52 protein-coding genes and 1 tRNA gene (1 of these 53 cut by a window edge) are annotated in these 56401 nt (G+C 66.7%); 33 read left to right on the top strand and 20 right to left on the bottom strand.

Going from position 1 to position 56401, the window contains the following annotated elements; all coding sequences use genetic code 11:
* The first annotated feature begins 5 nt into the window (after positions 1-5).
* From HV701_RS04900 to HV701_RS04825, 16 genes are all read left to right on the top strand, one after another.
* On the top strand, positions 6-782 hold the full coding sequence (locus HV701_RS04900) for an enoyl-CoA hydratase (protein ID WP_175131939.1): 777 nt from the start codon (positions 6-8) through the stop codon (positions 780-782).
* Positions 783-1057: 275 nt separating this feature from the next.
* Complete coding sequence (locus tag HV701_RS04895; protein WP_175131938.1) at positions 1058-2614, top strand: DUF1254 domain-containing protein; 1557 nt, start codon at positions 1058-1060, stop codon at positions 2612-2614.
* A 502-nt stretch (positions 2615-3116) separates the two neighbouring features.
* Complete coding sequence (locus HV701_RS04890) at positions 3117-3530, top strand: ATP synthase subunit I (protein ID WP_175131982.1); 414 nt, start codon at positions 3117-3119, stop codon at positions 3528-3530.
* 87 nt (positions 3531-3617) lie between these two features.
* Entirely contained in the window at positions 3618-4499 is an 882-nt protein-coding gene (atpB, locus tag HV701_RS04885) for a F0F1 ATP synthase subunit A (protein WP_175131937.1), read from the top strand.
* 116 nt (positions 4500-4615) lie between these two features.
* Entirely contained in the window at positions 4616-4858 is a 243-nt protein-coding gene (atpE, locus tag HV701_RS04880) for a F0F1 ATP synthase subunit C (RefSeq protein ID WP_003815363.1), read from the top strand.
* Between the two features lie 142 nt (positions 4859-5000).
* The gene (locus HV701_RS04875; protein ID WP_039882659.1) at positions 5001-5471 is read left to right on the top strand and encodes a F0F1 ATP synthase subunit B; all 471 of its coding nucleotides are present in this window, start codon (positions 5001-5003) and stop codon (positions 5469-5471) included.
* A 12-nt stretch (positions 5472-5483) separates the two neighbouring features.
* A complete protein-coding gene (locus tag HV701_RS04870; RefSeq protein ID WP_175131936.1) occupies positions 5484-6023 on the top strand; it encodes a F0F1 ATP synthase subunit delta in 540 nt (179 codons plus the stop codon).
* A 31-nt stretch (positions 6024-6054) separates the two neighbouring features.
* Positions 6055-7596, top strand: coding sequence for a F0F1 ATP synthase subunit alpha (atpA, locus tag HV701_RS04865; protein ID WP_175131935.1), 1542 nt, complete (start codon positions 6055-6057; stop codon positions 7594-7596).
* 99 nt (positions 7597-7695) lie between these two features.
* The gene (atpG, locus tag HV701_RS04860; RefSeq protein ID WP_175131934.1) at positions 7696-8601 is read left to right on the top strand and encodes a F0F1 ATP synthase subunit gamma; all 906 of its coding nucleotides are present in this window, start codon (positions 7696-7698) and stop codon (positions 8599-8601) included.
* 43 nt (positions 8602-8644) lie between these two features.
* Positions 8645-10045: a F0F1 ATP synthase subunit beta gene (atpD, locus tag HV701_RS04855; protein ID WP_054434844.1), complete on the top strand. Its 1401-nt coding sequence runs from the start codon at positions 8645-8647 to the stop codon at positions 10043-10045.
* Positions 10046-10054: 9 nt separating this feature from the next.
* Positions 10055-10480, top strand: coding sequence for a F0F1 ATP synthase subunit epsilon (locus HV701_RS04850; protein WP_006392535.1), 426 nt, complete (start codon positions 10055-10057; stop codon positions 10478-10480).
* A 220-nt stretch (positions 10481-10700) separates the two neighbouring features.
* Positions 10701-11483 (top strand): hypothetical protein, encoded by a 783-nt coding sequence (locus HV701_RS04845; protein ID WP_175131933.1) that lies wholly within the window; start codon positions 10701-10703, stop codon positions 11481-11483.
* Between the two features lie 105 nt (positions 11484-11588).
* Entirely contained in the window at positions 11589-12662 is a 1074-nt protein-coding gene (hemE, locus tag HV701_RS04840) for a uroporphyrinogen decarboxylase (protein WP_175131932.1), read from the top strand.
* 372 nt (positions 12663-13034) lie between these two features.
* A complete protein-coding gene (locus HV701_RS04835; RefSeq protein ID WP_175131931.1) occupies positions 13035-15134 on the top strand; it encodes a primosomal protein N' in 2100 nt (699 codons plus the stop codon).
* Between the two features lie 57 nt (positions 15135-15191).
* Positions 15192-17255, top strand: a complete 2064-nt coding sequence (locus HV701_RS04830) for a UvrD-helicase domain-containing protein (RefSeq protein ID WP_175131930.1) — start codon at positions 15192-15194, stop codon at positions 17253-17255.
* Between the two features lie 72 nt (positions 17256-17327).
* Positions 17328-18155: an AraC family transcriptional regulator gene (locus HV701_RS04825; RefSeq protein WP_175131981.1), complete on the top strand. Its 828-nt coding sequence runs from the start codon at positions 17328-17330 to the stop codon at positions 18153-18155.
* Between the two features lie 38 nt (positions 18156-18193).
* Here HV701_RS04825 and HV701_RS04820 read toward each other — a convergent pair whose 3' ends face one another.
* Positions 18194-19255, bottom strand: coding sequence for a threonine aldolase family protein (locus tag HV701_RS04820; protein ID WP_419761637.1), 1062 nt, complete (start codon positions 19253-19255; stop codon positions 18194-18196).
* Positions 19256-19390: 135 nt separating this feature from the next.
* Between HV701_RS04820 and HV701_RS04815 the strand changes: the two genes are divergently transcribed.
* A complete protein-coding gene (locus HV701_RS04815) occupies positions 19391-20230 on the top strand; it encodes a class II glutamine amidotransferase (RefSeq protein ID WP_175131928.1) in 840 nt (279 codons plus the stop codon).
* 105 nt (positions 20231-20335) lie between these two features.
* On the opposite strand, the gene dapD is transcribed toward HV701_RS04815, so the two are convergent.
* Positions 20336-21316, bottom strand: coding sequence for a 2,3,4,5-tetrahydropyridine-2,6-dicarboxylate N-succinyltransferase (gene dapD / locus HV701_RS04810; protein WP_175131927.1), 981 nt, complete (start codon positions 21314-21316; stop codon positions 20336-20338).
* Between the two features lie 164 nt (positions 21317-21480).
* Here dapD and ppk2 point away from each other — a divergent pair, with 164 nt between their 5' ends.
* Complete coding sequence (gene ppk2, locus HV701_RS04805; protein ID WP_419761636.1) at positions 21481-22392, top strand: polyphosphate kinase 2; 912 nt, start codon at positions 21481-21483, stop codon at positions 22390-22392.
* Between the two features lie 78 nt (positions 22393-22470).
* Here ppk2 and HV701_RS04800 read toward each other — a convergent pair whose 3' ends face one another.
* From HV701_RS04800 to HV701_RS04755, 10 genes are all read right to left on the bottom strand, one after another.
* Entirely contained in the window at positions 22471-23061 is a 591-nt protein-coding gene (locus tag HV701_RS04800; RefSeq protein WP_175131925.1) for a hypothetical protein, read from the bottom strand.
* Between the two features lie 274 nt (positions 23062-23335).
* Positions 23336-24466, bottom strand: a complete 1131-nt coding sequence (locus HV701_RS04795) for a M20 family metallopeptidase (protein ID WP_175131924.1) — start codon at positions 24464-24466, stop codon at positions 23336-23338.
* Between the two features lie 33 nt (positions 24467-24499).
* Positions 24500-25405 (bottom strand): prolyl oligopeptidase family serine peptidase, encoded by a 906-nt coding sequence (locus HV701_RS04790; protein WP_175131923.1) that lies wholly within the window; start codon positions 25403-25405, stop codon positions 24500-24502.
* 5 nt (positions 25406-25410) lie between these two features.
* Positions 25411-26421 (bottom strand): ABC transporter ATP-binding protein, encoded by a 1011-nt coding sequence (locus HV701_RS04785; protein WP_175131922.1) that lies wholly within the window; start codon positions 26419-26421, stop codon positions 25411-25413.
* Positions 26418-27401: an ABC transporter ATP-binding protein gene (locus HV701_RS04780; RefSeq protein WP_175131921.1), complete on the bottom strand. Its 984-nt coding sequence runs from the start codon at positions 27399-27401 to the stop codon at positions 26418-26420. The genes HV701_RS04785 and HV701_RS04780 overlap by 4 nt, the downstream gene beginning before the upstream one ends.
* A complete protein-coding gene (locus tag HV701_RS04775; protein ID WP_175131920.1) occupies positions 27398-28315 on the bottom strand; it encodes an ABC transporter permease in 918 nt (305 codons plus the stop codon). Before HV701_RS04775 ends, HV701_RS04780 begins: the two co-directional genes overlap by 4 nt.
* 5 nt (positions 28316-28320) lie before the next feature.
* Positions 28321-29298, bottom strand: a complete 978-nt coding sequence (locus HV701_RS04770) for an ABC transporter permease (protein WP_175131919.1) — start codon at positions 29296-29298, stop codon at positions 28321-28323.
* Positions 29299-29349: 51 nt separating this feature from the next.
* On the bottom strand, positions 29350-29565 hold the full coding sequence (locus HV701_RS04765; protein ID WP_175131656.1) for a hypothetical protein: 216 nt from the start codon (positions 29563-29565) through the stop codon (positions 29350-29352).
* A 63-nt stretch (positions 29566-29628) separates the two neighbouring features.
* Positions 29629-30600 (bottom strand): M14 family metallopeptidase, encoded by a 972-nt coding sequence (locus HV701_RS04760; RefSeq protein ID WP_175131918.1) that lies wholly within the window; start codon positions 30598-30600, stop codon positions 29629-29631.
* Between the two features lie 64 nt (positions 30601-30664).
* The gene (locus HV701_RS04755) at positions 30665-32101 is read right to left on the bottom strand and encodes a M20 family metallopeptidase (RefSeq protein ID WP_175131917.1); all 1437 of its coding nucleotides are present in this window, start codon (positions 32099-32101) and stop codon (positions 30665-30667) included.
* Between the two features lie 162 nt (positions 32102-32263).
* On the opposite strand from HV701_RS04755, the gene HV701_RS04750 reads away from it, so the two are divergent.
* Entirely contained in the window at positions 32264-33178 is a 915-nt protein-coding gene (locus HV701_RS04750) for a LysR family transcriptional regulator (RefSeq protein ID WP_175131916.1), read from the top strand.
* A gap of 78 nt (positions 33179-33256) precedes the next feature.
* Here the strand turns inward: HV701_RS04750 and HV701_RS04745 are convergent, their stop codons facing one another.
* The 3 genes from HV701_RS04745 to HV701_RS04735 all read right to left on the bottom strand — a co-directional run bounded on the left by HV701_RS04745 (position 33257) and on the right by HV701_RS04735 (position 36600).
* The gene (locus HV701_RS04745) at positions 33257-34870 is read right to left on the bottom strand and encodes an ABC transporter substrate-binding protein (protein ID WP_175131915.1); all 1614 of its coding nucleotides are present in this window, start codon (positions 34868-34870) and stop codon (positions 33257-33259) included.
* A gap of 506 nt (positions 34871-35376) precedes the next feature.
* The gene (locus HV701_RS04740) at positions 35377-35610 is read right to left on the bottom strand and encodes a hypothetical protein (RefSeq protein ID WP_175131914.1); all 234 of its coding nucleotides are present in this window, start codon (positions 35608-35610) and stop codon (positions 35377-35379) included.
* Between the two features lie 120 nt (positions 35611-35730).
* On the bottom strand, positions 35731-36600 hold the full coding sequence (locus HV701_RS04735; protein WP_175131913.1) for an NAD(P)H-hydrate dehydratase: 870 nt from the start codon (positions 36598-36600) through the stop codon (positions 35731-35733).
* 100 nt (positions 36601-36700) lie between these two features.
* Here HV701_RS04735 and HV701_RS04730 point away from each other — a divergent pair, with 100 nt between their 5' ends.
* Positions 36701-37534 (top strand): enoyl-CoA hydratase/isomerase family protein, encoded by an 834-nt coding sequence (locus tag HV701_RS04730; protein WP_020925438.1) that lies wholly within the window; start codon positions 36701-36703, stop codon positions 37532-37534.
* 82 nt (positions 37535-37616) lie between these two features.
* Here the strand turns inward: HV701_RS04730 and HV701_RS04725 are convergent, their stop codons facing one another.
* Entirely contained in the window at positions 37617-38357 is a 741-nt protein-coding gene (locus HV701_RS04725; protein ID WP_175131912.1) for an enoyl-CoA hydratase-related protein, read from the bottom strand.
* On the bottom strand, positions 38354-39325 hold the full coding sequence (locus HV701_RS04720; protein ID WP_175131911.1) for an NAD(P)H-dependent flavin oxidoreductase: 972 nt from the start codon (positions 39323-39325) through the stop codon (positions 38354-38356). Before HV701_RS04720 ends, HV701_RS04725 begins: the two co-directional genes overlap by 4 nt.
* 202 nt (positions 39326-39527) lie before the next feature.
* Between HV701_RS04720 and HV701_RS04715 the strand changes: the two genes are divergently transcribed.
* From HV701_RS04715 to HV701_RS04700, 4 genes are all read left to right on the top strand, one after another.
* Positions 39528-40151 (top strand): TetR/AcrR family transcriptional regulator, encoded by a 624-nt coding sequence (locus HV701_RS04715; protein WP_175131910.1) that lies wholly within the window; start codon positions 39528-39530, stop codon positions 40149-40151.
* A 34-nt stretch (positions 40152-40185) separates the two neighbouring features.
* Positions 40186-41334 (top strand): acyl-CoA dehydrogenase family protein, encoded by a 1149-nt coding sequence (locus HV701_RS04710; RefSeq protein WP_175131909.1) that lies wholly within the window; start codon positions 40186-40188, stop codon positions 41332-41334.
* A gap of 141 nt (positions 41335-41475) precedes the next feature.
* A complete protein-coding gene (locus HV701_RS04705; protein WP_175131908.1) occupies positions 41476-42705 on the top strand; it encodes a CaiB/BaiF CoA transferase family protein in 1230 nt (409 codons plus the stop codon).
* 60 nt (positions 42706-42765) lie between these two features.
* Positions 42766-44292, top strand: a complete 1527-nt coding sequence (locus HV701_RS04700) for a 3-hydroxyacyl-CoA dehydrogenase (protein ID WP_175131907.1) — start codon at positions 42766-42768, stop codon at positions 44290-44292.
* An 85-nt stretch (positions 44293-44377) separates the two neighbouring features.
* On the opposite strand, the gene HV701_RS04695 is transcribed toward HV701_RS04700, so the two are convergent.
* The gene (locus HV701_RS04695; RefSeq protein WP_175131906.1) at positions 44378-45307 is read right to left on the bottom strand and encodes a c-type cytochrome; all 930 of its coding nucleotides are present in this window, start codon (positions 45305-45307) and stop codon (positions 44378-44380) included.
* A gap of 230 nt (positions 45308-45537) precedes the next feature.
* On the opposite strand from HV701_RS04695, the gene HV701_RS04690 reads away from it, so the two are divergent.
* Positions 45538-45612: transfer RNA gene (locus HV701_RS04690), tRNA-Arg, on the top strand.
* A 129-nt stretch (positions 45613-45741) separates the two neighbouring features.
* Here HV701_RS04690 and HV701_RS04685 read toward each other — a convergent pair.
* The gene (locus HV701_RS04685) at positions 45742-46452 is read right to left on the bottom strand and encodes a GntR family transcriptional regulator (RefSeq protein ID WP_175131905.1); all 711 of its coding nucleotides are present in this window, start codon (positions 46450-46452) and stop codon (positions 45742-45744) included.
* A 15-nt stretch (positions 46453-46467) separates the two neighbouring features.
* Entirely contained in the window at positions 46468-46965 is a 498-nt protein-coding gene (locus tag HV701_RS04680; protein WP_175131904.1) for a V4R domain-containing protein, read from the bottom strand.
* A gap of 301 nt (positions 46966-47266) precedes the next feature.
* On the opposite strand from HV701_RS04680, the gene HV701_RS04675 reads away from it, so the two are divergent.
* From HV701_RS04675 to HV701_RS04645, 8 genes are all read left to right on the top strand, one after another.
* Entirely contained in the window at positions 47267-48754 is a 1488-nt protein-coding gene (locus HV701_RS04675) for an ABC transporter substrate-binding protein (RefSeq protein WP_254595108.1), read from the top strand.
* Positions 48754-49770 carry an ABC transporter permease gene (locus HV701_RS04670; protein WP_175131903.1) on the top strand — a complete coding sequence of 339 codons (1017 nt, stop codon included), beginning with the start codon at positions 48754-48756 and terminating at the stop codon, positions 49768-49770. Before HV701_RS04675 ends, HV701_RS04670 begins: the two co-directional genes overlap by 1 nt.
* On the top strand, positions 49770-50666 hold the full coding sequence (locus tag HV701_RS04665; protein WP_175131902.1) for an ABC transporter permease: 897 nt from the start codon (positions 49770-49772) through the stop codon (positions 50664-50666). The genes HV701_RS04670 and HV701_RS04665 overlap by 1 nt, the downstream gene beginning before the upstream one ends.
* A 4-nt stretch (positions 50667-50670) precedes the next feature.
* Entirely contained in the window at positions 50671-52614 is a 1944-nt protein-coding gene (locus HV701_RS04660) for an ABC transporter ATP-binding protein (RefSeq protein WP_175131901.1), read from the top strand.
* A 29-nt stretch (positions 52615-52643) separates the two neighbouring features.
* Positions 52644-53957 carry an aromatic ring-hydroxylating dioxygenase subunit alpha gene (locus HV701_RS04655; RefSeq protein ID WP_175131900.1) on the top strand — a complete coding sequence of 438 codons (1314 nt, stop codon included), beginning with the start codon at positions 52644-52646 and terminating at the stop codon, positions 53955-53957.
* 26 nt (positions 53958-53983) lie between these two features.
* Positions 53984-54460, top strand: coding sequence for an aromatic-ring-hydroxylating dioxygenase subunit beta (locus HV701_RS04650; RefSeq protein WP_175131899.1), 477 nt, complete (start codon positions 53984-53986; stop codon positions 54458-54460).
* Positions 54461-54622: 162 nt separating this feature from the next.
* Entirely contained in the window at positions 54623-56134 is a 1512-nt protein-coding gene (locus HV701_RS26705; RefSeq protein WP_254595107.1) for a hypothetical protein, read from the top strand.
* A protein-coding gene (locus HV701_RS04645; RefSeq protein ID WP_254595113.1) for an autotransporter outer membrane beta-barrel domain-containing protein crosses the window boundary here: on the top strand, positions 56100-56401 show its 5' portion. 1024 nt of this gene lie beyond the right edge of the window; only the first 302 of its 1326 coding nucleotides appear in the window; it begins with the start codon at positions 56100-56102; its stop codon lies beyond the right edge, outside the window. The genes HV701_RS26705 and HV701_RS04645 overlap by 35 nt, the downstream gene beginning before the upstream one ends.

The following is a 56401-nucleotide window of genomic DNA, read 5'->3' as shown; positions in this document are numbered from 1 at the left end:
AGGTAATGAGCGAGTCGTTTGTGCTGGTCGAAACCCGCGGCCGCGTCGGTGTGCTGACGCTGAACCGCCCCAAGGCGCTCAACGCGCTCAACGATCAACTGATGAACGAACTCGGAGCGGCGCTGCTGGCTTTCGAGGCGGATGCGGACATCGGCGCCGTGGTCATCACCGGCAGTGAAAAGGCCTTTGCCGCGGGGGCCGACATCGGCGCCATGAAAGACTGGTCGTACATGGACGTGTACGGCAGCGAATACATCACGCGCAACTGGGAGACCCTCAAGCGCATCCGCAAGCCCGTGATCGCCGCGGTTGCCGGCTACGCGCTGGGCGGCGGCTGCGAGCTGGCCATGATGTGCGACATCATCATTGCCGCCGACACGGCCAAGTTCGGCCAGCCCGAGATCAAGCTGGGCGTCATTCCGGGCGCCGGCGGCACCCAGCGCCTGCCGCGCGCGGTGGGCAAGGCCAAGGCCATGGACATGGCCCTGACCGCCCGCATGATGGGCGCCGAGGAAGCCGAGCGCGCCGGCCTGGTGTCGCGCGTGGTGCCGGCCGACAAGCTGATGGACGAGGCCATGGAGGCGGCCACCGTGATCGCCTCGATGTCGCTGCCGTCGGTCATGATGGCCAAGGAATGCGTCAACCGCGCCTTCGAAGGGTCGCTCAACGAAGGCCTGCTGTTCGAGCGCCGCCTGTTCCATTCGCTGTTCGCCACCGAGGACCAGAAGGAAGGCATGGCCGCGTTCACCGAGAAGCGCAAGCCGGACTTCAAGCACCGTTGAGCCCTGTCGCGCCGCTTGCGGGTCCATACACGGTCCCCGCAAGCCGCGCGGCCGGTCCGATCACGCGCCCGCCCAGGGCGCGTTTTTCATGCGCGGGCGGTGGGAGCAGGCGTTGCGCCTTGAAACTTTTGAATAGCACATTGTTGCAGCGATCAGCCCTATCCTGAAAAGGCGTCACTCTGAAAACGAGCTGTCGCGCCAGAGGGGTTTGCCCGACCTGGTAAGCCCCATGCGCGGCGGCTTGTGTGCAAACAATAAGCAACAAGGAGCCTTGCATGCGTACTTTCCCCTTTCATCGCCGGTGGCCCGCCGCCGCGCTCGCGGGTGCCCTCAGTCTCTGCTTCGTGACCGCTACGCAAGCCCAATCGCCGCGGCCGACGCTGCGGCTGGTGTCCGAAACGCCGTACCCCGCGGCCGCCGCGCCCGCGCCGCAAATGAGCGCGCAGGAACTGCGCGACATTGCCATCGACGCCTATGTCTACGCCTATCCCATGGTGTTGATGGAGCTGGCGCGCCGCAAGGCCACCGCGGTGCAGGCGCCGCTGGATGGCAAGGCGCCCGTCAACCAGTTCGGCCACAAGGCCGCGTTCCCCGATCCGCGCGCCGCCGACACGCCGTGGCCCAGCGCCGACGCGTTGTATTCCAGTCTCTGGTTCGACGTGTCGCGCGCGCCGCTGATCGTACGCCTGCCCGACAGCGGCAACCGCTACACCGTGCTGTCGGCGCTGGACATGTGGAGCGACGTGTTCGCCTCGCGCGGCACGCGCACCAACGGCCCCGGCGCCCAGTCGTTCGCCATCGTCGGCCCGAACTGGCAGGGCGCGCTGCCGCCGGGCATGGACGTGATCCATAGCCCCACCTCGACCGGCTGGCTGATCGGCTGGACGCAGACCGGCGGCCCGCAGGACTACGCCGCGGTCAACCAGATCCAGGCCAATATGTCGGCCAGCCCGATGGTGCCGCCGGTGGCGCCAGTGCCCGGGCGTCATCGTGGCGCCGGCAGCACCACGCCCTATCCGCAGACCGGCCCGGGCGTGGGCACGGCGCCGATCGGCAGCGACGTTCCCATGCCGATGCCCGTCAACGTGCCCGACGGCACGCCGGCCGAGCAGGCCGCGAGCATGGATGCCGCTTCGTTCTTCACGCTGTTCTTCGACGTCATGCGCAACAACCCGCCGCATGCCAACGACACACCGATGCTGGATCGCATGCGCCGCATCGGCCTGGACGGGCGCCAGCCGTTTTCGTACGGCCGCCTGAGTCCGGCCGTGCAGCAGGCGCTGGCCGACGCGCAGCCGCTGGCTGGCCGCCGCATCGCCGACGGCGTGTCGCGCCTGGCCACGCCCATCAATGGCTGGAACACCGTGCTCACCGGTATCGGCACCTATGGCACCGACTACACCCGCCGCGCCGCCATCGCCTACGCCGGCCTGGGCGCGCCGACGCCGGAGGACGTGCTCTATCCTGTCACCGCTGCCGACAGCAAGGGGCGGGCGCTGAATTCGGATGAAGACTACGTGCTGCATTTCGACAAGGGCCAGTTGCCGCCGGCCAATGCTTTCTGGTCGCTGCACGTCTACAACGCCAAGCATGGCTTTCCCGATAATCCCGCCAACCGCTACGTGCTGCGCAGCACCGACGGCCTGAAGTACAACGCCGACGGCTCGCTCGATCTCTATATCCAGCGCCGCGACCCGGGCGAGCGCAAGCGCGCCAACTGGCTCGCCACCCCGGCCGCCGACGGCCCGTTCCTGCTCAGCATGCGCCTGTACTGGCCGCAGGACGTGGCGCTCGACGGACTGTGGGCGCCGCCGCCCGTCAAGGAAGATTGAATCGGGATGGCCGGGAGTCTCGCCCGGCCAGCTTTGCCCCGGGGCCCCGCAAGGGGCTTTTTTTCGGCCTTTTCGGGCCATCGGTCGGCACACGCGCGGCGGTCCCGGGCTGGCCGCCGCGCCAATTCGCGTCCCCAATTTTCCGGCCGCGCCGCGCGCGTTGAGGGGCATGTTGCCGCCTTACAAACTGCCGAAAGTTCATTTGCTCGGGTAAAAAGAAACACGCTATACTCTGCGGGTTTGACGCTTGCGGGATAAGAACACGTGGCGGTAATTTCGCCTGAGTTCTGACAGGGGCAAGGCTTGCAGTATGGCTTTGAGCGGGGAAAGTTTGATGCAGCAGAACACAGTGCGGCACGAACCTGCGCGCCGGGGGGAGCAACCCTTCAGGGAAGATGATCCCGAAGGACATCACTCCAGGGGAAACATCCCCGGGGGAGACGCCTCCCATCAGTCGGCGCAACAGGGCGGGGCACGCCAGGTTCTGGCGGATCAGGATCCGGTGGACCGGGTACTGGTTCTCAGCGACGCGGATCGTGCGGCGCTGGATGCGCAAGCTGGCCGCGGTCTCTTGTTGGCACTGGCGGCGCAAGGCGCCATGGGGCTCGCAGCAGCAGTAATAGCGGGGGTTGTCGGAGGGGCGGCGGCAGGTTGGTCGGCGCTGGCGGGGGCAGGAGCGTATTTCATACCCAATGCGTTGTTCGCATTGCGCCTGGCTGTCAGTGTCCGGACCGGTAAGGCCAGTCCCTTTACCTTTCTCTCTGGTGAGTTGATCAAGTTGTTCGCAACGGCATTGCTGTTGTGGCTGCTTTCGCGTGTGGCGCAGGACAGCCTGGTCTGGCCTGCGGTGCTGCTGGGTCTGATACTCACCTTGAAGGGATATCTCCTGCTTTTGATGTTCCGCAAGTTGTCATAGCGCGCCGGGTAGGTGTACGGCAAACGGAATCGTGGAATCGTCCGGCTCGCAAGGGCTCGGGCATACAGCAAATAGGGTAGGATTCAAATGGCTGCTGCCAGCGACGTGTCGCCTCAGTCCGCTTATATTCAGCACCACCTGGTGCACCTGAACAATACGGGCGAAAAACAGACTGCAATTGCTCAGTTTGACATCATCAACTACGACTCGTTGTTCTGGTCCGGCCTGACGGGCCTGATCGTCATCTTCTTCCTGTGGCGCGCCGCCCGCCGCGCGACCGCCGGCGTCCCGGGCCGCTTCCAGGCTTTCGTGGAAATGATCGTCGACATGGTCGACGACCAGGCCAAGGGCATCGTCCACAATGCCAAGAGCCGTCTCTTCATTGCTCCGCTCGCGCTCACCGTGTTCCTCTGGATCATCCTGATGAACGCGCTGGACCTGCTGCCTGTCGACCTGCTGCCGTCGATCTGGCGCTGGACCGGCCTGGGCGCGCACCATGGCGACCCCCTCTATTACCACCGCGTGCTGCCGACCGCCGACCTGAACGTGCCGATGGGCATGTCGCTGGGCGTGCTGCTGCTGATGTTCTACTACGGCATCAAGATCAAGCACCCGGGCGGCTTCGTCAAGGAACTGTTCACCGCGCCGTTCCACGCGCATGGCCTGGGCGCTCTCGTCCTGGCGCCGTTCAACCTGCTGCTGAACCTGATCGAATACGCCGCCAAGTCGGTGTCGCTGGGCATGCGGTTGTTCGGCAACATGTTCGCCGGCGAACTGATTTTCATGCTGATCGCCCTCTTGGGCGGCGCCTGGACCGGCTTCAACGGTGCCAGCATCGGCTTGGGAATCGGCCATGTGCTGGCCGGCTCGATCTGGGCCATCTTCCACATCCTGATCGTCTTGCTCCAGGCCTTCATCTTCATGATGCTGACCCTGGTGTATCTCGGCCAGGCGCATGAAGGCCACTGATCCCCCGAATTTCCGGCGCCGGCCATCCGGGCGGCGCTGGATAGCAAGATCCTCTTGCATTGAGCAGTACCCAATCTTTTATTTTTTGACTTCAGATTTCTAACCAAGGAGTTGTCATGACCAACGTCGCTTTCGTTGCTCTCGCTTGCGGTCTTATCATCGGTCTGGGCGCTATCGGCGCTTGCATCGGCATCGCACTGATGGGCGGCAAATATCTGGAAGCTTCGGCTCGTCAGCCTGAACTGATGAACGCTCTGCAAACCAAGATGTTCCTGCTGGCTGGCCTGATCGACGCGGCATTCCTGATCGGCGTGGGTATCGCCATGCTGTTCGCCTTCGCCAACCCGTTCGTCGGCTAAGGCACGCCCGCCGGCGAAAAGGCGGGTCATGACGCTGGTGGCGATGCGGGCTTGAGCCCCGTCGCCGACCGGCAAAGTATCGAGTGCTCCGCGTTGCCCGTCCCGGGTGCCGTCGGAGCCGCAAGGTGTTAAAGGAACGACCGTGAATCTGAACGCGACGATCATTTTCCAGATGCTCGTGTTCTTCGTTCTGGGCTGGTTCACGATGAAATTCGTGTGGCCTCCTCTGACGAAGGCGATGGACGAGCGCCGCCAAAAAATCGCCGATGGCCTTGCCGCCGCGGAGAAGGGCAAGGCCGATCTGGCCCAGGCCCAGGCGCGCGTCAGTCTGATCGAGGCTTCTGCCAAGTCCGAAAACCACGCCCGCATCATCGAGGCTGAAAAGCAAGCCGCCTCCCTGATCGAGCAGGCCCGCCGTGAAGCGGAAGCCGAGCGTGCCCGCATCGTGGCGCAAGCCGCACAGGACGCCGCGCAGGAAGTCCAGCGCGCCCGTGACGCGCTGCGCGACGACGTTGCCGCGCTGGCTGTCAAGGGTGCTGAACAGATCCTCAAGCGCGAGGTTGACGCCCGCGCCCACGCCGAGCTGCTGAACCAGCTTCGCGCGCAGCTTTAATCCGGGACCGTCATGGCTGAACTTTCCACTGTTGCCAGGCCCTACGCCGAAGCCTTGTTCGCCGCCGCGTGCGACGACAAGGCCGGCCTGCAGGCTTGGGCCGACCTGGTCAGCGAGCTGTCGCAGGTCGCCTCCAACCCCGACGTGCGCGAGGCCATGGCCGATCCGCGTCTGGGCGACACGCAGCGCGTCGAGCTGTTCTCCGGCCTGGTGAAGGCCGAACTGCCCCAGGCCGCCCGCAATTTCATCGCGCTGCTGGTCGAAAACGACCGGCTGCTGCTGTTGCCCGAAATCGCCACGCAATTCGTGGCGTTGCGGAACCGTCACGACGGCACGGCGCAGGCGGAAATCACCAGCGCGTTCGAGCTGAGCGATGCCCAGGTCCAAGAACTGGTCGCCGGCCTCGAGAAGAAATTCGGCCTGAAGCTCAAGCCCGTCGTCACTGTCGACCAGTCGTTGATCGGCGGCGTGCGCGTGGCCGTCGGAGACCAGGTGCTCGATACTTCCGTACAAGCCCAATTGGCCCGCATGCGCGATACGCTCGCCGCTTAAAGGCAGCACTAACAGGATTCCAGGAGTCAATATGCAACTCAATCCCTCCGAGATCAGCGAACTGCTCAAGAGCCGCATCGAGGGCCTGGGCGCTTCGGCTGATGTCCGTACTCAGGGCACCGTCGTGTCCGTGACCGACGGTATTACCCGCATCCACGGCCTGTCCGACGTGATGCAGGGCGAAATGCTCGAATTCCCCAACAACGTCTTCGGCTTGGCGCTCAACCTCGAGCGCGATTCCGTTGGCGCCGTTATTCTCGGTGACTACACCGGCGTGTCCGAAGGCGACGCGGTCAAGACGACCGGCCGCATTCTGGAAGTGCCGGTCGGCCCCGAACTGAAAGGCCGCGTGGTCAACACGCTGGGCGAGCCGATCGACGGCAAGGGCCCGATCAATGCCAAGGCCACCGACATCATCGAAAAAGTGGCCCCCGGCGTTATCGCCCGCCGCTCGGTGTCGCAGCCGCTGCAAACCGGCATCAAGGCTATCGACTCGATGGTTCCCATCGGCCGTGGCCAGCGCGAACTGATCATCGGCGACCGCCAGACCGGCAAGACCGCCGTGGCCGTCGACACCATCATCAGCCAGAAGGGCAAGGGCGTCACCTGCGTGTACGTCGCCATCGGCCAGAAGGCGTCGACCATCAACAACGTGGTGCGCAAGCTCGAAGAGCACGGCGCGCTGGAATACACCATCGTCGTGGCCGCCTCGGCCTCCGACTCGGCCGCCATGCAGTACCTGGCCGCCTACGCCGGCTGCACGATGGGCGAATACTTCCGCGATCGTGGCGAAGACGCGCTGATCGTCTATGACGACCTGACCAAGCAAGCCTGGGCCTACCGCCAGGTCTCGCTGCTGTTGCGCCGTCCGCCCGGCCGCGAAGCCTACCCGGGCGACGTGTTCTACCTGCACTCGCGCCTGCTGGAACGCGCCGCCCGCGTGAACGAAGACTACGTCGAGAAGTTCACCGGTGGCGCCGTCAAGGGCAAGACCGGCTCGCTGACCGCGCTGCCGATCATCGAAACCCAGGCGGGCGACGTGTCGGCCTTCGTTCCGACCAACGTGATCTCGATCACGGACGGCCAGATCTTCCTGGAAACCGACCTGTTCAACGCAGGTGTGCGTCCCGCCATCAACGCCGGTATCTCGGTGTCGCGCGTGGGCGGCGCCGCCCAGACCAAGGTCGTCAAGAAGCTGTCCGGCGGTATCCGTACCGACCTGGCGCAGTACCGTGAACTGGCCGCCTTCGCGCAGTTCGCCTCGGATCTGGACGACGCCACCCGTCGCCAGCTCGAGCGCGGCAAGCGCGTGGTCGAACTGCTCAAGCAGCCGCAATACCAGCCGCTGCAAGTGTGGGAACTGGCCGTCACGCTGTACACGGTCAACAACGGCTACCTCGACGACGTGGACGTGGCTCAGGTGCTGTCGTTCGAGAAGTCGCTCAAGGACCAGCTCAAGGCCAAGCACGCCGACCTGATCCAGCGCGTCGAAGACACCAAGGAACTGTCCAAGGACGACGAAAGCGAACTCGCCGCCGCCATCCAGGAATTCAAGAAGCACGGTGCTTTTTAAGAAAGTGATGGGTTAGGCGTCAGCGGCGCCTCACCCATCCTTATCGGATGGTTGAGGCGCAAGCGCCAACCCATCGGCCAGTCTTCACAGGAAAGCGCAATGCCCGGAATTAAGGAAATCCGAACCAAGATCAAGAGCGTGCAAAACACGCGCAAGATCACCAAGGCGATGGAAATGGTCGCCGCATCCAAGATGCGCAAGGCGCAGGAACGGATGCGCGCGGGCCGTCCGTACGCCACCAAGGTGCGCGAGATCGCCGCGCACCTGATGCAGGCCAACCCCGAGTACAGCCACCCGTACCTGGTCGAGCGCGAAGTCAAGGCGGTCGGCGTGGTCATGGTGACGACGGACAAGGGTCTGTGCGGCGGCTTGAACACCAACATCACCCGCGTGGTGCTGTCGAAGCTGAAAGAGTTCGAAAAGAACGGCATCACCGTTCAGGCGACCGCTTTCGGCAACAAGGGCGTGGGCGTGCTGTCCCGTATCGGCGCCAAGCTGGTTTCCCAGGAAGTGCAACTGGGCGACAAGCCGCAGCTGGATCGCCTGTTGGGCGCGATCAAGGTGCAGCTGGACGCCTACCTGGAAGGCCGCATCGATGCGCTGTACGTGGCCTCGACCCGCTTCGTCAATACGATGAAGCAGGAGCCGCTGTTCCTGCGTCTGCTGCCCCTGGCCAGCGGTTTGGAAGATCCGTACCAGACGGGCGCCGAAAGCCTGGCCAAGACTTCGGAAGTGAAATCGGATTACAGCTGGGATTACATCTACGAACCCGACGCTCGTAGCGTGATCGACGACCTGCTGCAGCGTTACGTGGAAGGCCTGCTGTACCAAGCCGTGGCCGAGAACATGGCTTCGGAGCAGTCGGCCCGGATGGTCGCCATGAAGGCGGCGTCGGACAACGCCAAGAAGGTCATCGGCGATCTGCAGCTGGTCTACAACAAGACCCGCCAGGCCGCGATCACCAAGGAAATTTCGGAAATCGTAGGGGGCGCTGCCGCCGTCTGAGGCAGGCAGCATCCCGTCAAAAGCTATCAAGCAAGGAATCGACATGAGCAACGGAACCATCGTTCAGTGCATCGGCGCCGTGGTGGATATTCAGTTCCCCCGCGATCACATGCCCAAGATCTACGAAGCGCTTACTCTGGTCGACGAGGGTTCCTCGTTCGCCGAAAAGGGTCTGACGCTGGAAGTGCAGCAACAGTTGGGTGACGGCGTGGTGCGTACCATCGCCCTGGGCTCCAGCGACGGCCTGCGCCGCGGCATGAAGGTCGCCGGCACCGGCGCCCCGATCTCGGTGCCCGTCGGCACCGGCACGCTCGGCCGCATCATGGACGTGCTGGGTCGTCCCATCGACGAAGCCGGCCCGATCCAGCACGAAGAAAAGCGTGGCATCCACCAACCGGCCCCCCGTTTCGACGAGCTGTCGCCGTCGGTGGAACTGCTGGAAACCGGCATCAAGGTTATCGACCTGGTGTGCCCGTTCGCCAAGGGCGGCAAGGTCGGCCTGTTCGGCGGCGCCGGCGTGGGCAAGACCGTCAACATGATGGAACTGATCAACAACATCGCCAAGCAGCACAGCGGCTTGTCGGTGTTCGCCGGCGTGGGTGAGCGTACCCGTGAAGGCAACGACTTCTACCACGAAATGGAAGAGTCGAACGTTCTGGACAAGGTGGCGATGGTGTTCGGTCAGATGAACGAACCCCCGGGCAACCGTCTGCGCGTGGCGCTGACCGGCCTGACCATGGCCGAGAAGTTCCGCGACGAAGGCCGCGACATCCTGTTCTTCGTCGACAACATCTACCGCTACACGCTGGCCGGTACCGAAGTGTCGGCGCTGCTGGGCCGTATGCCGTCGGCGGTGGGCTACCAGCCCACGCTGGCCGAGGAAATGGGCAAGCTGCAAGAGCGCATCACGTCCACCAAGACCGGCTCGATCACCTCGATCCAGGCCGTGTACGTGCCCGCTGACGACTTGACCGACCCGTCGCCCGCCACCACCTTCCAGCATTTGGACTCGACCGTCGTGCTGTCGCGTGACATCGCCGCCCTGGGTATCTACCCGGCCGTGGACCCGCTGGATTCGTCCAGCCGCCAGCTCGACCCGCAAGTCGTCGGCGAAGAACACTACGCCGTGGCCCGTGGCGTGCAGCAGACGCTGCAGCGCTACAAGGAACTGCGCGACATCATCGCGATTCTGGGCATGGACGAACTGTCGCCGGAAGACAAGCAGGCCGTGGCCCGCGCCCGTAAGATCCAGCGTTTCCTGTCGCAGCCGTTCCACGTGGCCGAAGTGTTCACCGGTTCGCCCGGCAAGTACGTGCCGCTGGCCGAAACCATCCGTGGTTTCAAGATGATCGTGAACGGCGAGTGCGATGCGCTGCCGGAACAGGCCTTCTACATGGTCGGCTCGATCGACGAGGCCTTCGAGAAGGCCAAGAAACTGCAATAAGGAACCGATATGGCTACCCTGCATGTGGATGTCGTCAGCGCAGAGGAAGCGATCTTCTCCGGTGAGGCGAAGTTCGTGGTGCTGCCTGGCGAAGCGGGTGAGCTGGGCATTCTGCCCGGTCACACCCCGCTGATCTCGCGCATACGCCCCGGGACGGTCAAGATCGTCCGTGCCGACCAAGGCGAGGAAAACATCTTCGTCGCCGGGGGCATTCTGGAAGTGCAGCCGGGCAGCGTGACGGTCCTGGCCGACACCGCCATCCGCGCCGCCGACCTGGACGAAGCCCGTGCCCTGGAAGCGCGCAAGCGCGCCGAAGAGGCCCTGGCCAACGCCAAGGACAAGGCCGACATCGCGGTTGTCGAGGCCGAGCTGGCGATGCTGGCGGCGCAAGCCATTGCCGCGCGCAAGCTGCGTCAAGGCGGCCGCTCGCACTGAGCGCACGACCCGCCGGGGTTCGCCCCGGATCGAAAAAAGCGGCCAATGGCCGCTTTTTTCATTGGAACCGCCGGCGCTCGCGGTCGCGCGGGGCAATCGGCGCCGGCTTGCGGGCGGCCACCCTCGGTCACCCGCGACCGGCTTGCGTTCTCTACGAATAGCGACACGCCGGGCGCGCCGTTAGTCTCCAGGTATTGCAATTCGAGCCTGGAGGAACGGCATGCGAGAAACCATGGATTGCGGGGTATTGCTGGCCCCCGGCCACGAAACCGCCATGGGCGCCTGGGTCGCGCGCGATCAACCCCGGCTGGCGCGCGTGCGCCTGCATCTGGTGCCGCTGCGTGCGCCCGGCAGCGTGCCTGGCGGACTCGACACCCACGCCCTGGCCGAGCTCGCGGTCAGCCTGCGCCGCTACGATCATTGCATCCTGCCGGTGGCGCTGGCATCGCTGGCCTGGACCCGCATGTCCTTGCAGCAGGCCGGCCGCGCCTTGGTCACGCCGCTGCTGCTGCTGGTGCACGACATGACCGCGCCAGCCATCGAAGACCTGCTGCGGCTGGGCGCCGCCGATTTCATCACGGCGCCGTGCTGCCTTGAAAGCCTGCGCGTACGGCTGGCGCGGCTGGCACGCCGGGCGCCGCTGCTGGCGCCGACGCTGGAAGAACCGGCGGCGGTCTACGCCGGGCCGCCGCAGCGGCCCGCCGGCCGGCTGCATGCGCGGCCGCGGGTCGCGCGGCAGGTGTTGCAGCAGGGGCTGGCAGGGCTGCGCTACCAGCCCGATCGCACCACACAGGAACCCTTCCGGCAGGCCAAGTCGCGCGTGGTCGACGGCTTCGAGTCAGACTACATCCGCCTGGCCCTGTCGCGCCACCAGGGCAATGTGGCGCGGGCGGCCCGCGCCTCCAGTAAGCACCGCCGTGCATTCTGGGCGCTGATGCGCAAGCACGGCATCGATGCCGCGCCTTATCGCCGCATGGCCGAGCAGGCGCCACAACCCGATTGAGGCAATCCGCGCGGTTTTGCGCCACGGCAAGCGGGTCTGCCGGCGGCGCCGCGCCCTGTCAGCTTGGGGCAGTAGAATCATGGCTTCCGATCATCGAGGATAGTCGTGTCCGCTTCCGTTTTGAAGAACGATGTGTTCTTGCGCGCGCTGCTGCGCGAGCCCGTGCCCTACACCCCCATCTGGCTGATGCGCCAGGCGGGCCGCTACCTGCCCGAGTACCGCCAGACGCGGGCCCGGGCCGGTTCCTTCATGGGGCTGGCACAGAACCCGGACTACGCCTCGGAGGTCACCCTGCAGCCGCTCGAGCGCTACGACCTGGACGCGGCCATCCTGTTCTCCGACATTCTTACCGTGCCGCACGCCATGGGCCTGGGCCTGGACTTCGCCGAAGGCGAGGGGCCGCGCTTCGCCCGCCCGGTGCGCACCGAGGAAGACGTGGCGCGCCTGGCCGTGCCCGACATGGATAAGCTGCGCTACGTGTTCGACGCCGTCGGCACCATCCGCCGCGACCTGGACGGCAAGGTCCCGCTGATCGGCTTTGCCGGCAGTCCCTGGACCATCGCCTGCTACATGGTCGAGGGGCGGGGTAGCGACGACTACCGCCTGATCAAAACCATGCTGTATTCGCGCCCGGACCTGCTGCACCGCATCCTGGAAATCAACGCCGAGGCCACGCTGCAATACCTGAACGCGCAGATCGCCGCGGGCGCGCAGGCCGTCATGCTGTTCGACAGTTGGGGCGGCGTGCTGGCCGACGGCTTGTTCCAGCAATTTTCACTGGCCTACACCCGCAAGGTGGTGGCCGGCCTGACGCGCGAACACGAAGGGCGCCGCGTGCCGGTCATCGTCTTCACCAAGGGCGGTGGGCAGTGGCTCGAAGACATCGCCGCCTGCGGCTGCGATGCCGTGGGCCTGGACTGGACGGTCGACCTGGCCGCGGCGCGGCGCCGCACCGGCGACTCGGTCGCGTTCCAGGGCAACCTCGATCCGATGGCCCTGTTCGGCGGCGCCGACGCCATCCGCGCCGAGGCGCGCCGCGTGCTGGATGCGTTCGGGCCGGTGGGCAAGGGGGGCCATGTGTTCAATCTGGGCCACGGCATTTCGCGTTTCACCCCACCCGAAGCGGTAGCCGAATTGGTCGACGAAGTCCACCATCACAGCCGCTCGCTCAGGGGGTAAGTGAGTGAACGCTTCGGTCCGCAGGGCCGGGCGTCGAGGGCTGCCGGACACAGTTGTGCACAGCAAGATTACGCTCGGGGAAAACCCTTTAGAAGCTGGCTTACAATCTTGGAAGTTTGTATAAGCCACTGTTTTTATTGGAATAAAATGGGTTTTCAACAAAGTTGCAAGAGTTGATGCAATCTTGCCTTATTCCAATTTTTGACGTTGCTCTTGCCTTTTCCCCAAAGTTATCCACAGGCTGGGTCTGGAGTTCCGGACCCGCTTGCGGCGACAATCCCTGCTGGCCCGGTTTTCGGCCGGCCCATCATCCTGATGCCGTTTTTCCCGGTCCCGGCCGGTTCGCCCTGTCCATGCCGCGCTCCCTGATCCATGTCTGAAGTCTTCGCACTGGTCGAATCCACGCCGGCCGCGGCCGTCTGCTGGGTGCGGGTCGCGCTGGACGTGCCGCTGCCCGGCCCGTTCGACTACCGCCACCATGAGCCGATCGCCGCCGGCCTGCGGGTGATCGTGCCGTTCGGCCGCCGCAAGCTGGTCGGCGTGGTGGTCGACAACCCGGCCGAGCCTTCCTACGAGCCGAAGCAGATCAAACCGATCGAGGAGGTATTGCAGGATCTGCCGCCCTTCGATGAGGGCTGGCTGCGCCTGGCGCGCTTTGCCGCCGAGTATTACCAGCGGCCGCTGGGCGAAGTGATGCTGCCGACCCTGCCGCCGCCGCTGCGCAAACCGACCGCCTACCAGGGCAAGCGCTCGGCCGGCGGTCCGGTGGCGCGGCTGGACGGGCGCAAGCGCAAGGTCGTCCGCCAGCCGGCCGCGGCCGACCAGCCGCCCGAATTGAATGACGCCCAGCGCGAGGCGGTCGATACCATCGCCGGACTTTCCGGGTTCAAGGCGGTGCTGTTGTACGGCGTGACCGGCAGCGGCAAGACCGAGGTCTACCTGCGCGCCGCCGAGAAAGTGCTGGCGGCCGGCCGCCAGGTGCTCTTGATGGTGCCGGAAATCAACCTGACGCCGCAGCTGGAAGGCGCCCTGCGCGCCCGGCTCGAAGGCTTGCTCGGATCGGATGGGCTGGCGGTGATGCACAGCGGCCTGTCCGATGGCGAGCGATTGCAGGCATGGGCGCGCGCGCAGCGCGGCCAGGCGCGCATGCTGCTCGGCACGCGCATGGCGATCTTCGCGCCCATGAGCGAGCTGGGGCTGATCGTGGTCGATGAAGAACACGATGCCTCCTACAAGCAGCAGGATGGCCTGCGCTATTCCGCGCGGGATCTGGCGGTATGGCGCGCGCATGACCTGGGCATTCCGGTGGTGCTCGGTTCGGCCACGCCGTCGTTGGAAACCTGGCAGCACGCCGAGCGCGGCCGCTACTTGCGCCTGTCCCTGCCGGCGCGCGCCCGCGCCAGTTCGCTGCCGGCCATGAAGCTGGTCGATACCCGCCGCCTGCCGATGAAGCACGGCATGTCGCCACAACTGCTGGAGGCTGTCGGCGAGCGGCTGGCGCGCAAGGAGCAGTCGCTGATTTTCCTGAATCGGCGCGGCTTCGCCCCGGTGCTGCATTGCCAGTCCTGCGGCTGGGTCAGCAATTGTCCGCGCTGTACCGCTTTCACCGTATTGCATCGCACCGCCGGCCATGGCCACCGTCTGCATTGCCACCATTGCGGCTACCAGGCGCCGGTGCCGCATGCCTGCCCCGAATGCGGCGACCAGGACCTGGCGCCGATGGGGCGCGGCACGCAGCGCGTCGAGGAACACCTGGCCGAACTGTTTCCCGAGGCGCGCATCCTGCGCATCGATGCCGACAGCACCCGCAAGAAGGGCAGCGCCGAGGCCCTGTTCGCGTCGGTGCATGCGGGCGAGGTCGACATCCTGGTGGGCACGCAGATGGTGGCCAAGGGCCACGACTTCGCGCGGCTCGGCCTGGTGGGCGTGCTCAATCCGGATTCGGCGTTGTTTGCGCACGATTTCCGCGCGCCGGAGCGGCTGTTCGCGCAGTTGATGCAGGTGGCTGGCCGCGCCGGCCGCCATCATGGCAACGGCCAGGTCATCATCCAGACCGGCTATCCCGAGCAGCCGGTGTATCAGGCCTTGCTGCGGCACGATTACGCGGGTTTCGCGCGCCATGCGCTGCAGGAGCGCGAAAGCACCGGCCTGCCGCCGTTTGCGTATCAGGCGTTGCTGACGGCCGAGGCGCGCGAGCTGGCGGTGGCGCAGGCGTTCCTGCAACAGGCGCGCGCCTTGCCCGAAGGCGAATGGGCCGCCGATTTCCCGGGGTTGGACGCGGTCATGCTGTACGACCCGGTGCCGCTGCGCGTGGTGCGGGTGGCCAACATCGAGCGCGCCCAACTGCTGGTGGAAAGCAGTAGCCGTCCCGCCTTGCAGACGTTCCTGGCGTCATGGTCGCACCACCTGCCGTACCTGGCCAACGAGGCCCGGGTGCGCTGGCAGTTGGAGGTCGATCCGCTGGAAATCTGACCGGCGCGCCCGCCGCGTACCCGTTTACTCTATGTCGTTCCCGTTTTCCCGAATCCCATGTCCGCACACGAACCCATCGGCCACGGCCTGAATCCCGCGCAGAAAGAGGCGGTGCTGTACCTGGATGGCCCCTGCCTGGTGCTGGCCGGCGCCGGCAGCGGCAAGACGCGCGTCATCACGCAGAAGATCGCCTATCTGTTGCGCGAATGCGGCTACATGGGCCGCAACGTGGTGGCGCTGACGTTCACCAACAAGGCCGCGCGCGAGATGGACGAGCGCGTCAGGACGCTGGTGGACCGCAAGCTGGGCAAGGGTCTGACCATCAGTACCTTCCATTCGCTGGGCGTGAAGCTGTTGCGCGAAGAAGCGCGCAACGCTGGCCTGAAGCCGACCTTCTCGATCCTCGACGCCGATGACGCCATGGCGATCATCCAGGAACTGCTGGCCACCACCGACAAGGGCCGCCTGCGCCACGTGCAGGGCATCATCTCGTTGTGGAAGAACGCGCTGATGGAACCCGACGACGCCGCGCGCGAGGCCATCACGCCGGGCGACGTCGAAGCCGCCAACGTCTATCGCAGCTATGCCGCCACGCTGGCCGCCTATCAGGCGGTGGACTTCGACGACCTGATCCGCATCCCGGCCATCCTGCTGGCCAACAATGAAGAGGTGCGCACGCGCTGGCAGAACCGCGTGCGCTACCTGCTGGTCGACGAGTACCAGGACACCAACGTCTGTCAGTACCGCCTGGTGCAGTTGCTGACCGGCTCGCGCGCCATGTTCACCGCCGTGGGCGACGACGACCAGGCCATCTACGCCTGGCGTGGCGCGACCATCGAGAACCTGGCCAAGCTCACCACCGACTATCCCAATCTCAAGCTCATCAAGCTGGAGCAGAACTACCGCTCGGTGCAGCGCATCCTGGCGGCGGCCAACCAGGTGATCGAGAAGAACCCCAAGCTGTTCGAAAAGAAGCTGTGGTCGGACCTGGGCGTGGGCGAGCCGATCGTGGTGTGCGCCATGGATGGCGAGGAACACGAGGCCGAATCTATCGCCATGAAGATCTCGGCGTCGCGTTTCGAGCGCCAGGCACAGTGGAAGGATTTCGCCATCCTGTATCGCGGCAATCACCAGTCGCGCATCCTGGAGCAGGCGCTGCGCAACCTGAAGATCCCCTACACGATCGCGGGCGGCCAGAGCTTTTTCGACAAGGCCGAGGTGCGCGATATCCTGGCCTATCTGCGGCTGCTGGCCAACGACGAGGACGATCCGGCCTTCATCCGCGCCGCCACCACACCCAAGCGCGGCATCGGCCAGGCCACCTTGCAGACGCTGGGACAGTACGCGGCCAGCCGCGAGCTGTCGCTGCTGGCCGCGGTCGCCGAGACCGGGCTGGAAAGCCTGCTGGCGCCGCGCCAGCTCGAACCGCTGCGCACGTTCACCGAATTCATCCGCCGCATGCAGTGGCGCGCCGGCCGTGGCGCCACCGCCGGCACCGACGGCGCGCCGGCCGAGCCCGCCGGCGTCATCCTGGACGACCTGGTGCAGGCCATCCAGTACGAACGCCACCTGTTCGAGCTGTTCGACGAACGCCCGGCCCAGACCCGCTGGCAGAATGTGCTGGAACTGACCGGCTGGCTCAAGCGCAAGGCCGAGGAGGACAACATGTCCCTGTTCGAGCTGGTGCAGCACGTGGCGCTGGTGACTATGCTCGAACGCGGCGAGGAAGAAGAGCCGGACGCGGTCAAGATGTCGACGCTGCACGCGTCCAAGGGCCTGGAGTATCCGCACGTCTACCTGGCCGGTGTCGAGGAAGGCCTGCTGCCGCACCTGGGCAAGGACGACGAGGTTGGCGACCCGGCGCGCGCCGCCGAGAACCTGGCCACCCGCATCCAGGAAGAACGGCGGCTGATGTACGTGGGCATCACCCGCGCCCAGCGCAGCCTGCATTTGAGCTGGTGCAAGCGCCGCCGCCGGGCGCGCGAGGACCTGGTGCGCGAGCCTTCGCGCTTCATCGAGGAAATGGGCCTGGACGCCCCGGGCATCCAGGAAGACGAGACCACCGCCGCCATGAATCCCAAGGAGCGCATGGCCATGCTCAAGGCATTGCTGAAGAAGTGATGCCGCAATAAATTACAAGACCGGGAGGCGCGCGCGGGGCTATACCTGCCGCTTTGCACCATGGCGCTGACGATGAAGGACGATGTGCGTTATCGACCGGTGCCCGGTACGCCGGGCCTGGTGCTGGGCGTGGCGCGCCTGGTCGATTTCCGGTTCGAGCGGCATTACCACGTCGACTACCACATCGGCCTGGTGACCCAGGGCGTGCAGCGCCAGACCTTCCGCGGCCGCAGCACGCTGCTGGGCCCAGGGGGCATCGCCCTGATGCCGCCGGGCGAGGTGCATGACGGCGCCGGCGTGGCCGACTATGGCCATTCCCATACCCTGAACACGTTTCGCATCGCGCCAGAGCTGATGCGCGGCTTCATCGCCGAGGTTTCGGACGGCGCGCCCGACGAATGCTTCCTGGGCACCCTGATCGAAGACGCCGGCCTGGCCGCCCGCTTCGTGGCCCTGCACGCGTCATGGATGGCGGACGCCGCCGCCGGGCCGCTGGCGCACGAGGCCGCGTCGCTGGCCTTGATGGGCGCGCTGTTCGCGCGTACCGGCGTGGTGAAGCCGCAGCAGGTGCGCGGAGGCCTGTCGGCGTCCCATCTGCGGGGGGTGCTGGATTATTGCCAGGCGCACCTGGGCGAGAAGATCGGGCTGGAGGATCTGGCGCGCCTGTGCGGGCTGAGCCGCTATCAGTTCCTGCGCCGCTTCGCGCTGTCGGTGGGCCTGACGCCCCACGCCTGGCTGACGCGGCTGCGGCTGGAGCGGGCCTGCGCCACGCTGGCGCGGGCGCCGGCCTCGATCGCGCAGGTCGCGGCCGAGGTCGGCTTCTACGATCAGAGCCATTTCAACCGCGCTTTTCGCTCGGCCTACGGCGTGGCGCCGTCGGCCTACCGGCGCGCGGCCTGAGCGCGGACGGGCCGCCGCGCCAGTCCACCGCGACGAGCCTATCGCAACTGCGCCCGCAATGCCGCCAGGAAATGGTCGACATCGGCTTCACGCGTGGTGAACGAGGTGACCAGCCGCGCCACCCCCGGGCCCCAGCGGTCATGATAGAAGCGAAAGCCCTGCGCCAGCAGGCCGTCGATCGCGGCGGTGGGCAGCCGGCAGAACAGGATGTTGGCCTCGGCCGGTCCCTGCAGTTCGATGCCGGGCAGCCCCGCCATGCCGGCCGCCAGCCGCGCCGCCATGGCGTTGGCCTGGCGCGCGTTGCGCAGCCACAAGTCGTCGGCCAGATAGGCGTCCATTTGCGCCGACAGCAGCCGCATCTTCGAGAACAGGTGGCCGCCGCGCTTGCGCCGGTAGGCCAGCTCGGCGGCACGTCCGGGTTCGAACAGCACGATGGCCTCGGCGCCCAGCACGCCGTTTTTGGTGGCGCCGAACGACAGCGCCGCGACCCCGGCTTTCCAGGTCATTTCCGCGGGCGTGCAGCCCAGGCTGACCAAGGCATTGGCGAAGCGCGCGCCATCCATGTGCAGGGGCAGTCCGGCATCGCGGCAGACGGCGCCGATGGCCTGGATCTCGTCCAGCGTGTACACGCTGCCGGTTTCCGTGGCCTGGGTGATGCTGACGCAGGCAGGCGGCATCGAGTGCACGTCGCCGGCCTTGCGGCGCGCTTCCTGGGCGAGCAGGGCGGGGTCGAGCTTGGATGCGGCGCCATCGAGCAGCGCCAGACGCGCGCCGCCGCTGTAGAACTGCGGCGCGCCGCATTCGTCGTTGGCGATGTGGCTGTGCGCGTGGCACAGCACGCTGCCCCATGGCGGTGTCAGCGCCGCCAGCGCCAGCGAGTTGGCGGCCGTGCCGGTGGGCACCAGCAGCACGTCGACGTCGCGCTCGAAGATCTCGGCCAGGCGGCGCTCGACACGCAGCGTGATGTCGTCGGCGCCGTAGGCGGGAGCCTGTCCCTCATTGGCCTGTTGCAGCGCGGCCAGGATCTGCGGGCTGGCGCCGGCGGTGTTGTCGCTGGCAAAGCCCAGCTGTGGCGTGAAAGCGGTGGGGGGATGCAAAATGGAAGGCTCCGGAGAAGCAGTCAGTCCCGCACTATGTCGCGCGCCGCCGCGCCGGGCTTGTAGAAAATTGCGCCCGGCTCCTACACTGGGGCACACCCGCCGCCTCGCGCCGGGGTTGTTTCCAAGGAGCGCATCATGTGCCGCTGGCTGGCTTATACTGGGAGTCCCCTGCAAATGGAGAGCGTGCTGTTCAAGGCCAGGCACTCGCTGATCGACCAGAGCCTGCATTCGCGCATGGGCGCCACCACCACCAACGGCGACGGCTTCGGCCTGGGCTGGTACGGCAAGCCCGTGGAGCCGCCGTTCCGCTACCGCAGCGTGCATCCGGCCTGGAACGACCGCAATCTGCGCGAGGCCGCGCGCGCCATCCATTCGCCGCTGTTCGTGGCCCACATCCGCGCCGCCACCGACACGCCGGCCCAGGAAACCAATTGCCATCCGTTCCGCCACGGCAACTGGCTGTTCGTGCACAACGGCGTCATCCGCGACTATCCCTTGCTGCGGCGCGACCTGATGCTGATGATCGCGCCGGCGTACTTCGGCTCGCTGGAAGGGTCGACCGATTCCGAGGTGATGTTCCTGCTGGCGCTGAGCTTCGGCCTGGAGACAGACCCGCTGCCGGCGCTGGCGCGCATGGTCGGCGCGGTCGAGGAAACCGGCCGGCGCCATGGCGTGGCCCGGCCGATCAACATGACGGTCTGCGCGCTGGACGGCGAGCGCCTGATCGCGGTGCGCTATTCCAGCGAGCGCGATTCGCGCACGCTGTTCCATAACACCTGCGTGCGCCACTTGCGCGAACTCTATCCCGACGACCCGAAGGTCGCGGCCCTGGATGACGATGCCTTCCTGCTGCTGTCCGAACCGTTGAGCGAAATGCCCGGCGTCTGGGAAGAGGTGCCCGAGTCCACCGCCATCATCGCGGGCCATGGCCGGGTCGAGCATTATCCGTTCGTGCCGCAGCCGCCGGGCGCTTGAAGCCGGCCGCATTGCGCGGCTGGGCCACCTCTGGCGGGACATGTCCGCGCGGACCCGACGCGCCGCCATCGGGCGGCATGCGGCCGACACCGGTGGCTGGCCCGCTCAGTGCCCCGTATGCAACGCCGGGTTCAGCGTGCCCCAGGCGGCCGTGCGCACCAGCGTTTCGACCGCGCCCGTCTGCGAGTTGCGGCGAAACAGCAGCCCGTGCTGGCCCGCCAGTTCCACGGCCTTGACCACCGCGCCCTCCGGCGTCAGCACGCGTGTGCCGGCGGTGATGTAGCAGCCTGCCTCCACCACGCAGTCATCGCCCAGCGAGATGCCGATGCCGGAATTGGCGCCCAGCAGGCAGCGCTTGCCAATGGCCACCACCTGTTTGCCACCGCCGGACATGGTGCCCATGATGGATGCGCCGCCGCCGATGTCGGTGCCGTCATCGACGATGACGCCGGCGCTGATGCGGCCTTCGACCATGGAGGCGCCCAGGGTGCCGGCGTTGAAGTTGCAGAAGCCCTCGTGCAGCACGGTGGTGCCGGCCGCCAGGTGCGCGCCCAGGCGCACGCGGGCGGTGTCGGCGATGCGCACGCCGGCGGGCACCACGTAGTCGGTCATGCGCGGGATCTTGTCGACGCCGCGGATCTCCAGCACTTGCCCGGTGGCACGCAATTGCCAACGCAAGGCATCGACCTGATCGACGGCGCAAGGGCCGGCAGAGGTCCAGGCCACATTGGCCAGCACGTTGAACAGGCCGTCCAGGTTGGCGCCATGCGGCCGGATCAGCCGGTGGCTGAGCAGGTGCAGGCGCAGGTAGGCGTCGTGCGCGTCGGCGGGCGGCGCGTCGAGCGAGGCGATGGCGGTACGCACGGCGACGATGTCGACCTTGCGGCGGGTGTCGCGTCCCAGCGAAGTGGGAACGTGCTCGCCGAGCGCGGCGCGGGCTTCTTCCGGCGTCAGGTGCCGCGTGCCGCCAGCGGGCGTGTTGTCGGCCAGGGACGGACGGGGATACCAGGTGTCCAGGATGGTGCCGTCGGCGGCGATCGTGGCCAGGCCGTAGGCGATGGCGCTGTTTGCGGTTTTTTCTTGCATGGCTTCTTTGCGGGGACGTCTCTCTCGGCGCCCATTTTAGGGCCAGACTGCCGCCCGCAGGCGCCTTGATTGCCTGTCATATTTACCCGTCACCCTGGCGCAGTTCGGACGCACGCCAGGTGCGCCGACGGGTGAAACGACAATGGGAGGCCACCATGGAAAACATGCCTGAACGCGGCGCCGACACCTTGCAGCGACATATGCGCCTGCAGGAAGACCTGATCGACAGTCTGGATGAAGAGCTGGAAATGGAGCTCGACGACTGGCGCGGCGACAACGGCGACGCCAGGGGCGAGTCCTGGCACGCGCAGCGGCGTCGGTACTTCCGCGAGCTGCTGCGCCTGCAGGGGGAGCTGGTCAAGCTGCAGGACTGGGTGATGCACAGCGGACATCGCCTGGTGGTGCTGTTCGAAGGGCGCGACGCGGCCGGCAAGGGAGGCGTCATCAAGCGCATCACGCAGCGCCTGAACCCGCGCGTGTGCCGGGTGGCCGCGCTGCCCGCGCCGAGTTCGCGCGAGCGCACGCAATGGTATTTCCAGCGCTACGCTGCGCACCTGCCCGCCGCCGGCGAGATCGTGTTGTTCGATCGCAGCTGGTACAACCGGGCGGGCGTGGAGCGCGTCATGGGCTTTTGCAGCGACGCAGAGTACGAGGAATTCTTCCGCTCGGTGCCCGAGTTCGAGAAGATGCTCGTGCGCAGCGGCATCCAGATCGTCAAATACTGGTTCTCGGTGTCCGACAACGAACAGGAGTCGCGCTTCCAGAGCCGCATCGACGATCCGCTCAAGCAATGGAAGCTGAGCCCGATGGACCTGGAAAGCCGTCGTCGCTGGGAGGCCTACACGCAGGCCAAGGAAGTCATGCTGGAACGCTCGCACATTCCGGAATCACCCTGGTGGGTGGTGCGCGCCGATGACAAGAAGACGGCGCGGCTGAACTGCATCAGCCATCTGCTGGAACAGGTGCCCTACCATCCCGTGACGCATGCGGAGGTGGTGTTACCCGAGCGGGTTCACCACCAGGACTACCTGCGCCACCCGGTGCCCGAAGAGATGTTCGTGCCGGAGAAATTCTAGGCCGCAGGGTACGGCGGGCTGCTGCGTTCGCCTGCTGGCGGCGCCGGCCCGCCAGCGCGTTGCAGATTGGGGAGGCGCCTACTTGCTGCCTGGCTGTGGGCCGGGCAATTCGTTCTTGGTCCAGAGCACGAACGCGTTGAGCAGCGGGCGGAACAACGACGCGTCCAAGCCGTCCCAGTTGAATGCCTGGAGCGTCGTCTTGAACACTGTCTTGCCTGTGCTGGCATCCATGGCCTGCAACGAACCTTCGTAGTGATAGCCGCCCTTCCACCAGTTGCCCACGTCGAGGATGAGGAAATTCCCGATTTGCTTGCTGAGCAGGTTCAGCCCCAGCAAGTTCGAGACGTCTGACACCTTGTCCTGCAAATGCCAGGCAATGATCTTCTGATCGATGTCTTTTCTCGTCAGCACCTGCTCGAAGGTTCCAAGGTGCTCGATGGACGTCTGGAAGTAATCGATGGTCTCCAGGTAGCCCCAGTTGGATTTGACGTTGATGAACAGCATGCGCCGGTAGGCGGGATCAAAGCGCTCGGCGACTTCGATATCGGATGGCGCGATCCCGACGGTGGTGGAGAACAATCCCGTGGTGGCATCGGGCTTGACCGGCTTCAATGTTGCCCCGCATCCCGCGAGACTGATAAATAGAATGATCGCGATCAGGATGCGCATGTCCGGGAGTACCTGGTGGGCTGCCGTGCATGAGAGACCTGTCTTGCCGGGGCGGACGTCATGTCTTTTGCACGAGAATAGATCGGTAAGAGTGTGGATTAATAATCTATGCCGATTCCAGAACCCCGAGGGCATGGGCATGCGTATGCAAGACCGATCCGAAAAGAATGTTCCGGATCGTCACCGAAGTCGTTCTGCCGTTCCTGCGTGGCCACGCTTCGCCGCCTCATCGAGCTGGCGTGACGCCAGCTCCTTCAACTGCGGCTTCCAGAACTTACGCCAGCTCCTTGAGCAGCAGTTCCCAGAACGTCAGGCGCTGCGCCAGCGTTGAAATCAGGATGTACTCATTCAACGTATGCGCGCCGTCGCCGTCGGCCCCCAGGCCGTCCAGCGTCGGAATCCCCATGGCGGAGGTGAAGTTGGCATCGCTGCCGCCGCCGGTCATCGGCGCGTCTTCCAGCAGGAAGCCGGCGCGTTCGGCATAGCCCTGCACCAGCGCCAGCAAGGCGGTGGCTTCCTCGGTCTTCACCATCGGCGGGCGGTTCAGTTCCACGTCGATATCCAGTTCCACGTCCGGACCCACCGCGCACAGTTCACGCATGCGGCGCAGCACGTCCTCGGCCGCGCCCATGTCGGGCACGCGGAAGTCCACCACGCAGCGGCACAGGGCCGGCACCGTGTTGGTCACGGTGCCGCCGGCGATCGTGCCCACGCTCACGGTGATGCCGCGCTCATAGTCCGTCATCGCTTCCAGCGCCAGCACCTGGTGCGCCATCTCGCGGATCGCACTGCGGCCCTTTTCATGCTGCATGCCGGCATGGGCCGGACGGCCCTTGACGTTCAGGTTCAGCATGCCGGTGCCCTTGCGCGCCGTCACGCACTTGCCGCCGTTGGGGCGGGCCGGTTCGCACACCAGCGCGTACTTGGCGTTGGCGGCGAAGCGTTCGATATGGGCGCGCGAGGCATGGCTGCCGGTTTCCTCGTCGGGCACCACCAGGAAGTCCACCGGCAGTTGCGTCGCGCCGGGGCGCGCCACGCCGGCCAGCGCCGTCAGCGCCAGATAAATGCCGGCCTTCATGTCATAGCTGCCGGGGCCGTAGAGGCGGTCGCCGTCGATGCGCACCGGGTTCTCCAGCAGCGTGCCGACCGGGTGCACCGTGTCCATGTGGGCCAGGATCAGGATGCCCGGGCGGGTGTCGCCGGCGGCGCGGTTGGTGGCGTACAGCAGCGGGCCGGTGGCCGGGCCGAGCGAGGACAGTTCCACCGTCAGGCCGGCCGCGGCCGCGTAGTCGGCGATGATGCGGGCCATGGCGGCGATGCCATCGGGAAAGTTCGAGGGCGATTCGCATTGCAGCCAGCTCTGGATGCCGGCGACGAGTTGTTCAGTGCGGGAAGTGGATGACATGGCGATTCTGCTAGCGGGAATGAAAGGGGGCGTTCAGGCGACCTGCTGGCCGGCCAGGCGAGCCAGTTCGGCATCGCTCGGCATGGCGCCGTCGAACCACAGGCTGGCGCAGACGGCGGACATGGCGCGGCCATCGTGGCCGATGCCGGGCACCACTTGCAGCGTCCAGTTGAACGGCACGCCGCGGCGCTCGGCCTCCTTGCGGCCGGCCTCGAAGTAGTTGTGGGCGCGGGCGTAGCGGTGCGGGCCCTGGCGCATGGCGGCCGGTTCCGATGGCAGGTTGGGATCGTCGGTGGCGATGTCCTGGTCGCCGGCCAGGATCATCATCGGGTAGCCCAGCAGCTTGACCAGGTGGTCTTCGGTCAGGCCGACACCGTCCATGCCTTCGGGGAACGGATAGTCGAAGGTCGGCAGCGTGTACCAGCCGGGGTTGCCGGCCGCCACCGCCTTGAACGGCGCGTGCGACTGGCTGCTCATCAGGCGGTGCACGAACTGGCCGCCTGCCGAGTGGCCGAACAGATACACGTTTTCACCATCGGTGATCTCGGCGTCGATCATGTCGCGGATCACGTTGCCCACCAGCGCGTAGGTCCAGCCGTCGATGTGGCGCGGGTTGCCGCCGGCCGAGAACACGCGGCCATTGTTGTAGCTTTCCACGCCCGGCCAGATCTCGTTGGAGAAGGTCAGCGCCACGATCAGCAGCTTGTGCTTGTCGGCGGCCTCGACCCAGAAGTCGCGGTATTCGTCGCCGTTGCGCAGCACGCCGTGTTGCACGATCACCACCGGACGGTCCGGGGTGTAGCCGTAGGGGCGGTAGGTCTGCAGCTTGAACGGGCGATCGGAATTGCGATCCTCGTCGATATAGGCGATGGCGTTGCGGCCGGCATGGCCCATTTCGATGGCGATGCGGTCCACGTTGGACATGTCAGAGGGTTTCATGGCGTTCAGGCGGTGGCTTCGTTCAGATGGCAGGCCGACCAGTGGCCCGGGGATATTTCCTGCAACGCCGGCGCCTGGTCGCGGCAGCGCGGCATGGCGTGCGGGCAGCGCGGGTTGAAGGTACAGCCCGACGGTGGGTTCAGCGGCGACGGGATCTCGCCCTTGATCGGGGTGAACTTGCGGCCGCGCCGCGCCACGTCCGGCACCTCGGCCATCAGGGCCTGGGTGTAGGGGTGGTTGGCGCGCGCGAAGATCTCGGCCGACGTCGAGATTTCGACGATCTTGCCCAGGTACATGATGGCCACGCGATCCGAAATGTGGCGCACCACGCCCAGGTCGTGGCTGATGAACAGGTAGGTGAAGCCGTGCTGTTCGCGCAGATCCATGAACAGGTTGATCACCTGCGCCTGGATCGATACGTCCAGCGCCGCCACCGGCTCGTCGCACACCAGGAATTTGGGCGCCACCATCAGCGCGCGGGCGATGCCGATGCGCTGGCGCTGGCCGCCCGAGATCTGGTGCGGGAAGCGGTCACGGTATTCGGTGTCCAGGCCCACTTCGGTCAAGGCCTGGTCGATGCGCGCGGGGATCTCGGCCGGCGGCGCCAGCTTGTGCACCTTGAGCGATTCGCCCAGGATCTGGCGCAGGCGCTGGCGCGGATTGAGAGAGGCCTGCGGGTCCTGGAAAATCATCTGCACGCCCAGCGTGTAGGCCAGTTTCTCGCGGCCGCTCAGGCGGCGCGGGTCCTGGCCCTGGTACAGCAATTCGCCTTCGGTCTGGCGATGCAGGCCGGCGACCACGCGGCCCAGGGTGGACTTGCCGCAGCCGGACTCGCCCACCAGCCCGACGACTTCGCCGCGGCCGATGCGCAGGTCGACGCCATTGACGGCATAGACGGTGCGGCGGTCGATCGGGCGGCCGGCCAGGGCCAGGATGCGCTGCGCCAGATCCGGGCGCTGTTCGAAGCGCTTGTGGACGTTCCTGAGCTCGATGACAGGGGTATCGGCTTGACTCATGCTTGCTCGGCCTCGCGGGCAATCGGGACGTAACAGCGATAGCTGCGCGAACCTTCGGTGGTGACGGTGGGGGCTTGCTCGGTGCAGCGCGTGACCGCGTGGGTGCAGCGCGGCCGGAACGCACAGCCCGACGGGCGGCCGGCCAGGCTCGGCGCCATGCCGTTGATCTGGTGCAGCCGCGCGCCCGGCGCGGTGGCGCCGGGCATCGAATCGAGCAGACCGCGGGTGTAGGGATGGCGCGGCGCGTCCAGCACCTGTTCGACCGGGCCGCTCTCGACGATGCGGCCGGCATACATGACGGCGACGCGGTCGGCCAGCTCGGCCACCACGCCCAGGTCGTGGGTGATCCAGATCAGCGCGGTGTTGTGCTCGCGGCAGATCTCCTGCATGCGGTACAGGATCTGGCCCTGGATGGTCACGTCCAGCGCCGTGGTCGGCTCGTCACAGATGATCAGGTCGGGCTTGTTGAGCATGGCGATGGCGATCGCCACGCGCTGGCGCATGCCGCCCGAGAACTCATGCGGATAGCTTTTCAGGCGCTTCTCCGGCGCGGGGATGCCGACCATGGCGAGCGCCTCGCGGCAGCGTTCCAGCGCTTCGGCGCGCGGCACGTTCTCGTGCGTCAGGATGGCTTCCATCATCTGCTCGCCGATGCGCAGCACCGGATTGAGCGTCATCAGCGGGTCCTGGAAGATCATGGCGATGCGATTGCCGCGCAGCTGCCGCATCTGCTCTTCGGAGAGCTTGCGCAGATCGTTGCCCTTGAACTTCACTTCGCCGTCGACGACCTCTCCGGGCGGGTCGATCAGCCCCAGCAGTGAGAAACCGGTGACCGACTTGCCCGAGCCGGACTCGCCGACCAGGCCCACGATTTCGCCGCGGCGCACCGTCAGGTCGACGCCGTCGACCGCCAGCCATGCGCCGGCCTCGGTATGGAATGCGGTGCGCAAGCCGCGCACATCAAGAAGGACTTCACTCATCGCTTGGGGTCCAGGCTTTCGCGCAGGCGGTCGCCGACGATATTGATGGAAAGAATAAGCAACAACAGCGCAATGCCCGGGAACAGGCTGATCCAGTAGTCGCCCGACAGCAGATACTGGAAGCCGTTCGAGATCAGCAGGCCCAGCGACGGTTCGGTGATCGGCACGCCGACGCCCAGGAACGACAGCGTTGCTTCCAGCGCGATGGCGGTGGCGATCTGGATGGTGGCGAACACCATGACCGGGCCCAGGCAGTTGGGCAGCAGGTGGAACACCATGATGCGCCAGGCCGGGAAGCCCAGGTTGGCGGCGGCCTCGACGTATTCCTTGCGCCGCTCCTGCAGCGCGCGGCTGCGCATGATGCGGGCATAGTGGCCCCACTGCACCAGCACCAGCGCCAGGATCACCTTGTCGACCCCGCGCCCCAGCACCACCAGCAGCACCAGCGCCACCAGGATGGTCGGAAAGCCCAGGATGAAGTCGACGATGCGCATCAGCACGGTGTCGACCAGGCCGCCGACGTAGGCGGCCACCAGGCCGACCGCGCCGCCCACGGCGGTGGCCAGCGTCACCGCCGACAGGCCCACCATCAGGCTGATGCGCAGGCCGTAGAGGATGGCGCTGAGCATGTCGCGGCCCTGGTCGTCGGTGCCGAGCCAGGCGATGCTGCCGTCCATCAGCGCCTGGCGCGGCGCCAGGCGGCCGTCCAGCAGCGACAGGTTGGCCAGATCATAGGGATTCTGCGGCGCGAAGTAGGGCGCGAACACCACCAGCAGCACCAGGACGGCCAGGGCGATGGCTGACCCGCGCACGGTGGGGCGGGCCCGCAGTTTCTTCAGGATCGAGGCGCGCTTGGGTGTATCGGCCAGGGGCTGGACGGTACGGGTGCGGCCGGAGTTGGGAGATTGAGCCATGGAAGTTATTGAGCGGGGGTCACGAGCTGCACGCGCGGGTCGAGCGCGGCGTACAGAATGTCCACGACCAGGTTGATGACGACGAAAATCAGGGTCACCAGCATCACGTAGGCGACCACCACGGGGCGGTCGAGCTGGTAGACGCTGTCGATGAGCAGCTTGCCCATGCCGGGCCAGGCGAACACGGTCTCGGTGATGGTGGAATAGGCGATCAGGCTGCCGAATTCCATGCCGATGACGGTGACCACCGGGATCAGGATGTTGCGCAGGATGTGGCGGCGCACGATGCGGCCGGGCTTGATGCCCTTGGCGCGCGCGAATTTCACGTAGTCCTGGCTACGGGCCTCGACCACGCCCGAGGCGGTCAGGCGCAGCACCAGTGCGATGTTGGCCAGCGCCAGGTTGATGGCCGGCATGATCAGGTGCGCCCAGCCGTCGGCCGTCAGGATCGACAGGCGCACGCCCAGCACCGTCACGGTGTCGCCCCGGCCGGTGGCGGGCAGCCAGCCGAGCCAGACCGCGAACAGCAGGATCAGCATCATGCCCTGCCAGAAGTTGGGCAGCGAAAAACCCAGCACCGACGACGACATGATGCCGCGGCCCAGCGGTTCATCGCGGTACAGGCCGGCCACCAGGCCCAGCGGAATGCCGATCACACAGGTCAGTCCGATGGCCACGATCACCAGTTCGAAGGTGGCGGGGATGCGCTGCACGATCAGCTCGATGGCCGGGATACCGTGCACGAACGAGGTGCCCAGGTCGCCGTGCAGCGCGCGCCACAGGAATCCTGTGTATTGCTGCCACACGGGCAGGTCCAGGCCGAGGCGGGCGATCATCGCCTCGCGCGCCGCCTGGCTGGCTTCGGGGCTGACCAGCAGTTCGATCGGGTCGCCCACGGCATACACCGCGAAGAAGACCACGACCGAGACGGCCAGCAGCACGAACAGACTCTGGATCAGTCTGCGTAGGATGAAAAGGGCCACGTGATATTTCCTTGGTGGGCTCGGGGGGTTGCAGGCGCCGGAACGGCGATCTTATTGGGCGGGCCTGGCCGACATGGCCAGGGTCAGGGACTCTTGCAGCCGCTTTTGGCGCGCGGCCGGACCGACGGCGGTCGGGGCGCGCTTGGGGAAGTAGACCGATCGCGTCATCGCGTCCGCGGTGGTCTTGATGCCCACGCGCGACAGGTGCTGGGCCTTTGCCAGCGTACAGGTGGATAACGCGCTGTGGATGAAAACGTTTGCGGACATGCTGCTTCCCTTGGCGGTTTTTATATGAGGCGGCGCGCCATCGAGGGCGCGCCGCGCGCGGCATCAGACGATGGGTTGCGCCAGCCGCACCACCGTGACCCCGGCCCGCAGGTTGGCGGTCGACGGCATGATCAGCACGCAGTCATCGTAGGGCGTGGTCACCGGCTCGCCTTCGGACCAGCCGATGAGGGTGCCGGCGCGCGCCAGCGTCTCCAGGCCCTTCCAGGGCTCGGCGAAACGGAAATCGGCGCTCTTGGCGGCGATGGCGTGGGTCACGCGCAGCGCGCGCTGGGCGCTGGCCTGCGGCGCGAACCAGGCGGCGGGCAGGTCGGCCTGGTCGACCGTGCCGGCGGCCACCAGGAAGCGCGCCATCTGGTCGAGCGCCACGCTGCGCGCCTCGGGCGCGCCATGGAAGCCGCATTCGATCAGCAGCGAACGGGTGCCGTTGTCACCGGCCTCGCCGAAGCGGCCGTAGTCGCGCATGCGCACGCCAGCGGCGTGGCCGGCGTCGGCGATGATGGTGGCGGGGTTGCCCAGCGACAGGGCCAGGTCGATGTTGCGTTGTTCCAGGCCGGTCAGCTGCAGCGGCACGTCGGAATTGCTCATCGAGTGGAAGTCCAGCAGCCAGTCGGCCTGCGCCACCCATGGACGCAGGGCGGCGGCGCGGCGGCGTTCCTGGCTGATGGGCTGGGCCAGCTTGTCGTCGCTCCAGACCCGGTTCATGTCCTCATCGACGAAGCGCGCCGGCGCGTAGTTGGCCGGATCGAAGCGATCGAACGCGGCCAGGTTGCAGAATGCCAGCGTCAGCGAGCCGCGGCGCGGTCGCAGGCCGGCGGCCAGCGCGTCCTTCAGGGCCCAGGCGCCGCACAGTTCATTGCCGTGGATCAGCGCGCTGAGGATCACGCGCTTGCCCGGCACGCCGGTGTCGAAATGCCAGACGCCGGGGGTATCCGTGTTGCCCACGCGCTCGGCCGCCAGATCCGGACAGGCGAGCAGGAAAGGGCGCGGACGGGACGCGGTAGGGGACGAGGACATGGGAACTCCGATCAAGCGAAGGGGATTGTATAGGGGATGGCGCGGAACGACGGTCAGGCGGCGTTCAACCGGCGGCCGTTCGCCGGCGTTGCGCGGCCACGGCCGCGCCCTGTTCGCCCAGGTCCCAGAACAGGCCGGCCATCACCGCCACGGCCTCGCGCGCCACGGACGCGAGCAGGTGTTCGTCCGGGCCGTGCTGGCAACAGGCGGGGTAGGAATGCGGCACCCAGATCGTGGGCAGTCCCAGCACCTCCGAAAAGGCGTCGTTGGGCACCGTGCCGCCCAGGTTTGGCAGCAGCGCGGGCGTCTTGCCGGTGGTGGCGGCCAGCGAGGCCACGGCCCAACGCGCCCACGGGTCGTCCGGGTCCAGCCGCGTGGCCGGCGTGCCGCGCCGCACGCGGACGGCGACCTGCGACAGGCCCTGCGCGTCCAGGTGCCGGCGCAGGATGCCCTCGGCCTGACGCCAGTCGGTGCCGACCACGAAACGCAGATTGCAGGTGGCGCTGGCGCGCGGCGGAATCGCGCCCACCGGATTGTCGGGATTGCCGGTCTTGTAGGCCAGCACTTCCAGCGTGTTCCAGCCGAACAGGCGTTCGGCCAGCGACAGGCCGGGCTCGCCCCATGCCGGGTCGATGTCGGGTGCGTCGTCGTCCTGCCCGACCTGGATGTCCGCCAGGGCCTGGCGCACGGCCGGCGGGATGGGGGGCGGGCGCAGGCCGTCCACCAGCAGCCGGCCGCGCGCGTCCACCAGGCTGGCCAGCGCATTCGCCAGAATGATGCCGGGGTTGGGCAGCACGCCGCCCCAGTTGCCGGAATGGTGGGCATGGCCGCGCAGGTCGACCGTCAGGTCGAACAGCAGCGTGCCGCGCGATCCCAGGAACAGCGTCGGCCGGTCGGCCGCCAGCCGCGGTCCGTCGGAAGCAATGAAGACATCGGCGGCCAGCGACTCGCGCCAGGCGTCGCAGGCCTGGTGCAGGCCGGGCGAGCCGACCTCCTCGCCGCATTCCACCAGCATGCGCAGGTTGAAGCCCAGCCGTCCGCCGCGTTCGGCCCGGACCTGTTCCAGCGCGGTCATATTGATGCAGTACTGTCCTTTGTTGTCGGCCGTGCCGCGGCCGTACCAGCGATCGCCTTCGGCCGTCAGCCGCCACGGCGACAGTCCGGCGCGCCACTGGTCGTCGTAGCCACGCACGACGTCGCCATGGGCGTACATCAGCACGGTGGGCAGGCCCGGGTCTTCGATGTGTTCGGCCAGCAGGAAGGGCGGGCCGCCAGCCGCCGGATTGTCCGCGACATGCCAGGCGCAGCCCAGCCCCGCCAGGCGCGGCGCCACCGCCGCGCGCAGATAGTCGTGCAGCGCCGCGCGCTGGCCGGGGTCCTGGCTTTCGGTTTGGTGGGCGACCAGTTCCGCCAGGTCGCGTTGCAAGGCGCCGCTTTCGGCGTACGCGACCGCCCGGCCGATAGCGGCGGCGCGGCTCGGGTGGGTGACTGCTGCTGACACGGACTTCCCCTTTTCGTGGCCGGGCGCGTCAGGAGGCCCGGCTGGATCGTTGCGCAAATTCTAGGATCAGGGGAGCTTTCTCTACAATTAGAATATTTATCGGGAGCTTTGCATAAAAGGCAAGGCTCATGGTGACCACTTCCCGCCCCAACGAGGCCGAACATGCATGGCATTGCCTTGCGGTACTTTGTCGAGGTCGCCCAGGCCGGCAGCCTGAGCGGCGCATCCGAGCGCCTGCACGTGGCGGTGTCAGCCATCAGCCGGCAGATCGCCAAGCTGGAAGAAGAGGCTGGCGCGCCGCTGTTCGAGCGCGCCGCGCGCGGCATGCTGCTGAGCGAGGCCGGCCGGCTGCTGCTGGCGCATGCGCGCCGCACCTTGCTGGAATCGGACTCGGTGCTGCAGGAGATCGCCGCGCTCAAGGGCATGGCGCGCAACGAGATCCGCATGGCGGCGGTCGAGGGCGTGGCGCGGATCTTCCTGCCCTCCGCCATGGCGCGGTTCCGCCGCGACTGGCCCGAGGTCCGCTTCGATCTGTACGTCGGCACGCCGGCCGACGTCGCGCGGCGGGTCGCCGAGGGCAGCGTCGAGCTGGGCATGACCTTCAACGTCGAACGCCTCAGTGGCGTCAGCGTGCGCTATTCGCGGCGCGCGCCGGTGCACGCGGTGATGGCGGCGGGCCATCCCCTGGCCGGACGCAAGAGCGTCAGCCTGCAGGACCTGGGCCGCTATCCGCTGGCGCTGACCGGCCCGGGCACCACCACCCGCCACCTGTTCGAGATGGGCTGCCTGTTGGAGTCGGTGCAGCTCGAACCCACCTTCACCTGCAACGATTCCTCGCCGCTGCACGGTTTCGTGTTCGGTTCCGACGCCATCATGCTCAGCGGCTATATCTCGGTGGCCTGGAGCCTGAAACGCGACGAATTGGTGGCGGTGCCCATCTCCAACGCGCAATTGCAGTCGCGCACGCTGCAGCTGCATGTCATGCAGGGGCGCCGGCTGCCGTCCAAGACGGAAGCCTTCATCGACCTGCTGTCGCGCGAACTGGACGTGCTGCTGGCGCAGGGGCCGGGCGCCTGAGGCGCCGGCTCGCGGGGCGCGCCCCAGCAAAAACGGCTGCCCGAAGGCAGCCGTTTTTCAACGCGCGCGACGGATGGCTTACTTGGCGTCGGGCTTGACCGACGTGGCCAGCGTGAACTGGTCGCGGCGGCCTTCGTAGGAGATGCCCTTGCGGAAGGCCCAGATGCTGCTTTCGAAGTGCAGCGGGATCAGCGGCACGTTGTCCAGCGCGATCTGGGTGGCTTCCTGCAGCAGCTTTTCGCGCTTGGGCGCGTCGACGGTGACGATGGCCTGCTTGTAGACCTTGTCGAAGTCGGCGTTGCTGAAACCGCCATAGTTGCTGGTGCCCAGGCTCTTGGGCGAATCGAGCGAGGCGACCCACAGCTGGAACAGCGCCGAGGCTTCGCCCGTTTCCGCCGGCCAGCCGCCCATCGAGAAGCTGAACTCGCGCTTGGCGCGCTTGGGGAAGTAGATCGAGGCGGTCATGGCATCGACATGCGTCTTGATGCCGACGCGGGCCAGGTACTGGGCCACGGCCTGCGCTACCTGGCCGTCATTGACGTAGCGGTCGTTGGTCGACGACAGCGTCAGTTCGAAGCCGTTGGGGTAGCCGGCTTCGGCCAGCAGCTTCTTGGCGCCTTCCGGGTCGTACTTGATTTCCGGGGCCTTGGGCAGCGCGCCGAACATGCCGTCGGGCATGTACTGGTAGGCCGGGGTGGCCATGCCGTCCATGATGCGGGCGGTGATGGTCTTGCGGTCGATGGCCATCGAGATGGCCTTGCGCACGCGCAGGTCCTGCAGCGGATTCTTGCCGTCGGCGCTCTTGACGAACGGGCTCGGATTGCGCGCCACGTCGGGCTGGAAGAACACCAGGCGGGTCGAGGGCGTGGCCACGAAACCGAACTTGGGATTGTCCTTCAGGCGCTGCAGGTCACGCGCGGCGGGGTTTTCGATCATGTCGAAGTCGCCCGACAGCAGGCCGGTCAGGCGCGGGCCGGCGGCCGGCACCGGCACGAACTTCACTTCCTTCCAGTAGGGCTTCGGGCCCCAGTAGTTCTCGTTGCGCACCAGCTCGATGCCGGTGCCCTTGACGTAGGACTTCAGGGTGTACGGGCCGGTGCCGATGGCGTCCTTGCCGTTGTTGAAGTCGGCCACGGTCGGCCAGGCGCCGGTCACGCCGCAACCCTTCTTCGGGTCGAACGTCAGCTTGCCGTGCTCGACGATGCCGTTCCAGATGATCGGCAGCGAGCGCGCCAGTTCGGCGGGCATCAGCGGGAAGGGGGTGCCGGTCTTGATGATGACGGTGTGCGCATCCGGCGTCTGCACGTCGGTGATCAGCTTGGTCGTGTCCATGTAGGACTGCGACACATTGGTTTCGTTGTTCAGCGTGCGGCAGATCGTGAACAGCACGTCCTCGGACGTGAACGGTTTGCCGTTCGAGAACTTGACGTCGTCGCGCAGCTTGAATTCCCAGGTCAGGTCATCCAGGTTCTTCCAGGACGTGGCCAGCGCCGGCACCAGCTTCATGTCGGCGCTGCGGCCCACCAGCGAACTGTAGACGTGCGCCGAGAGCGCGTCGTTCTGCGTCATCTTGTGGTAGTGGGGATCGGCCGAGGTGGGTTCGGCCGACAGGCCGATCTTCAGCGTCTGGGCCTGGGCTGCGGCCAAGGGAATGGCGGCGGCCACGAGGGCCAGGGTAGTGCGCAACTTCATGGTGACAACTCCGGATGGGAAACGAACCGGATCGTGCTTTGCGGCGGCAAACAGCGGGTCAGCCAACCGGGGGAACTGGACGTCGGCCGGGGGGGCTTGCGGTGTTTTTGCGCCAGGCACGACGGCAAGGGGCCGATTATCGGTAGGCGGTTCGCGCGCTGTCAATGCGCGCCGGGCCGACGCTAGGGTAAACGCCAAGAGGCGAAAATCCGCTGTCGCCGCGCGCCAAATGCCAATCGCCCCAGCGTGAAACGGTCCCGCTTCGGGACGGCTTCGCACTGGGGCGACAGGGATGAGTGCTGCGCAATGGGAGGCAGGGCGTCGCGGGGGCCCCGCAAGCGGGGCCGGCGCGGCGCAAGCGCGGCCGGTAAGGGGAGCAAGGCTCCTGGCCGGGGGGCGCCAGGGTCCGATGCAAAGGGCGCCGCGTCGGCGGCGGGCGTTGCGCCGGCAGCGCGTCAGGCTGAATCGCGGGAGATCGGTCGCGAATCAGCCTGCCACGGCTGGTCTTACCACTGCGAGCCGGAGAAGCGCGAGCTGGCGGCGCGGGCCTGGTTCATCGATTCGTTGACTTCGTCGATGAAGGCGAACACGCCAGAGACCGCGGCGGCGATGGCCTTGCCGGCCTTCTTCAGGCTGGTCAGCGGGTGGGAATTCGGTTGGTTCTCGAGAGCGCCGCGGAGCAGGTCACGCTCCAGCGCGTCGGTCAGGCGGGCAGTGTGGTTCAGGGTCAGTTCGCTCATGGTTGGCTCCAGTCCGTTTCGTCTTGGGGTAAACCATTATAGGGATAACCCTAAATTAAAAGCAACGCGTTTTTAGGGGAAAACCCTAGTATGTTGTAAAAATGTATGTGGCACGGGGACTTAGGCCGAAGGACCGCCATTGCGCAGCCCCCTGGCGGCGTCGGCCAGCTCGCCCGCAGTCAGCCCGATCGGCCCGATGCCCCGGGCCACCAGGGCGTCCGCCGCCGCGCCGTGCAGCCAGACCGCGCCGGCCACGGCCTGGTCCAGTGGCAGGCGCTGGGCCAGCAGCGAGCCCAGCATGCCAGCCAATACGTCCCCGGTTCCGGCGGTGGCCAGCCCGGGGTTGCCGCTGGTGTTGCGGCGCCATTGGCCGTCGGGGGCGCAGACCACCGTACCCGCGCCCTTCAGGACCACCCAGGCGCCGAAGCGCCGCGCCAACGCCTGGGCGGCGGCGGGGCGGTCGGCCTGGATGCGGGCGGTTTCCTGGCGCAGCAGGCGGCCGGCCTCGGCCGGGTGCGGGGTCAGCACCACCGGGCCATCGCCCCAGTTGGGCTGGATGCCGCCGCTGGCCAGCAGGTTCAGACCATCGGCGTCCAGCACCAGCGGCGCGCGGTGGCGCAGCACGAACAGTTCCGACAGGGCGTTGGCGGCGCCCGCGCCGGCGCCGATGCCGCAACCGGCGACCCAGGCGGTGACGCCCCAGTCCGTGTCCAGCAGCGAACGCGCATCGCGCAGCATCAACTCGGGTTGCAGCGGATCGCAGGGCAGCGGCGCGCTGTCCTGGGCGAAGCCCACCAGGACCTTGCCGGCGCCGGTCTTGAGCGCGGCGCGCGCGGCCAGCAGCGCCGCGCCTTCCATGCCGCGTCCGCCGCCCACCACGCCGATGGTGCCGAAACTGCCTTTGTGGGTGTCGGCGCCGCGCACGGCGAACAAGGCCGGCAGGTCATCGCGGCGGATTTCGCCGGCAAAGCGGGAGGCGGAGGTGTTCATGGGCTGAGGCTCCAGGATCGGCGAGCGGCATCGGAACGGGTGCCATCCACTATAGTGCCCCAAAACGCGCGGCCTTCCGCCCGCGCCACCGGAGACGACGATGACCGATATCACGCTGGAACACTATTCCGCCTATGAGTCCCTCAAGCTGCGCCGCCATCCCAACGGCGTGCTGGAGCTGATCATGGGGTCCAAGGATGGCAAGCCGGGCAAGCTGTCCACCGCCGACGACCGCATGCACCGCGAGCTGGCCGACATCTGGCGCGATATCGACACCGACCCGGACACCCGGGTGGTGGTGATTCGCGGCGAGGGCAAGGGCTTCTCGGGCGGCGGCGATCTGGACCTGGTGCAGCAGATGGCGGAAGACTTCGATGTGCGCACCCGCGTCTGGCGCGAGGCGCGCGACCTGGTCTACAACATCATCAATTGCAGCAAGCCGATTGTCTCGGCGATGCACGGCGCCGCCGTGGGCGCCGGCCTGGTGGCCGGCCTGCTGGCCGACATCTCGATCGCCGCGCGCGATGCCCGCATCATCGACGGCCACACCCGTTTGGGCGTCACCGCGGGCGACCACGCCGCCATCGTCTGGCCGCTGCTGTGCGGCATGGCGCGCGCCAAGTACTACCTGATGCTGTGCGAGACCGTGAGCGGCGAAGAGGCCGAGCGCATCGGCCTGGTGTCGCTGTGCGTGGACGAGGCCGAGCTGATCGGCCGCGCCTTCGAGGTGGCCAACCGCCTGGCGGCTGGTTCGCAGACCGCGATCCGCTGGACCAAGTATTCGCTGAACAACTGGCTGCGTATGGCCGGCCCGACGTTCGACACCTCGCTGGCGCTGGAATTCATGGGGTTCGGCGGCCCGGACGTACGCGAAGGCGTGCAGTCGCTGCGCGAGCGGCGGGCGCCGAACTTCCGGCCCGACTCGCCATTCTGAGGCGGGCGGGCGCGGCTGTCGCTCCGCCGTGCCGGATACGCCGGCCCGGCTAGGCGCGCCCGCTGGGACGCGCTGCCCGGACCTACTTCTTGAAGAACGCCGCGAACGCGGCCTGCGCCTCTTCGGTCTGCAGGCGGGCGCGAAACTGCTGCGCCTCATCATCGAGCGTGTCCTGGATCGCCTGCCGGTCCGGCCGCTTGAGCATGGCCTTGGTGAGCCGCAGCGCGGCGGGCGGCTGCTTGGCCAGGCTGGCGGCGGTGGCCTGCGCCGCCGCCAGGGCGCCGCCCTGGGCGGTGACTGCCGTGGCCAGGCCGGCATCGCAGGCCTCCCGGGCCGAGAACGCCTTGCCTTGCAACAGCCATTCGGCGGCGCGGCGGGCGCCGGCCAGGCGCGGCAGCAGCAGGCTGGAGGCGCCTTCGGGGCACAGGCCCAGCGCCACGAACGGCAGGCGCAGCGTGGCGCCTTCGCCGATGTAGACGAAGTCGCAGTGCTGCAGCAGCGTCACGCCGATGCCGATGGCATAGCCCTCGACGGCGGCGATGACCGGCACGTCGGCCTGTGTCAGGGCGCGCAGGAAGGTCAGGCCGGCGCTGTCGCCGGCGCCCCGCTCGGCCTGGAAATCGCGCAGGTCGTTGCCGGCGGTGAAGTGTTCGCCGGCGCCGGCCAGGATTACCGCCGACACGCTGGTGTCGGCGCTGGCCAGCGCGAGCTGTTCGGTCAACGCGGCGTAGGTGGCCGTGTCGAGCGCGTTGCGGCGTTCCTGGCGGTCGATCACCAGCGTCAGCACCGCGCCCTCGCGCGTGACGCGCAAGCCGGCGCTCATGCGAAGGTCCTGGCGGCCAGTTGCGCCTTGGCCTCGGCGTATTCGCGGCGCAGCGTGTCGACGATCTGGCGCGTGGGTTGCACGCTGGCGATGTTGCCGACGCCCTGGCCCGCGCCCCAGATGTCCTTCCAGGGCTTGACGCGGCTGGAACCGAAATTGGAGGCGCCGCTGTCCGGCTGCGGCAGGTTGGCCGGATCGAGGCCGGCGGCGGCGATGCTGGCCTTGAGATAGTTGCCCGGAATGCCGGTGAAGAAAGGGGTGTAGAGGATGTCGGTGGCGCTGGCCTCGACGATGGCGGCCTTGTAGCCGTCGCTGGCGTTGGCTTCCTCGCTGGCGATGAAGCGCGTGCCCATATAGGCGAAGTCCACGCCCATGGCGAGCGCGGCCAGTATCTGGGCGCCGGAGGTGATGGCGCCCGACAGGATCAGCGGGCCATCATAGAAGCGGCGCACTTCGGACACCAGCGCGAACGGGCTGAGCGTGCCGGCATGGCCGCCCGCGCCCGCGCACACCAGGATCAGGCCATCCACGCCCGCTTCCAGCGCCTTTTCGGCGTGGCGGATGGTGGTGACGTCATGGAACACCTTGCCGCCCCAGTCGTGGATGCCTTTGACCAGGTCGCCGGGCGCGCGCAGGCTGGTGATGATCAGCGGCACGCGATGGCTGGCGCACACCGCCAGGTCCTGTTCGAGCCGGTCGTTGGACTGGTGGATGATCTGGTTGACGGCGTAGGGCGCGACCGCCGCGCCCGGGTTGGCCTCGCGGTACGAGGCCAGGCCGGCCTGGATCTCGTCGAGCCAGTCGGTCAGCAGACTCTGCGGGCGCGCGTTGAGGGCGGGAAACGAACCGACGATGCCGCTCGTGCATTGCGCGATGACCAGCTTCGGGTTGGACACGATGAACATGGGGGCGCTGATGACCGGCAGGGACATCTGGCCATACAGATCTGTCACGAGGGAATGGGGCATAACGTCGTCGTCGCGTGTGGTTTCGGGTTGAGCGCCCTGGCCGCGCTTGAGTCGCGGAAAGGGATGTGCCTATAATTACCTACCGACCGTCCGGTAATTAATTAATCTTTATTTAACGGCAAGCGTCGAACCGCTGTCAATGGAACGGAACCGCACGCGATCCGGCATTGGCGCGCTCGATGCCGCCCTGAACAGGCCTTCCATGGCGACTTCCGCAGCCCCCGCCACCAAACGCGCCCGCGCCGGCCGTCCGCCGACTCTGGTGGCGCCGCGCGAACGCATCCTGGCCGAAGCCGCCAAGCTGTTCGCGCGCAGCGGCTACGACGGCAGTTCGGTGTCGGATCTGGCCGCCGCCATCGGCGTGTCCAAGGCCGCCATCTATCACTACTTCACCACCAAGCAGGACATCTACGACGCCATCATTCTGGCCGTGCTCAATGGCCTGACCCAGAACGTGGGCCAGGACGTGGCGCGTGCCGAGGGAGGCGCCGCCCGCCTGCGCGCTTTCATGGTGGGACACGCGCGTTACTTCGAGCAGCATCACGCCGAGTTCGTCACCATGCTGATCGGCTATTCCGGCATGGCGCTGCCCGAGCGCGAGGATGCCGCGCGCCTGCGCGATGGCTACGAGAAGCGCCTGCGCGACTTGATCGCCCAAGGCGTGGCCGAGGGCGCCTTCCGGCCGCTGGACGTGCCCGCCACCGGCCGCGCCGTGCTGTCGATGCTGAACTGGATGGTGCGCTGGTACAAGCCCGGCCAGGGCGACAGCGCCGAGACCATCGCCGCCGGCTATTTCGATTTACTGGTTGGCGGCATGCGCCCCTGAGCGCTGCCGCCCCGCACTCCGAGAGACTTTGATCATGGCCCTGGATACCGAAACCCTGAACCTGTTGCTGGACGCCGTGCGCCGCTTCGTGCACGAACGCCTGATTCCCGCCGAGGACGAACTGGCCGCCAGCGGTCAGGTGCCGCCGGACATCGTCGCCGAAATGCGCGAGCTGGGGCTGTTCGGCCTGTCGATCTCGCCCGACCACGGCGGCCTGGGCCTGACGATGGAAGAGGAAGTGAAGGTGGTGTTCGAGCTGGGCCAGACCTCGCCCGCATTCCGCTCGCTGGCCGGCACCAACATCGGCATCGGCTCGCAGGCCATCGTGCTGGCCGGCACCGACGAACAGCGCGCCCGCTACCTGCCGCGCCTGGCCAGCGGCGAGCTGATCGGCTCGTTTGCCCTGACCGAACCCGACGCCGGCTCCGACGCCATGGCGCTGCGCCTGTCGGCCGAACGCGACGGCGACCACTATGTGCTCAACGGCACCAAGCGCTACATCACCAACGCGCCCATCGCCGGCCTGTTCTCGGTGATGGCGCGCACCGCGCCCGAACGCCGCGCCAACTCGATCTCGTGCTTCCTGGTCGAAGCCGGCACGCCGGGGCTCATCATCGGCAAACCCGACAAGAAAATGGGCCAGGCCGGCGCGCTGACCAGCGACGTGGTCTTCGACAACTGCCGCGTCCCCGCCTCGGCCCTGCTGGGCGGCGAGGAGGGCAACGGTTTCCGCACCTCGATGCGGGTGCTGGACAAAGGTCGCCTGCACATCTCGGCCCTGTGCGTCGGCATTGCCGACCGCCTGCTGCGCGACGCTGTCCAATACGCCACCGAACGCAAGCAGTTCGGCCAGCCTATCGCCGAATTCCAGCTGATCCAGGCCATGATCGCCGACAGCCAGGCCGAACTCTACGCCGCGCGCTGCATGGTGCTGGATGCCGCCCGTATGCGCGACCGCGGCGAGAACACCACCATGCAGGCCGCCTGCTGCAAGCTCTACGCCACCGAAATGGTCGGCCGCGTCGCCGACCGCGCCGTCCAGATCCACGGCGGCGCCGGCTACATGTCCGAATACGCCGTGGAACGCTTCTACCGCGACGTGCGCCTGTTCCGCATCTTCGAAGGCACCTCGCAGATCCAGCAACTGGTCATCGCCCGCGAGGTCATCAAGGCGCATAGCTGAGCACACCGCCCGCCGCGGCGCCCCACAGCAAAAGGCGTCTCAAGAACCCAGACGCGTCCGCCCACCGACCACCCCAACACACCCAAGCCCCCACCGGCTAATATCCCCTTTGACCCACATCCTTTGGCGAAAAGAGAAAAGATGTCGCAACGTCCCGCTCCCCTAACAGGCATCCGCGTCCTGGACCTGACCCGCGTGCTAGCCGGCCCCTGGTGTACCCAGAACCTGGCCGACCTTGGCGCCGAAGTCATCAAGATCGAACGCCCCGGGGCCGGTGACGACACCCGCGCCTGGGGCCCTCCGTACCTGAAGGACGCGGCCGGCAACGACACCACCGAAGCCGCCTACTACCTCTCGGCCAACCGCAACAAGTTCTCCGTCGCCCTTGATATCGCTTCCCCGCGCGGCGCTGAGCTGGTGCGTGAACTGGCCATGCAGAGCGACATCCTGGTCGAGAATTTCAAGGTCGGCGGCCTGGCCAAATACGGCCTGGACTACGCCAGCCTCAAGGAAGTGAACCCGCGCCTGATCTATTGCTCCATTACCGGCTTCGGCCAGACCGGCCCTTACGCCAGCCGTCCCGGCTACGACTTCATGATCCAGGGCATGGGCGGCCTGATGAGCATCACCGGCGAGCGCGACGACCTGCCCGGCGGCGGTCCGCAAAAGGCGGGCGTGGCGGTGGCTGACCTGATGACCGGCATGTACTCCACCGTCGGCATCCTGGCCGCGCTGCACGAGCGTTCCGTCAGCGGCCTGGGCCAGCACATCGACATGGCGCTGCTGGACTGCCAGGTCGCCATGCTGGCGAACCAGAACCTGAACTTCATGACCTCCGGCAAGGCGCCGCGCCGCGCCGGCAACGCCCACCAGAACCTGGTGCCGTACCAGGTCTTCGCGGCCAGCGACGGCCACCTGATCGTCGCCGTGGGCAACGACAGCCAGTTCCGCAACTACTGCGGCGCCATCGGCTTGCCCGAGCTGTCGGCCGATCCGCGTTTTGCCACCAACCCGCAGCGCGTCAAGAACCGCGAGGCGCTGGTGCCGTTGCTGGCCGAACGCATGGCCACCGGCGCGCGCGACCACTGGCTCGCCGCGCTCGAAGCGGTGGGCGTGCCGGCCGGCCCGATCAACACGCTCGATCAGGTCTACGAAGACCCGCAGGTGCTGGCGCGCGGCATGAAGCGCGAACTGCCGCATCCGGCGGCGGGCACCGTGCCGATGGCCGCCAGCCCCCTGAAGTTCTCGGGCAGCCCGGTCGAGTACCGGCGCGCGCCGCCCATGCTGGGCGAACACACCGCGCAGGTGCTGTCCGAAAAGCTCGGGCTCTCGGCGGCGGAAATCCAGGCGCTGGCGCAAAGCCCGTCCTGATCCACAGGCATCGCGCGGCCGCCGCGCATACACCATTCCAATGACTGGCAGGAGAAGTTGATGACGGAGATTCAAACCATCGGCGTCGTGGGCGCCGGGGCCATGGGGCGAGGCATTGCCCAGATCGCGGCGCAGGCCGGCCTGCGGGTGCGCCTGTATGACACCAGCGCCGACGCCGTGGCCGCCGCGCGCGAGTCGCTGCGCCAGGTCTGGGACAAGCTGGCGCAGAAGGGCAAGCTGACGGCCGCCGACGCACAGGCCGCGCTGGAGCGGGTCGAGTCCGCCACCGCGCTGACCGACATGGCGGCGTGCCAGTTGGTGGTCGAAGCCATCGTCGAGCGCCTGGACGTCAAGCGCGACCTGTTCGCCGCCCTGGAAGGCGTGGTGGCCGATGACTGCATCCTGGCCTCCAACACCTCGTCGCTGTCGATCACCGCCATTGCCGCCGCCTGCAAGCTGCCGCAGCGCGTCGCGGGCTACCACTTCTTCAATCCGGTGGCGCTGATGAAGGTGGTCGAGGTGATCGACGGTCTGCGCAGCGCGCCCGAGACCGGCGATGCGCTGGCCGAGCTGGCGCGCCGCATGGGCCACACGCCGGTGCGCGCCAAGGATATGCCGGGCTTCATCGTGAATCACGCGGGCCGTGGCATGAACACCGAAGGCCTGCGCGTGGCGCAGGAGTCGGTGGCCACCTTTGCGCAAGTGGATGCCATCATGCGCGAGCAAGCCGGTTTCCGCATGGGCCCGTTCGAGCTGCTGGACCTGACCGCGCTGGACGTCTCGCATCCGGTGATGGAATCCATCTACCGCCAGTTCTTCGACGAGCCGCGCTTCCGTCCGTCGCCCATCACCACCGTGCGTCTGGCCGGCGGCCTGATCGGCCGCAAGGCCGGCGAAGGCTTCTACAAATATGTGGACGGCCAGAAGCAGGTGCCCGCCGAGCCGCCCGTGCCGGCATTGCCGCAAGGCCTGAAGGTCTGGGTCAGCCCGCGCCATGCGGAAGGCTACGCGCGCGCCACCGCGTTGCTGGAAAAGCTGGGCGCGCCGCTGGTCTCCGGCGCCGCGCCGGCGGCCGACACGCTCATCATCGTCACGCCGTTCGGTGAGGACGTCTCCACCACCGTGTCGGCGCAGGGCCTGGACCCGGCGCGCTGCGTCGGCCTGGATACCCTGCATGCCTTCGACAAGGCCGCCCGCCGCACCGTCATGGTGTCGCCGGCCACGCAGGACAAGTGGCGCGATGCCGCGCACGCGCTGCTGGCCGGCGATGGCGTGCCGGTCTCTGTGATCCAGGATTCGCCGGGCTTCGTGGCCCAGCGCATCGTGGCCATGATCGTCAACATCGCCGCCGACATCGCGCAGCAGCAGATCGCCACGCCCGAGGACATCGACCGCGCGGTGACGCTGGGCCTGGGCTATCCGGTGGGGCCGCTGGCCCTGGGCGATGCGCTGGGCGCGGAACGCATCCTCGAAATCCTCAAGAGCATGCAGCGCGTCACGGGCGATCCGCGCTATCGTCCCAGCCTGTGGCTGCAGCGTCGCGTGCAGCTGGGCATGTCGTTGCTCAAGACGTACGCGGCCGATTGAGGCCGCGCCAAGTAAAAAGCCCTTCGACGCATCGAAGGGCTTTTTTTCGTCCTGCGCCGGGCGGCGCGAAGGGTGTGCGCGTGGCTTACTTGGCCGCGTTCACCATGTATTGCACGGCCGCGCGGATGTCGTCTTCCGAGGCGTTGGCCGCGCCGCCCTTGGGCGGCATGGGCGGCTTGCCCTGCATCGCGACCTTGACCATGGCGTCCATGCCGGTCTTGATGTAGGGCTCCCAGGCGGCCTTGTCGCCGAACTTGGGGGCGTTGGCCACGCCGGTGGCGTGGCAGGCGAAACAGACGCTCTTGTAGAGCTTTTCGCCGGCGGGGTTGACCGCGGCAGTCTGTTGCGGCGCGGGTGCGGCGGCGGGGGCAGCAGCGGCAGTGGCGGGGGCAGCAGCGGCAGCGGCGGGGGCGGCTGCGGGGGCAGCAGCGGCAGGAGCCGCAGCGGCAACGGGAGCCGCGGCAGCCGGCGCAGCCTCGGCTTCCTTCTGGGCGCCGTCTTCAGCCGGCGCGGCCGGCTCCGGCAGCGACCCGCCGGACTTGTTGGCCATGTAGACCACGGCGCGTGCGACTTCGTAATCGGACAGCGTCGGGTTGCCGCCCTTGGCGGGCATGCCGCCCTTGCCGTGCAGGGCCACGTTCAGCATGGTGTCGAAGCCGGACTGGATGAAGGGGGCCCAAGCGGCGTTGTCACCGACCTTGGGCGCGCCCGCCACGCCGGCGGTATGACAGGCCGTACAGACCGCGGCGAAGACTTGCTCGCCGGTCTTGAAGACCTTGGGGGCATTGGCGTCGACCAATTCGAACCCGGCAACAGGGGCGATGCGCTTGGTGACGGCCTCACTCGATAGCGTGTCCGAGCCGGCGCCGACCTTGGCGCCCGAGGCGACCATGTTCACCAGTAGGATGATGATGGCGATAGGCACCACGAAAGCCAGAATGACCGTGACGATCAGTTGCTTCGGGGTCTTGATGGGGGAGGAGTGCTCTTCTATGTGTTCCTGCTCGTTGCTCATGACCAAATCCTGCTAACGGGTACCGGGGCGCCTGGCGGCGGCAACAGAAAATCAGTACTGCACAAAGGGCGGCAAAAAGCAGACCGCCTTGCAAGCAAACGCTGGATTATATAACGGTGTCAGGGACGCGCGTCCAACAGCCGGACGGGGTTTTCACGCAGTTTTCCCGGCGAATCCATCACCTTCATGCAGATTGCGGAAAACTGGGTACAATACCGCCTCCTTGCGCTGCGCCCGTAGTTCAATGGATAGAATGAGAGTTTCCGAAGCTCTTGATACAGGTTCGATTCCTGTCGGGCGCGCCATAGCATCAACGACTTACTTTTTTGGGCCCAGGCAGCGCAAATTCGCGCGTGTTCTTTGGCCTCTTCCCGTCCTCCGCGCCAAGCCGGTGCCGGTGGCGCTGGAATAGCGCGGCGACGGCCGCGCACACGCTAGGCGCGGTTCGTGGCCTGCTCTTGGGCGGACTGCTCCAGCATCTTTTGATAGGCGCTGTAATAACAGGCCGCCGCCGCGCGGGCGTGGCCCAGCATGCGGATACGCACGAGTTCGGTGTCGCCGGATAGAAACGCTTCGTACAGGCCCCGCATGCCCTGAAGGATGATGCTGCGGATTTCCTTGTCGTCCATCGTCACCAGGCGCACCACCTGCACGTGATCGATGTAGCGTGAGATCACCTCGGCCAGCTCGCGGTTGGGCACCATGGTCAGCCAGGCCCACCGGAAATGCGCGTTGCTGCGCATGAATTCGTCAATGTCGGTGCGGGCATGCGCGTCTTCGGCGCATTCCAGGGCAGCCTTCATGTCGGCCAGGCCCTTGGGGCCGGCGTGCACCGAGGCCGAGGCGGCCGCGGCGGGCTCAAGCAACGTGCGGATCTCGAAAATCTCGTTCATCTCGCCCAGCGTGAACCGGCGCAGCACGAAGCCGCGCGCCGTGCCTTCCAGCAGGCCTTCGCTCTTGAGCTGCATCAGCGCTTCGCGCACGGGCATGCGCGACACCTCGAGCTCTTCGGCAATGTCGTGATCCACCAGCCGGTCTTCCAGACGGATCAGGCCCATCTGTATGCGCTCTCGGACGATGCCGTACACCTGTTCGCGCAGGTTCGGCTTGCGCGCCGTGTCTCTGGTTCTGTTTTTTGCCTTCATCACTGCCTGTCGGCCTTAATCGTTTTGCGCCTGGAACGTGCAACAAGGCGCGCCCATGCTGGCGCACCGGGTCTCGCGAAACGTGCTTGCTTTGCCGGCGACCAATGCGCTGACGGCCTCCAGCATACCTGTAATCGCATGGCAGACCGGGCGGTCGGACCCGGTGATTGCCATCGCGAACGGGCTGTTGTCCACCTCTAGCGCCAGCGCGTCCGCGCCGGCCGTCTGGAAGCGCCAGACTCCCCAGCCCAGGTCGGCGGCGGCCTGCGCCATCACTTGCAGAAACTGCGCGCGGTCGGGCGCGCCTTGCGTCTGATAGGCCCGCGCGGATGCGCCGCCGTGGCTGCGCACCGATGCCTGCAGGCTGCCAAGTGCGGCGTCGCGTTGCGCGGGGGGCAGGGCGGCGAACAGCCCCATCAGTACGTCGGCGCGCAGCATGACGTAGCGGCGGTCGGCATCCAGGATGGCGCCTGCATCGGCGTCCCATACCAAGCGTTCTTGCAGTTGTCCCATTTGATCTGTTCCATAGCCGGGCCGGCGGGGCGTGGAGGCGGGTGTAGCGGCTCTCAGGGCGGGGTTATCCCTTAACAATATATTGTTTAAGCGATTAGTAAACCACTGATATTAGGGTAAATAATTAGTTTAAAGTTCAACTACTAGTGCTTAAATCCACAACAGTATACTGTTCGCGCGGCAGTGCCGGGCGCCTTTGCAACGATTCCGATATCGGAGGCCGTTCATGATTGACGCAGGGTGGGTAAGGTGGTTTGGCAGAGCCCTGGTGGCCTGTCTGGCAATGGTGTGCAGCGGGCTTATGGCGTCCTCCGCGTGGGCGCAGGCGGACAAGCCGGCGGCGCCGCCGGAAGAACTGAAAATCGCGTATCCGGTGGATGTGCCGTCATGGGATCCCACCGCCGTCACGTTCCCGGCGGGGCAGTCGCTGTACAAGGCGGTATTCGATTCCGCGCTGTTCATAGACGGGGATCTGAAGCTGCAACCGGCGCTGATCAAAAGCTGGCGCTGGCTGGACGACAAGAATATGCGGCTGGGCATCGTGCTGCGCGACGACGTGACGTTCCACGATGGCTCCAAGCTGACGACCGACGATTTCAAGTTCAGTTTCCTAGACCGCCCCAAGCAGGACAAGCGCCTGGCCATCAACGGCTTCTTCGGCGCGCTGCAAGACATTCAAGTCAGCAGCCCCACCGAAGCCACGATGGTTTTTTCCACGCCGACCCCGACGGCGCCGAACTATCTGGGTTTTCTTACCTCGTACATCCTGCCCCACGCCTACTTCGAAAAAGTGGGCGAAGACGGCTTCCAGGCCGCGCCCATTGGCGCCGGTCCGTACAAGGTCGTGCGCTACGAACGCGGGTCTCGCGTGGTGCTGGAGGCGTATGACAAATACTGGGGGCCGAAACCCGCCATCAAGCGCGTCGTGTTCGAGTTCGTGCCGGATTCGTCGGCGCGCGTGGCGATGCTGGAATCGGGCCGGGCCGACGTCGCGGTGCAGATTCCGCTGCGCGAAGTGAACCGCCTGAACAAAAGCCCCGCGCTCAAGGCCGAGGTCTATCCGTACAGCGAGATCTTCATCCTGCAGATTCCCAGCTATGTGCCGGCATTCCAGAATGAGCACGTGCGCCGCGCCTTGCACCTGGCCATCAACAAGCAGGCCATTTCCAAGGCGTTCTATGCCAACGTGGCCAAGCCGCTTTCCGTGTTGGCCACGCCCGGGTCGCCGGGCGATGTGGCCGGCTTCAACTATGCGTTTGACAAGGCTGCGGCGCAGGCCGAGCTGGCTCGCGCGGGATACGGACCGGACAAACCGCTGAAGATCCAATTCCTGTCGACCAACAACACCTTTCCCAGCGACTACGAAATGGCGCGCGCCATTGTGCAGATGTGGTCGCAGATCGGGGTGCAGGCCGATTTGCAAGAGATCACGCTGGCGAAGTACCTGGAACTGAGCCATTCATCGAAGGTGCCCGGCGTAATGCTGTACAGCTGGGCCAACGCCACCGGCGACCCCGAAATATTCGCCGGCAAGATCCTGGACCCGCGCCTGCGCTTTTCCACCTGGAAAGAACCGGAACTGGCCAAGACCATCGACGCGCTGGCGGCCCAGGCCGACCCTGACAAGCGCATCCAGGGCTACCGCGACCTGGCGCGCCTGGCCACCGAACACGCCTGGAGCCTGCCGCTGTTGCAATCCGTGGCCACGGTGGCGTCCAAGAAATCCGTGGACATGCAGGTCTATCAAACCGGCTACATCCTGCCCGCGACCTATCGCTGGAGCCGCTGATGTGGGCTGCGCTGGTATCCCATTTTGTGCGGCGGCTGGCGGTGGCGGTGCCCACCATGCTGGCGCTGTCCGTAGTGGTCTTCGTGGTGTTGCGCTTGTTGCCCGCGGACCCCTTGGGCATGATGCTGCCGCCCAGCGCAACCAGCGCTGAAGTCGAGGCCTTGCGGCACACGATGGGGCTGGACCGGTCCCTGATCGTGCAATACGGCATCTGGCTGGGGCAGGTGCTGCACGGCGACCTGGGGCGTTCCATCAGCTCCGGCGTGCCGGTCACGCAACTGATCGCAACCACCTTGCCGGCCACGTTGGAACTATCGATCGTCGCGCTCATCATGGCGCTTGCCATCAGCGTTCCGGGCGGCTTGCTGCTGTACGTGCTGCACGACCGCCGCGGCGAACTGATTGCCGACACGGGACTGGTGCTGCTGATCTCCATTCCCGGGTTCCTGTGGGGAATATTCCTGATGCTGGGCTTCGGCGTGCATTGGCCCATTCTGCCGTTCTCGGGCAGGTTCAGTTCGGACGTGGCCATGTCGGGGCCAACCGGCTTCGTGCTGCTGGACTTCCTGTTGCAGGGTCGCTGGGCGGCATGGGGCGACGCGGCATCGCACCTGGTGTTGCCGGCCCTGGCGTTAGCGCTGGGGTTCAGCCCCTTGATCGTGCGGGTGCTGCGCGCCAGCCTGCTGGAAGCCAGCCACGAACAATACGTAACCGTTGCGCGGCTGCGCGGTCAGCCCGAACGGCGCGTGATTCTGCGCCACATGCTGCGCAACGCGTTCTTGCCCACGCTGACGCTGATCGGCGTGCAGTTCGGTTTTCTGTTTGGCGGCACCTTGCTGATCGAGATGATCTTCTCTTTCCCCGGCCTGGGCAACATGATGGTGCAGGCGGTGCGCAACCATGACCTGCCGTTGATCCAGGGCATTTCGCTGGTCTTTTGCGCGGTGATCCTGCTGATCAATGCCAGCGTTGACTGCCTGTATGCCGTGATCGACCCACGCCTGAGAGACCTCTGATGACGACGCTGAATTTTCACGCGGTCCCGGTTGCCGTCCGCCTGTCTGGCTGGTGGGCTGCGCTGCGCGCATCGCCCAAGGCGGCGCTGGGCGGGGTGATTGTGCTGGCGCTGCTGGCGGTGGCGCTGTTTGCGCCCGTCATTGCGCCGAACGACCCGCTGGCGCAGGACCTGCTATCTCCCTTGTTGCCGCCGGCCTGGGCGGCGGATGGGTTGTCGCAATACCCGCTGGGTACCGACAGCCTGGGCCGCTGTGTGCTGTCGCGCCTGATCTTCGGCACGCGCGTGGCCTTGTGGGTGGGCCTTTGCGCCGCCATGGGCGCGATGCTTGTCGGCTGCACCCTGGCCCTGGTGGCGGCCTATTTCGGCGGCCGCGTGGACAAGGCAATCGGCTATCTGGTGGACCTGTGGATGTCGTTTCCGCCGGTGGTGCTGTCGCTGATCCTGATGGTGGGACTGGGCACCGGCGTGGGTAACGTGATTCTTGCCATCGTGCTGGTGGACTGGACGCGGTTCTGCCGGGTGGTGCGGGCCGAGGCTTTGAAGATCCGCCGCAACGACTATGTGACGGCGGCGCGGCTGATGGGCTTTGGCCACCTGCGCGTGATGGTGCGCGAGATGCTGCCGGGCCTGGTGCCGCTGATCCTCACCTTGTTCAGCCTGCAGATCGGCATCGCCATCATTGTCGAGGCCATCCTCAGCTTTGTCGGGCTGTCGGTGCCCGCTGATGTTGTTGCCTGGGGTGTCATGATCGCCGACGCCCGCAGCACCATGCAGGAAGCCATCTGGACCCTGATCGCGCCGGTGACCGGCATTGTGTTGACGGTGTTCGGATTCAATTTGCTCAGCGACGGCATGCGCCAGATGCTGGATCCGCGCAAGCGTGGAAGGAACTAGGGCCATGTCGCTGTTGAGCTTGCAGAACCTGACGCTTACCGTAACCGTCGACGTGGGCGGCAAGCGCCTGCCCGCCGCCGTTTTGCGCGGCATAGACCTGGAGGTTCCCGAGGGGCGCATGCTGGGCCTGGTCGGCGAATCGGGCGCGGGAAAAAGCATGGTTGGCCGCATGGTGGCGGGCAACCTGCCTCCCGGGTTCACGATCACGCAGGGCGCGATATATTTTCGTGGCGTCGATTTGACCCTGCTGTCCGCCGCGCAGCACCGCGCCATGTTGGGGAGGCAGATTGCGTTCATTCCGCAAGAGCCGCTGTCCGGCCTCAACCCCGCGCTGACGATACGCCAGCAACTGTTCGAACACCTGCGCCATGTGGGCATCCCGGCGGCGCGGCACGAGTCTTATGCCAGGGAGCGCCTGCACGAGGTCGGCTTGGCCGACGCGGCCGGCATGCTGGCGCGGTATCCGCACCAGATGTCGGGCGGACAGTGCCAGCGCATTCTGATCGCCATGGCGTTCTGCGGCGACCCGGCACTGATCTTTGCCGACGAACCCACCACCGCGCTGGACGTCATCACCCAGGCGCAGATCATGCGGGTGCTGGCGGAACAACAGCGGCGCCATAAGACGTCGGTGGTGTTGGTGACCCATGATCTGCGCTTGGCCGCGCACGTCTGCGATTCGATCGCCGTCCTGTACGCCGGCGAAGTGGTGGAATTCGGTTCGGCGCGCCAGGTGCTGGACGAGCCCCTGCATCCCTACACGCGCAGCCTGAAGGAATCCGCGCCAGGCATGACGGCACCGACGCAGGCCCTGCGCACCTTGCCCGACTTCATGCCCGGCTTGCGTGACTTCGCGACGCTACGCGGATGCCGGTTTGCGTCTCGCTGCCCGTCGCGTCAAGACGTTTGCGGCCAGCGCGATATCGCGTTGCTCGACCGTGGCGGCGAGCGCGCCGCGCGTTGCCTGCCGTCCATTCCGCCCTTGCGCGCTCCGGCAGACGACGGCGGAGCCACGTTCCTGGCGATGCGCGCCATGCCGTCTTCACGCGCGGAACCGGTCGTGACGCTCAGCGACGTTGCGCTCAGCTATCCCGGGCGCGCGCGCCTGTTCAAGGCCAGGCCCCAACTGCAGATCCTGCAGCCCTTGTCGCTGTCCGTCGCGCAAGGGGAGTTTCTGGGCATCGTCGGTGAAAGCGGCAGCGGCAAGACCAGCCTTGCCCGCCTTATCGCCGGAATGGTCCCGGCAAGCGCGGGCCGCATTGTGTATGGCACATCCGGGCCTCCCGCCAACACGCCTTCCGCAAAGCCGTTGCGGCCGGCCACTGGCCGCGCGCCGCTGGCGAACCCGCATGACGTGCAATTGGTATTTCAGAACCCCGATTCCGCCCTGAATCCGCGGCGCACCGTGGGTTCGCTGGTAACCCAGATCTTGGAAGCTGCGCCCGCCGACGCAGGCGCCGGCACGGGGCGTTCGGCGCGCCTGGAGGCGGCGCTGCGCCTGTTGGCGTCGGTCGGCCTGCCGCCGGAGGCCGTGGACCGCTTGCCCTCGCAGCTATCCGGCGGACAGAAGCAGCGCGTCAACATCGCCCGCGCGCTATGCGTGACGCCGCGTCTGATCGTGGCCGACGAAATCGTCTCAGGTCTGGATGTGTCGGTACAGGCGCTGATCCTGAACCTGTTGCTGCGGTTGAAGCAGGAACTGGGCATCGCCCTGGTGTTCGTGTCGCACGACCTGGCCGTCGTCCGCTATCTGTGCACGCGTGTGCTGGTGCTGCACCAGGGCAACGTCGTGGAACAAGGCCCCGTCGATGAGGTCTTTGAACGGCCCCGGCATCCCTACACCCGCGCGCTGATCGCGGCCGTGCCCCCGGATTCCGCCAGCCGCGCCTGGACGCCTATATCCGTTGGCGATACGCCCGCGCCGAACCTGGCGCAAGCGGCGGCTTGACGCCAAACCATGAATGCTCAGGAGACGCTATGAAGGACGGTTCTTTTCAGCAGGGGTTCGAACATCTGGTCGGGCCAGACCAGGTGCACCGGGACTTGTACACCGACCCCGATGTGTATCGCGCCGAGCAGGCCCGGTTGTGGACGCGCGCCTGGGTGTACGTGGGGCATGAGAGCCAGACGCCCGCCGTGGGCGACTACACTACCACCGACATTGCCGGGCAGTCGATGATCATGCTGCGCGGCAGCGCGAACGAGGTGGTGGTGCTGATGAACCGGTGCGCGCACAAGGGCAGCCAGTTGGTGCACGAGCGCGCGGGCAATTGCGGCAAGGTATTGCGTTGCCCTTATCACGCCTGGTCCTATCGCCTGGATGGCAGCCTGCTGTCCATCCCCTTGAAGAACGACTACGAGGGCACGAACCTGTCTGCCTGCCCGTCCGGAAAAGGCCTGGCATCGCCGGGCGCCTACGTGAACTACAAGGGCTTTGTGTTTGCTCGGATCAGCCACGACGGCCCGGACTTCGAGTCCTATTTCGGGGAAGCCCTTGCCACGCTCGACAACATGGTGGCGCGCGCGCCGGACGGCGAACTGTGCGTGCTGGGCGCGCCCTTGCGCAACCGCATCGGCTGCAACTGGAAGCTCTATCTGGAAAACGTCAACGACACCGTGCATCCCATCTCGACGCACGAATCGGCCGCCAGCGCCGCGAAGCACGTGGCGCAAGACCTGCCCGAAGGCGGCGACACCGTCTTGGCCATGGAGCAATTGCTTCCCTTCGGCGCGGGCTACAGCTTTTATTCGGAGATGGGCGCGCGGGTGCTGCCGCACGGGCACAGCATCCTGGGCACGAAGTTCAGCATCCATACTGGCTACGCCCCGCTGCCCGACTATCAAGCCGAACTGGAAGCGCGCCATGGCAAAGAGGGGGCGCAACAGATCCTGGCGTTTTCCCCGCAAAACACGGTGCTTTATCCCAGCCTGGCAGCCAAGGCGTCGCCCATGATCCTCCGCGTGCTGCGTCCGCTGGCGGTCAATGAGACCCTGATCGAAACCTGGGCTTTCGCGCCCAAGAGCGCGCCGGCCCGCCTGCGCCAGCGCGCCGCTTCGTACGCCAGGTTGGTGTTCTCGCCCATGTCGGTTGTCGCGCATGATGACGTGCATCTGTTCGAAAGCCAGCAACGTGGCCTGGCCTGTGACGGTAATGAATGGTTGAGCCTGCACCGAGGCTATCGGGAAGGCGAACTTCATGCCGGCGCCAGTTCAATTGAGAGCGGCAATAACGAATGGGTCATACGCAACCAGCACCGTGGCTGGCTGAACCTGATGGGAGACACGGCGTGACAACGGATCGGATCGACCTGGATACCATGACGCTACAGGCAGCCCTGGGCGCATTCGTCTACCACGAGGCCATGCTGCTGGACACGCAGCGCTACGACGAGTGGCTGTCTTTGTACGCGGAGGGGGGCTTGTATTGGATGCCGCTGTCGCCGGACCAGCCCCTGGGGGACGAGGCGCCATCCTTGCTCTACGAAGATCTGCTGCTGTTGCGGCTACGCATGCAGCGGTATGGCAATCCCCGTGCACACTCGCTGCATCCGGCGGTGCGCGGGCTACGCATCCTGCAGGCGCCGCAGTGGGTTCAAGCCGAGCCCGGCGCTACCTTGCACCAGACGCGCACCCCCTTCCTGTATGTGGAGACGCAAGGTGATGCGCAACGCATGCTGGCCGCAACCGCCCATCACACCATTGAAGGCACGCCGGGCGCATTCAAGCTGCGCATGAAAAAGGTCGTCCTGCTTAACGCGGATGCCAGCCTGCCGGCTATTCAGTTGTTGTTATAGGCCCTGGCGGGTGGAGAGCGGCGCGGATTCAGATTGAGGCAAAGCAGGCTCAGGCGGCTTGGCAGGCTTCCTATACCAAGATCAAGAAAACGACTAATCGATTGACGATATCGACCGAGGTATCTTTAAATAGCGTTTTGTTACAAAATCTGAAAAATTGCGATGCGCCTGCCCAAAGATCTGCCCTTTTCCTATGCGCTGTTGCCGGCGCTGCTCGTCGCGGGCTCGGCCCCGCTTTTCGCCGCGCCCGCGCCGCTGGATGGCTGTAGCGCGACCGGCAGCGTCGTCGCGCTGCAATGCGGTCCCACCGAGATCGAACTTCGCGGCGGCGCCGGCACTTCGTCGCTGGTGGTCAGGGATGTCACCGCCTCGTCCGTGTCCCTGCGCAACGATCCGTCCGTTTCGACGGGGCCGTTCGTGCAGAACCTGACCATCAGCGGCAACACCACGCTCGAGCGCAACGACTATCCCGCCGTATTCCTGAATTCGAGCGCGAATGACTGGAGCGTCAACGTCAATATCGGCACGGGCGTCACGTTGCGCTCGGCCGGACCGTTCGGCGCGCTCTGGATCCGCTCGGAAAGCGCGGACACGGCATTTCGCAACGATATCTATATCGACAGCGCGGCGACCGTGGTCGCCACCGGCAGCGATACCTATGGCATTTCCGCCACCTCCAACAATGGCACCGTTACCCTGATCAATCGCGGCGCCGTGACTTCCACCCAGGCGCGCGGCCTGTATGCCGACGGCGGCAACGTCGCCCGGCCGGGCACGGTCCTGATCCGCAACCTGGGCACGGTGCAGGCCTACCAGGCCGCCGCGCGCGCGATCAATTACGCGGGCACGTCGCGGATCGAAAACGCGGGCAGCGTGCGCTCGACGACCCTCCAGGGGCTGGTCGCATGGTCGAGCAATGGCGGCGCGGAAATCGTCAACAGCGGCACGGTGATCGCCGATCACTATGATGCGGTGGTGGCCGCCGGTACCGGCGCCGATACCCTGGTCTACAACAGCGGCACGATCACCGCCAATCGCCAGGCTGGCCAGCCGCAGACCGGACCCGGATTCTCGGCCATCCGTGTCTACACCGACGGCAATGGCGCGGTCACCGCCACCAATACCGCCAGTGGCGTGCTCAACGCCACGGCGGACGCGGGGATCAACGCCGCCACCGACCTGGGCAATGTCTCGGTCTTGAATGCGGGCCGCATCAATGCCCGCTATGGCATTCAGGCCAGCTCGAGCGGCGGCCAGGTCAACCTGACCAACCAGGGCACCATGACGGTCAGCGATGCGACCGGCGCCGGGGTTTATGTCACGGCCGCGGCGGCGGGGGGGCTCGCTGGCCAACAGCGGCACCATCGCCAGCGCGGGCGATGCCGTGCGCGTGGCCGATGGCGTCAGTTTCCGCGTCGACAACCAGGCCGGTGGCGTGCTGTCCGGCGGCTTGTCGCTGGGCGACCGGACCCGCCTGGCGAACGCCGGCGTCATCCTGCTCAAGCAGGGCGCCGACCTGGCCAATCCGCGCTACACCGGTACCGCGCTCGCAGGCCGCGTCGGCGGCGATTTCACCCAGGCCGGCGGCGGTACCTTGCGCATCGCGGCCGCCAGCGCCAGCGACTACAGCAAGCTGACGGTGGGCGGCAGCGCCACGCTGGGCGGCACGATTGATGTGGACGTCAAGTCGAGCTATGGCGGCGATACCCTGGCCAATGTGGTCACGGCAACGGGCGGCGTCACCAACAATGGCCTGGCGGTGACCGACAATTCGTTGCGCTACGCCTTCTCGGCCGTGTTCGGCGCCAATGGCGTGGACCTGGCCGCGCGCGATACTGGCATGCGCAGCATCCAGGGTGCGGTGGGCTCGCAGGCGCCCGGCGCTCGCGGCGCCGCCGCGGTCTTCGACGCGCTGCTGGCCCAGGGAACCTCCTCGCCCGA

It is taken from the genome of Achromobacter pulmonis (genome assembly GCF_902859765.1).
In the GTDB taxonomy this organism is placed as follows: Bacteria; Pseudomonadota; Gammaproteobacteria; order Burkholderiales; family Burkholderiaceae_B; genus Achromobacter; species Achromobacter pulmonis.
This window is presented reverse-complemented; position numbering and strand designations above follow the sequence as displayed.

Excerpts from the sequence above, each read along its gene's own strand:
- HV701_RS04900 (WP_175131939.1), top strand. The coding sequence starts at position 6 with ATGAGCGAGTCGTTTGTGCTGGTCGAAACCCGCGGCCGCGTCGGTGTG.
- HV701_RS04895 (WP_175131938.1), top strand. The coding sequence starts at position 1,058 with ATGCGTACTTTCCCCTTTCATCGCCGGTGGCCCGCCGCCGCGCTCGCG.
- atpB (WP_175131937.1), top strand. The coding sequence starts at position 3,618 with ATGGCTGCTGCCAGCGACGTGTCGCCTCAGTCCGCTTATATTCAGCAC.
- atpE (WP_003815363.1), top strand. The coding sequence starts at position 4,616 with ATGACCAACGTCGCTTTCGTTGCTCTCGCTTGCGGTCTTATCATCGGT.
- HV701_RS04870 (WP_175131936.1), top strand. The coding sequence starts at position 5,484 with ATGGCTGAACTTTCCACTGTTGCCAGGCCCTACGCCGAAGCCTTGTTC.
- atpA (WP_175131935.1), top strand. The coding sequence starts at position 6,055 with ATGCAACTCAATCCCTCCGAGATCAGCGAACTGCTCAAGAGCCGCATC.
- atpG (WP_175131934.1), top strand. The coding sequence starts at position 7,696 with ATGCCCGGAATTAAGGAAATCCGAACCAAGATCAAGAGCGTGCAAAAC.
- atpD (WP_054434844.1), top strand. The coding sequence starts at position 8,645 with ATGAGCAACGGAACCATCGTTCAGTGCATCGGCGCCGTGGTGGATATT.
- HV701_RS04850 (WP_006392535.1), top strand. The coding sequence starts at position 10,055 with ATGGCTACCCTGCATGTGGATGTCGTCAGCGCAGAGGAAGCGATCTTC.
- HV701_RS04845 (WP_175131933.1), top strand. The coding sequence starts at position 10,701 with ATGCGAGAAACCATGGATTGCGGGGTATTGCTGGCCCCCGGCCACGAA.
- HV701_RS04835 (WP_175131931.1), top strand. The coding sequence starts at position 13,035 with ATGTCTGAAGTCTTCGCACTGGTCGAATCCACGCCGGCCGCGGCCGTC.
- HV701_RS04830 (WP_175131930.1), top strand. The coding sequence starts at position 15,192 with ATGTCCGCACACGAACCCATCGGCCACGGCCTGAATCCCGCGCAGAAA.
- HV701_RS04825 (WP_175131981.1), top strand. The coding sequence starts at position 17,328 with ATGAAGGACGATGTGCGTTATCGACCGGTGCCCGGTACGCCGGGCCTG.
- HV701_RS04815 (WP_175131928.1), top strand. The coding sequence starts at position 19,391 with ATGTGCCGCTGGCTGGCTTATACTGGGAGTCCCCTGCAAATGGAGAGC.
- dapD (WP_175131927.1), bottom strand. The coding sequence starts at position 21,316 with ATGCAAGAAAAAACCGCAAACAGCGCCATCGCCTACGGCCTGGCCACG.
- ppk2 (WP_419761636.1), top strand. The coding sequence starts at position 21,481 with ATGCCTGAACGCGGCGCCGACACCTTGCAGCGACATATGCGCCTGCAG.
- HV701_RS04800 (WP_175131925.1), bottom strand. The coding sequence starts at position 23,061 with ATGCGCATCCTGATCGCGATCATTCTATTTATCAGTCTCGCGGGATGC.
- HV701_RS04795 (WP_175131924.1), bottom strand. The coding sequence starts at position 24,466 with ATGTCATCCACTTCCCGCACTGAACAACTCGTCGCCGGCATCCAGAGC.
- HV701_RS04790 (WP_175131923.1), bottom strand. The coding sequence starts at position 25,405 with ATGAAACCCTCTGACATGTCCAACGTGGACCGCATCGCCATCGAAATG.
- HV701_RS04785 (WP_175131922.1), bottom strand. The coding sequence starts at position 26,421 with ATGAGTCAAGCCGATACCCCTGTCATCGAGCTCAGGAACGTCCACAAG.
- HV701_RS04780 (WP_175131921.1), bottom strand. The coding sequence starts at position 27,401 with ATGAGTGAAGTCCTTCTTGATGTGCGCGGCTTGCGCACCGCATTCCAT.
- HV701_RS04775 (WP_175131920.1), bottom strand. The coding sequence starts at position 28,315 with ATGGCTCAATCTCCCAACTCCGGCCGCACCCGTACCGTCCAGCCCCTG.
- HV701_RS04765 (WP_175131656.1), bottom strand. The coding sequence starts at position 29,565 with ATGTCCGCAAACGTTTTCATCCACAGCGCGTTATCCACCTGTACGCTG.
- HV701_RS04760 (WP_175131918.1), bottom strand. The coding sequence starts at position 30,600 with ATGTCCTCGTCCCCTACCGCGTCCCGTCCGCGCCCTTTCCTGCTCGCC.
- HV701_RS04750 (WP_175131916.1), top strand. The coding sequence starts at position 32,264 with ATGCATGGCATTGCCTTGCGGTACTTTGTCGAGGTCGCCCAGGCCGGC.
- HV701_RS04745 (WP_175131915.1), bottom strand. The coding sequence starts at position 34,870 with ATGAAGTTGCGCACTACCCTGGCCCTCGTGGCCGCCGCCATTCCCTTG.
- HV701_RS04740 (WP_175131914.1), bottom strand. The coding sequence starts at position 35,610 with ATGAGCGAACTGACCCTGAACCACACTGCCCGCCTGACCGACGCGCTG.
- HV701_RS04735 (WP_175131913.1), bottom strand. The coding sequence starts at position 36,600 with ATGAACACCTCCGCCTCCCGCTTTGCCGGCGAAATCCGCCGCGATGAC.
- HV701_RS04730 (WP_020925438.1), top strand. The coding sequence starts at position 36,701 with ATGACCGATATCACGCTGGAACACTATTCCGCCTATGAGTCCCTCAAG.
- HV701_RS04725 (WP_175131912.1), bottom strand. The coding sequence starts at position 38,357 with ATGAGCGCCGGCTTGCGCGTCACGCGCGAGGGCGCGGTGCTGACGCTG.
- HV701_RS04720 (WP_175131911.1), bottom strand. The coding sequence starts at position 39,325 with ATGCCCCATTCCCTCGTGACAGATCTGTATGGCCAGATGTCCCTGCCG.
- HV701_RS04715 (WP_175131910.1), top strand. The coding sequence starts at position 39,528 with ATGGCGACTTCCGCAGCCCCCGCCACCAAACGCGCCCGCGCCGGCCGT.
- HV701_RS04710 (WP_175131909.1), top strand. The coding sequence starts at position 40,186 with ATGGCCCTGGATACCGAAACCCTGAACCTGTTGCTGGACGCCGTGCGC.
- HV701_RS04705 (WP_175131908.1), top strand. The coding sequence starts at position 41,476 with ATGTCGCAACGTCCCGCTCCCCTAACAGGCATCCGCGTCCTGGACCTG.
- HV701_RS04700 (WP_175131907.1), top strand. The coding sequence starts at position 42,766 with ATGACGGAGATTCAAACCATCGGCGTCGTGGGCGCCGGGGCCATGGGG.
- HV701_RS04695 (WP_175131906.1), bottom strand. The coding sequence starts at position 45,307 with ATGAGCAACGAGCAGGAACACATAGAAGAGCACTCCTCCCCCATCAAG.
- HV701_RS04685 (WP_175131905.1), bottom strand. The coding sequence starts at position 46,452 with ATGAAGGCAAAAAACAGAACCAGAGACACGGCGCGCAAGCCGAACCTG.
- HV701_RS04680 (WP_175131904.1), bottom strand. The coding sequence starts at position 46,965 with ATGGGACAACTGCAAGAACGCTTGGTATGGGACGCCGATGCAGGCGCC.
- HV701_RS04675 (WP_254595108.1), top strand. The coding sequence starts at position 47,267 with ATGGCGTCCTCCGCGTGGGCGCAGGCGGACAAGCCGGCGGCGCCGCCG.
- HV701_RS04670 (WP_175131903.1), top strand. The coding sequence starts at position 48,754 with ATGTGGGCTGCGCTGGTATCCCATTTTGTGCGGCGGCTGGCGGTGGCG.
- HV701_RS04665 (WP_175131902.1), top strand. The coding sequence starts at position 49,770 with ATGACGACGCTGAATTTTCACGCGGTCCCGGTTGCCGTCCGCCTGTCT.
- HV701_RS04660 (WP_175131901.1), top strand. The coding sequence starts at position 50,671 with ATGTCGCTGTTGAGCTTGCAGAACCTGACGCTTACCGTAACCGTCGAC.
- HV701_RS04655 (WP_175131900.1), top strand. The coding sequence starts at position 52,644 with ATGAAGGACGGTTCTTTTCAGCAGGGGTTCGAACATCTGGTCGGGCCA.
- HV701_RS04650 (WP_175131899.1), top strand. The coding sequence starts at position 53,984 with ATGACGCTACAGGCAGCCCTGGGCGCATTCGTCTACCACGAGGCCATG.
- HV701_RS26705 (WP_254595107.1), top strand. The coding sequence starts at position 54,623 with ATGCGCCTGCCCAAAGATCTGCCCTTTTCCTATGCGCTGTTGCCGGCG.